Source organism: Bacteroides sp. (assembly GCF_030151085.1).
Lineage (GTDB): Bacteria > Bacteroidota > Bacteroidia > Bacteroidales > Bacteroidaceae > Bacteroides.
The window spans coordinates 1-57,671 of sequence record NZ_JASLER010000099.1; the positions used below are offsets into that span (position 1 = coordinate 1).

The following is a 57,671-nucleotide window of genomic DNA, read 5'->3' on the forward strand; positions in this document are numbered from 1 at the left end:
CTTCTTTCAAAGAAGTTGCTAATATTCAGATAGTGTGTTTGTATAGAGCGTGCCACCCTTCCAAAGGTAAGGAATCCCGATTTGTCCACTTCATCATACCATCTTGCAAGTCTTGTCAAAGCAATATCTTTAAACTTACACTGATGATAGATTAAGCCTAACCGCATAGCCAGATAATAGGATCAATGTAAAAGGGAACATACCGGAATCCTGTAAAATCGGATAGAATCTTTTTTGAATAAATAGTCTTGTAATTGATCTGATAATCAATATATTTCTGTAACTTTGTTTTCGGCATGCAAGCAGTAGCCTTTCGGGGAATTTGGGCTGTTGAAAGATATTATTGTAACTTATGCCAAAATAAAACATTATTTAATTATATAGTAATATTTAGGGCTATGTATCTCTTAAAAATGGTCTTGTCTGCTTGTGGATTAATTATTTCATTGAGCGTTTTTGCTCAGTTGAATAATGAAAAGTTGTCATTTAAAGATCGGGTGATTGTTGCTAAAGGAGATCAGCAATTTGCTCCTTTTGAATTTATAAATGAAGAAGGTAATCCCGATGGATTTAGCGTTGAGTTGTTTCAAGCGGTAATGAAACGATTAGGGGTGAAGTATTCTCTTAAATTGGATGATTGGGCTGAAGTACAAAATGAGCTGAATAATAAGAAGATCGATTTAGTGATAGGGATGATCTATTCTAAGGAACGGGCCGAGAAAGTGAAGTTTGGAATTCCGCACTGTATGATTTCTTATAATATTGTATGTCGTAAAGATAATGATTTTGCGAATCTGGAGCAGTTGAGAGGGAAGTCTATAATTGTGCAGAATAAAGACAGGGCGCATGGATATCTTCTTTCATCCGGACTTACGGATAAGATTATTACTGTGGAAAATATAGCAGATGCAGTAAAGTTGCTGGCTGACGGCAAGTATGATGCTGTGCTTTCTTTTGATATATCCTCTTTCTATTTTGTGAGAAAAGGCGGATATGATAACCTGCTTGTACATCTTACCGATATCCCTCCTGAGAGATATTCTATTGCAGTGAATACTGATAATGAGGATCTGTTGTACCTCCTTAATGCTGCTATCTATCAGATGAAAATAGATGGTGAATATGATAAGATTTATTATAAATGGTTTGGAGTGTATGAGTCTCCTAAAATCAGTAAAGTGGTTTGGTATGTTTCAGGAGCATTGGGAATTTGTCTTGTGCTTTTTGGTGTGTTTATTTGGGTGTTGAGGCTTAAAATTAATCAAGCTACCAAAGAGCTGAAAGAAAAGAACAATGCAATGAGTCAGTTGGTAGGAGATCTTAAGAGTGAGAATGAAAGACGGCTCGAAATAGAAAAGAATCTTATTGAGGCTAAAGAGCGTGCGGAAGAGAGTGATAGGTTGAAAAGTGCTTTTTTAGCGAATATGAGTCATGAAATTCGGACTCCTTTGAATGCTATTGTAGGTTTCTCGTCTATTATTTGTGAAACGGAGTTTGAGGAAGATAGAAATAAATTTCAGGATATTATACTGAAGAATAATGATTTGCTTCTTCAATTAATAAATGATGTTCTTGATTTGTCCAGAATAGAATCGGGTACTTTGTTGATGAATTATGCTTATTTTCAATTGAGTGATGTCTGTAATCAAGCGCTTTCTTCGGTCAATCAAACAATGAAAAAGGAGGAGGTGCAATTGTACGGTGATATAAGCTTTGACTGTACGTTATACAGTGATCGTTCCAGGGTTGTGCAGGTGCTTATTAACTTTTTGAATAATGCTTTTAAATTTACCAATCATGGCAAGGTTGTTCTTTGCACCAAACTGCTGGAGAATAATCAAGTGGAAATTGCTGTCGTTGATACAGGCATTGGTATTGATGAAGATAAACGCCAATTGGTCTTCGAGCGATTTACTAAATTGAATGTTTTCTCACAAGGGACTGGTTTGGGATTGTCTATTTGTAAGAATATAATAGATAAACTGCATGGTACAATTGGCGTGGATTCAACAGTTGGGGTTGGTTCTAAATTCTGGATAAGGTTGCCTATCTCCGAAAAACCTTAGCAAGATACTCATTGAAGGCGATACCGAATACAATAAGGAATAACCCGCAATAAGTGGTGAAAAAGATTCTTTCGCCCAGTACAGTGCTAATGAGGAAAAGCGATAAGAAAGGCGAAAGGTAGCAAAGCTGGTTGACCAATGCCGGGTTGTTCGTTTTGCGTATTGCCAATCCGAAGCAGATAAAAGGTATTCCCATCTCGAAAACGCCTACGTAGGCGGCGGATAAAACTCCGGGCAGAGATACGAGGTTTGCATGCATCCATGGAGCAGCTATTATCAGATAGATCGAACCAAATAAGAAGCTGGCAAAAAGAGTGATGGAACTGTCTATTTCGCGGTTGCGATTGTTCAACATCCAGTAACCTCCCCAGAGAAAGGCACTAAGGAATGCCAGTAAGAGTCCTGAAACCGACAGATGTTGATCGTTGATGCCACCCGTGCCTAAAGAAATAAGAGCTACCCCTCCCAAAGAACAGAACATACCGATGTATTTTATTTTGGGTATAGGCTGATGGGCGAATAGGGCTAGTAATATCAGCAATACAATAGGCCAGGAATAATTGATGGGTTGTGCTACCTGGGCGGGGAGCAAATCGTATGATTTGAAAAGTACCAGATAGTATGCTACCGGATTGAGTGCTCCGACAAAAGCCAGGCGCCTCCATTGTCCGGCAGACATCTTCTTGGTCTCTTTCCATTTCTTTTGTACTGTCAGGTTGATAGTGAAAACAATCAGGGCGGAAATACTCGCAACCAGTAACATTTCAAAATAGGTGAAGTGTCTTAAAGTGATCTTGAAGGCGGTAGCTACTGTACTCCAGCTGAGTACTGCGATAATAGTGTATAGTATGGCTTTATTATTCTCTTTCATATCTGGTTTTCACTGGGTTATTTGTGGGTGCAAAGATAGGATTTTTTTATCTGTTAACTTCCTAAGACTAACTTTCTTCTACTTTATACCTTATTAGTCAGAAAAAAGAGCTAATTTTGCAGCTCGTTAAATATCAAAATACGACATATGGAACTTGATTTACTTACCGCCATATCTCCGATTGACGGTCGCTACAGAGGTAAAACAGATGCTTTGGCTGCTTATTTCTCAGAATTTGCATTGATAAAATATCGTGTGCAAGTCGAGGTGGAGTACTTTATCACCTTGTGCGAATTGCCTTTGCCACAACTGAAAAGTGTAGATAAAAATATCTTCGAGACTTTGCGTGACATTTACCGTAACTTTTCGGAAGCGGATGCTCAGCGTATTAAAGATATCGAGAGCGTAACGAATCATGATGTGAAGGCCGTAGAGTACTTCTTGAAAGAAGAATTTGACAAACTTGGTGGGTTAGATGACTATAAAGAGTTTATCCACTTCGGATTAACTTCACAGGATATCAATAATACTTCCGTTCCTTTGTCCATTAAAGACGCTTTACAACAAGTATATTATCCTCAAATTGAAGAATTGATTGCCCAACTGCGTACATACGCTGAGGAGTGGGCAAATATTCCTATGCTTGCCAAGACTCATGGACAACCTGCATCTCCTACTCGTTTGGGTAAGGAGATCATGGTATTTGTGTATCGTTTGGAGCGTCAGTTGGCTACGTTGAAATCATGTCCGGTAACGGCTAAGTTTGGCGGTGCTACCGGAAATTATAATGCTCATCACGTAGCTTACCCGGAATTTGACTGGAAAGCTTTTGGTAATGCATTCGTATCAGAGAAACTTGGATTGGAACGTGAAGAGTATACCACTCAGATATCCAATTATGATAATCTTTCTGCGATATTCGATGCAATGAAGCGTATCAATACAGTAATGATAGATATGAACCGTGACTTCTGGCAATATATCTCTATGGAATATTTCAAGCAGAAAATCAAGGCAGGTGAAGTTGGTTCAAGCGCAATGCCGCACAAGGTAAACCCGATTGACTTTGAAAATGCAGAAGGTAATTTGGGAGTAGCTACTGCCATCTTGGAACATTTATCTGTGAAATTGCCGGTGTCGCGTCTGCAAAGAGATTTAACAGACTCTACCGTACTGCGTAATGTAGGCGTACCTTTTGGTCACATTGTGATTGCTATTCAAAGCTCTTTGAAGGGCTTGCGTAAATTATTGCTGAATGAACCGGCTATCTATCGTGATTTGGATAATTGCTGGAGTGTGGTGGCAGAAGCTATCCAGACCATCCTGCGCCGTGAGGCATATCCACATCCTTATGAAGCATTGAAAACTTTGACCCGTACCAATCAGGCTATAACGGAAGCTTCCATTAAGGAATTTATCGAACAGTTGAACGTGAGTGAAGAAATAAAAAAAGAATTGCGCGTAATTACTCCCCATACATATACGGGAATTTAAAACAGATATAAAGTTGTCGGAAGGGGCTCAACTTTTTAATCCGACATTTGTTTATAGACTACATACAAATTTAAGGTATAAGTGAGACAAAGAATGGCCGTGAGGCCAGTAGGTTTAATTTTATTCGAATAAAACAATGAGTACAGAAAACGAAACTTGGCGTGAAGCTTCTTCTTCAGAGGAGAACTCTGGTGCTGGCCGTGATGGTAACCAATTTAACAAAGAAGGTGGCTATAGCCGTCCGTCCTACAACCGTGAAAATGGCGATCGTCCTTATCGCCCGCGTTTTAACCCTAATTCAGAGAATGGTGATCGCCCGCAGCGTCCTTATAATAGCGAGCGCTCTTATGGAAATAATTCAGGTGGTGACCGCCCTTATCGTCCGCGTTATAACAGCGAAAACGGTGACCGTCCGCAGCGCTCTTATAATAATGACCGCCCGTCATACGGAAATAATTCAGGTGGCGACCGTCCTTACCGTCCACGCTATAACAGCGAAAACGGTGACCGTCCGCAGCGTCCTTATAATAATGACCGCCCGTCATACGGAAATAATTCAGGTGGCGACCGTCCTTATCGTCCGCGTTATAACAGCGAAAACGGTGATCGTCCACAGCGTCCTTACAATAATGATCGTCCACAACGTCCCCGTTTTAATAATGAGGGTGGCGACCGTCCGCAGCGTCCTTATAATAATGATCGCCCGTCATACGGAAATAATTCAGGTGGCGACCGTCCTTACCGTCCACGCTATAACAGCGAAAATGGCGACCGCCCACAACGCCCCTATGGTGATAATGCAGGACGTCCGCGTTATAATTCAAATGGTGGTGGAAGATCTGGAGGATATGGTAGCAGGGATAGTTATAGTCGTCCGATTCGTCGTTCCGATGATTACGATCCCAATGCTAAGTATAGCAGAAAGAAACAAATTGAATATAAAGAACAATTTACTGATCCGAATGAACCGATTCGTTTGAACAAATTCCTGGCAAATGCAGGCGTTTGCTCTCGTCGTGAAGCGGATGAATTTATCACAGCCGGAGTAGTTCTGGTTAACGGTGAAGTGGTTACTGAATTGGGAACCAAGATTAAGCGTAGTGATGAAGTAAAGTTCCATGATCAAACAGTGAGCATAGAACGTAAGATCTATGTTCTGCTGAATAAGCCGAAAGATACGGTAACAACTTCAGATGATCCGCAGGCACGTCGCACTGTAATGGATTTGGTAAAAGGTGCTTGTGACGAACGCATTTATCCCGTTGGTCGTCTGGACCGTAATACCACAGGTGTATTGCTGTTGACCAATGATGGTGACTTGGCATCCAAACTGACGCATCCTAAATTTCTGAAGAAAAAGATATATCATGTACATTTGGATAAGAATCTGACAAAAGCCGATATGGACCAAATTGCAGCCGGTGTTCAACTGGATGATGGTGAAATCCATGCAGATGCTATCAGCTATACGGATGATTTTAAGAAAGATGATGTCGGTATTGAAATCCATTCAGGTAAGAACCGTATTGTACGCCGTATTTTTGAATCGTTGGGATATAAGGTTATAAAGCTGGATCGTGTGTTCTTTGCCGGTTTAACCAAGAAGGGTTTGCGTCGTGGTGAATGGCGTTACCTCTCAGAAACTGAGGTGAACTACCTTCGTATGGGGGCTTTTGAGTAACTCGATAAAATAAGATAAAGAGAGGCAAAGGAGTTGAATGACTCCTTTGCTTCTTTAACTCCTTTAATTAATAGAACAATGGAAAAAATTAGTAGAACAAAGATTGTTGACTTGTTAAAGCGCGATGATTTTGGCGCTATGGTCAATGTGAAAGGCTGGGTTCGCACCCGCAGAGGTAGTAAGCAAGTAAACTTTATCGCGCTGAATGACGGTTCTACAATAAATAATTTGCAGATTGTAGTAGACTTGGCTGGCTTCGATGAAGAAATGCTGAAAGATATCACTACCGGTGCTTGTATAAGTGTAAACGGAGAGTTGACAGAATCTGTAGGTTCCGGTCAGCATGCGGAAGTGCAGGCTCGTGAGATTGAAGTGCTGGGTACTTGCGATAATTCTTACCCATTGCAGAAGAAGGGACATTCTATGGAATTCCTTCGGGAGATTGCTCATCTGCGTCCTCGTACAAATACATTTGGTGCAGTGTTCCGCATTCGCCACAATATGGCGATTGCTATCCATCAATTCTTCCATGAAAGAGGATTCTTCTATTTTCATACACCGCTTATCACAGCTTCGGACTGTGAGGGTGCCGGACAAATGTTCCAGGTGACAACGAAGAACCTGTATGATTTGAAGAAAGATGAAAACGGTGCTATCATTTATGACGATGACTTCTTCGGAAAGCAGGCTAGTCTGACGGTTTCCGGTCAATTGGAAGGTGAACTCGCAGCAACTGCGTTGGGTGCTATCTATACTTTTGGCCCTACATTCCGTGCGGAAAACTCTAATACTCCTCGCCACTTGGCGGAGTTCTGGATGGTTGAGCCCGAAGTTGCATTCAACGATATTACGGACAATATGGATTTGGCAGAAGACTTCATTAAGTACTGTGTACAGTGGGCTTTGGATAATTGTGCCGATGACGTTAAGTTCCTCAATGATATGTTTGATAAGGGTTTGATAGAACGCTTGCAAGGTGTTTTGAAGGAAAGTTTTGTTCGCTTGCCTTATACAGACGGAATTAAGATATTGGAGGAAGCTGTAGCTAAAGGCCATAAGTTCGATTTCCCGGTATATTGGGGAGTTGACTTGGCTTCCGAACACGAACGTTATTTGGTAGAAGATCATTTTAAACGTCCGGTTATCCTGACTGATTATCCGAAGGAGATCAAGGCATTCTATATGAAGCAGAACGAAGATGGAAAAACCGTACGTGCCATGGACGTGCTGTTCCCGAAAATTGGTGAAATTATCGGTGGGTCTGAGCGTGAAGCAGATTATAACAAGCTGGTGAATCGTATCGAAGAACTTCAAATCCCTATGAAGGATATGTGGTGGTATCTTGATACCCGTAAGTTCGGTACTTGTCCTCACTCAGGCTTTGGATTAGGCTTTGAACGTTTATTGTTGTTTGTTACAGGTATGGCAAATATCCGTGACGTGATACCTTTCCCACGTACCCCACGTAACGCAGATTTTTGATAGAACTGACATAAGTACAATTTAGATAAAGAAACCCGCATAAACTTTGTTTTGTGCGGGCTTTTTTTATGCATTAAATGTTATAGTCTCGAAATAAATCTTTATATTTGTGTCACATTGGATGCCCTAACATTAACCAAAATCATACGAATATGAAACGGAATTATTTCTTTACCATGCTGGCAGCGGTGCTGCTGGTGGTAGCAGGGGCTAAAGCACAAGAGAGTGCCGGTTTTAAACCTGCGAAGTTAGAAGGGATTTGGCAGTTATGCCACTATGTATCTGAAATTCCGGATGTTCCCGGAGCATTAAAGCCGAGCAATACTTTCAAGGTTCTGAGTGATGACGGACGTATCGTCAATTTTACAATTATTCCGGGTGCTGACGCTATCATTACCGGCTATGGCTCTTATGCGCAATTAACGGATAATTCTTATAAGGAAAGTATAGTAAAGAATATTCACCTGCCCATGTTGGACAATAAAGATAATATTTTGGAGTTTGAAATGAGCGAAGATGGAATAATGTACTTGAAGTATTTTATTGCGAAAGATTTGAATGGAAATGAACTGAATTCTTGGTTTCATGAGACATGGAAACGGGTAAATATGCCTGTCAGGTTTCCCGAAGATATTGTCCGATAGCCAAATTGTACTTTAAGCGGTCACTTCTTGTGTATTCTTATTGTTCTCTTATCTGCGTAAGCTTACACACTTATCTGTGTGAGCTTACGCACTTATCTGCGTAATTTTACAGAGTTGTATATCAGTCAAGTGGCTTTCTAAAAAAAAGAAGAAAACGTTTGCCAGTTATAAGAAAAACCGTACCTTTGCAAGCCGATTATTATCTCAAAAGGATAAGCATTTAATTCATAGCGAGTTAATCTTCTCTTTGTCCGGGGTGATTAACTTGTGGTGATAATATTTTTTAGTAGTAACATTTAAAAAACAATTAAGAGTGGATACTTTAAGTTACAAGACCATTTCTGCCAACAAAGCTACAGTGACTAAAGAATGGGTCATTGTTGACGCTACAGACCAAGTATTAGGTCGTTTGGGCGCAAAAGTTGCGAAACTGTTGAGAGGAAAGTATAAACCAAACTTTACCCCTCACGTAGATTGTGGCGATAATGTGATCATTATCAATGCCGACAAAGTAAAATTAACCGGTAACAAATGGAATGACAAGGAATATTTGTCATATACAGGTTATCCCGGCGGTCAGAGAGCAATCACTCCTGCTCGTTTGCAGGCAAAGCCGAACGGTGATGACAGATTACTGAGAAAAGTAGTAAAGGGTATGTTGCCTAAGAACAAATTGGGCGCACAATTGCTGAGCAATATGTATGTATATGCCGGCAGCGAGCACAAACATGACGCTCAGAACCCGAAAATGATTGATATTAACGTACTTAAATAAGAGATAATGGAAGTAGTAAATGCATTAGGCAGACGTAAAAGTGCAATTGCACGTATTTTCGTAAGCGAAGGTACCGGAAAGATTACTATTAACAAGAGAGACCTCGCAGAGTACTTTCCATCAAGCATACTTCAGTTTGTTGTTAAACAACCGTTGAACAAATTAGGTGTTGCTGAAAAGTACGATATTAAAGTAAACCTCTGCGGTGGTGGTTTCACTGGTCAGTCTCAAGCTTTGCGTTTGGCAATTGCTCGCGCATTGGTGAAGATGAATGCTGAAGACAAAGCAGCTCTTCGTTCTGAAGGCTTCATGACTCGTGATCCTCGTTCTGTTGAACGTAAGAAACCGGGACAACCGAAAGCACGTCGTAGATTCCAGTTCAGTAAACGTTAATGGCTGGGAACTTGTCAGTTTAGTATCTAAACTACCGGGACTCTTAATCTTATGTAGGCTACCCGGCGGTTGGTTTAGAAAAAACAAAAAAGAAAGTAAACGATTAAAAGAAACAAGAAAATGTCAAGAACAAATTTTGATACATTATTGGAAGCCGGTTGTCACTTCGGTCACTTGAAGAGAAAGTGGAACCCTGCAATGGCTCCTTATATTTTCATGGAGCGCAATGGTATTCATATCATTGACCTCAACAAGACGGTTGCTAAAATTGACGAAGCTGCTGAAGCTTTGAAGCAAATCGCTAAATCAGGAAAGAAAGTCCTGTTTGTTGCTACTAAAAAACAAGCTAAGCAGGTGGTTGCCGACAAGGCTTCATCTGTAAATATGCCTTATGTAATCGAGCGCTGGCCGGGTGGTATGTTGACCAACTTCCCGACAATCCGTAAGGCCGTTAAGAAGATGGCTACTATCGATAAGTTAACTAACGATGGTACATACTCTAATCTCTCTAAAAGAGAAGTTCTGCAGATTTCTCGTCAACGTGCAAAGTTGGACAAGACTTTGGGATCTATCGCTGACTTGACTCGTCTGCCTTCTGCATTGTTCGTTATTGACGTAATGAAAGAAAACATTGCAGTTCGTGAAGCTAACCGTTTGGGTATTCCTGTATTTGGTATCGTTGATACTAACTCAGATCCTTCAGATATCGACTTCGTAATTCCGGCAAATGATGACGCTACTAAGTCAGTAGAAGTTATCCTTGACGCTTGCTGCGCTGCTATGCAGGAAGGTTTGGAAGAACGTAAGGCTGAAAAGGTAGATATGGAAGCTGCCGGTGAAGCTCCTGCTAACAAGGGTAAGAAAAAATCTGCTAAAGCAAGACTCGACAAGTCTGACGAGGAAGCAATCAATGCCGCTAAGGCTGCTGCTTTCATGAAGGAAGACGAAGAGGCTTAATTTATAGTTAAGAGTTGAGAATTGAAAGTTGAGAGTTACTTTACGGCAATTCTCAATTCTCTATTCTCAGCTCTTTTTCGCTTTTTAGAACGATATTTATTAACTCAAAAATATAAAGGAAGATATTATGGCTGTAAGTATGGCTGATATAACCAAGCTCCGTAAAATGACTGGTGCTGGTATGATGGATTGCAAGAATGCTTTGACCGAAGCTGAAGGCGATTTCGACAAAGCAATTGAAATTATCCGTAAGAAAGGACAAGCTGTTGCTGCTAAGCGTTCTGATCGCGAAGCTGCTGAAGGTTGTGTTTTGACTAAAACTACTGGTGATTTTGCTGTTATCATTGCTTTGAAGTGTGAAACTGACTTCGTTGCTCAAAATGCTGACTTTGTGAAATTGACTCAAGATATTCTTGATCTTGCTGTAGCCAACAAGTGCAAGACTTTGGATGAAGTGAAAGCATTGCCGATGGGTAAAAGCACTGTAGCCGATGCAGTAGTTGATCGTAGCGGTATTACAGGTGAGAAGATGGAACTTGATGGTTACTGTACTGTAGAAGGTGCTACTACTGTAGTTTACAATCACATGAACAGAAATGGTCTTTGTACTATTGTTGCTTTCAACAAGCAGGTTGATGAGCAGTTGGCTAAGCAAATAGCTATGCAGATTGCTGCCATGAACCCGATTGCAATCGACGAAGATGGTGTTTCTGAAGAAGTAAAACAGAAAGAAATCGAAGTTGCTATTGATAAGACAAAAGTAGAACTGGTACAGAAGGCTGTAGATGCTGCCCTGACGAAAGCTGGTATCAATCCGGCTCACGTAGACAGCGAAGACCATATGGAAAGCAATATGTCTAAAGGTTGGATTACGGCTGAAGACGTAGCAAAGGCAAAAGAAATCATTGCTACAGTTTCTGCTGAAAAGGCAGGAAATCTGCCTGAGCAAATGATTCAGAACATTGCTAAGGGTCGTCTGGGTAAATTCTTGAAGGAAGTTTGCTTGCTGAACCAAGAAGACATCATGGATGCCAAGAAGACAGTAAGAGAAGTGTTGAAAGAAACTGATCCTGAATTGAAGATCGTGGATTTCAAACGTTTCACTTTGCGCGCTGAATAATTTATATAATTATAAATAGGAAACGGTCGCACGGATTTATCCGGAGCGACCGTTTTTTATACCTGTTGGAGACTGTTGAAACAGATGATGCATTTCGAAGTGATACTTCAGCCTATCGGTTTGGTCTGCGTATAGCCCTCTTTTTTTAGTAGTTCCAGTACTTTCAGTTTGAAATCACCTTGCACGATAATTTCACCGTCTTTGGCACTACCGCCTACGCCACATTTGCTTTTCAACAATTTGCCCAACTCTTTCAAGTCATTATCGGAGCCTACAAAGCCAGTGATTAAAGTAACTACTTTACCGCCACGGTTTTTACGATCCAGTTGTACACGTAGATGTTGCTGTGAGGGTGTGAGGGTGTTTTGCTCTTCATCGTCATCCATTTCGTAGCTATAGTCCGGGTTGGTAGAATAAACTACATTCAATCGCTCTTTCCAATCATTATTCTTCATATTCGTTCTATTTAGAAAGATCAAAAGTAATATTTTGCACGGAACTTTGCAATCTTTTGGAACCTTTGTCGTCTAATAGAAAATGAAAGTTGCATTTTAACCACAAAAATTATGAATAGATTTATCTGGCTGCTCGCATTAAACTTTATAACGATTCTATCTTTTGCCCAATCTTTCAAAGGCTCTGTTGTAGATAATACCGGTAATCCGGTTCCCTATGCAGCCATTTACCTGAAAGAGACAAAATCCGGCTTTACTACTGATGAACACGGGCGGTTTCAAGCCCAATTGCCTGCCGGACAATATACTTGTGATGTATCTTCGCTTGGATTTATAACTCAGAGTTTCTCTTTCAAGATGCCTGGGCACGATTATGAGAGAAAAATTGTTCTTGCCGAACGTGTTTATTCCCTGCCTGAAGTGAGTGTGGTAAAGGGAAAAGAAGACCCTGCCTATGCTGTGATGCGTAATGCCATAGCACGAGCTTCTTTTTATCGCACTCAGATTAAAGGATTCACGGCAGGTACTTATCTGAAAGGTACTGGAAAGGGAACAGCTATACCTGCTGTACTAAAACTCTCTAAAGAGATTCGTAAGGATGCAAAAGAAATGCTTGGAAAACTATTCTTGATGGAAGAACAGCAAATTGTGACCTTTACTGCTCCTAATGTTTGGAGCAAACGAGTGCTTGCTTATAAGAACTCTTTCCCCGAACAAATACAAGTTGATATGGGACTGACGACGGTTAACCTCTATGCACCGGAACTGTTTGGCAAAATCTCTCCTTTGAATCCGCGAGCTTTCTCATTCTATCGCTTCAGGCTCGATGGATATTTTATGGAAAACGGACAGATGATTAATAAGATACATGTTACTCCCAAGCGGGAAGATTCCCGTCTGTTGGAAGGCGATTTGTTTATTGTTGAAAAATTATGGTGTGTTTCTGCTGCCGATGTCGTTTACAATGGAAGCGGAATAAAAGCAAAGATCAAGGTCATCTGCAAAGAAGTGCAACCTACCGTTTTTCTTCCTATTTCTACCACTTCATCAATAACTATTGATATAATGGGCTTTAAGGCAGAATCATCTTATCTGGCAGCCGTTCATTATACAGATGTAAAGACTGATATAGAATTAAAAAAAGAAGTAGCAGATAAAGCGAAGACCGATAATGTAGTAAAGAATCTCAAAAAACATAAGTTCGAACGTCCTGTAGGCATCGTTCGTGAGAATACAAAGATAGATACTTTGGCTGATGCGAAAGACTCACTTTATTGGGCAACAGTGCGCAGTGTTCCTTTACGTCAGGAAGAGTTCCAAAGCTATCAGTATAAGGAGGGAAAAATTCTACAGAAAGACACTTTAAGTAAGAATAATCCTCGTAACCCATCAGTAGCTGGTAATTTGATGAAGGCTTTTGTGTTTGGAAAGACATTCACGAGTGCCAATAAGAAAACATGGTTAACGCTATCAGATCTTTCTTCTTACATTCCCGAATATAACTTTGTAGATGGCTTCTGGCTAGGTGCTAAGTTGAAGATGGGAGTCAATCTATCTCCATCTACCTCTCTTCGTTTCACTCCATTGTTTTATTATACCACTGCTCGTAAGGACTGGGTAGGACAAGGAGAGTTAACATTGGACTATGCTCCCCGCAACAGTGGGCATTTATCGCTTTCGGGAGGTATCATGTCTGTAGATTATAATGGTGAGAGTGGAGAATACCGATTAATAAACGCTTTATCCAGTTCATTATTCGGGCATAATCACATGAAGTTCTATGAAAACACCTTCTTTACAGTAGACCATGCTATAGAGCCATTCAACGGATTGCTTTTCTCGACTTCTCTTTCTTGGCAACGCAGACGAATGCTGGATAATAGCATTCATCAAAGCTGGTTCAAAAGAAAGGCCGAGCCTAATGTACCGAACAATATTCTTTTCCATCCGATGCCCGATAATGATTTATTGAAGGCATCTTTCGGATTGGAATTTACTCCAGCACATTATTATCATCTCTCCAAAGGGAAGAAAGTCTATGAAGACTCTCGTTTCCCTACTTTCGGTTTGAAGTACGACCGGGCTTTCCCTATGAGCAGCAGTCGATATATTACTTCTTATCATCTGATGCAATTTTCAGCAAAGCAGAAGATTGAATTCGGTATGTTCAATCGTCTCCATTGGTCGGTTAATACAGGCACATTCTGGAATACGAAGAATCTGCAATTTCCCGATTTCAAACACTTTGCGTCTGCTGATATTTGGGTGACAAGTCGTTCGTTCGACTCAGGATTCAGCCTGCTCGACAACTATGTGCTATCAACTAATACCCGTTGGGTGCAGGCGAATCTATCCTGGTACACACCCCGTTTGCTCTTGAAGCGTCTTCCTTTCCTGGCTGATAAGCCTTTTGACGAAGCTTTGCATCTTCGTTCAGTGATCGAATATAAGCAGCAACCTTATACTGAGTTGGGCTATTCGGTTGGTTTTAGTAGCATGGCACGTATTGGCGTCTTTGTGGGCTTTGAACGATTGAAGTATCATTCTGCCGGAATATCTTTCAGCTTGCCTTTGTTGCTGTTTGATGACAAATAGCGTTAATGTAGAAAATAATGTTAACCTTTTATTCTATCCATATAACAGATTAGAAAAAAAACAGTACTTTTGCCAATCACAATATTGAGAACTTAAATAAAAGACTATGAGTAGTGCGTTACAGTATAAAGAAACCATGAAGGTGCCGGAACCTACCCTGCGCCGTCTTCCGTGGTACCTTTCTAATGTAAAGTTGCTGAAACAAAAAGGTGAACGTTTCGTTTCCTCCACTCAAATATCCAAAGAAATAAATATTGATGCTTCTCAAATTGCAAAAGATCTGTCGTATGTCAATATATCAGGGCGTACCCGTGTAGGTTATGAAGTAGATACTTTAATAGCCGTACTGGAAGATTTTCTGGGATTTACCAATATACATAAAGCCTTTCTTTTTGGTGTCGGAAGTCTAGGTGGCGCACTGTTACGTGACTCTGGTTTGGCACATTTCGGCCTAGAGATTGTTGCAGCCTTCGATGTTAACCCTGCATTGGTGGGCAAGACATTGAACGGTATTCCCATCTACCACTCCAATGAGTTCGAACAAAAAATGAAAGAGTATGATGTCAATATCGGTGTATTGACCGTACCCATTGAGATAGCGCAACGGATAACTGACACCATGATAGCAGGTGGCATCAAGGCAGTATGGAACTTTACTCCGTTCCGTATTCGTGTCCCGGAAGATATTGTGGTGCAAAACACTTCCCTTTATGCCCACTTGGCAGTGATGTTTAACCGATTGAACTTTAACGAAATCAAGTAATGAAGATATTAGCTGTAGGAATGAACTATGCCCAGCACAATAATGAAATGGGGCATACGCAAGTAAATAGAGAGCCGGTAATCTTCATGAAACCTGATTCGGCTATCCTGAAAGATGGAAAGCCTTTCTTCATCCCCGACTTTTCGAACGAAATCCATTATGAAACAGAAGTTGTTGTACGCATTTGCCGACTGGGAAAGAACATCGCTCCTCGTTTTGCACATCGCTATTACGACGCAGTAACCGTAGGGATTGACTTCACTGCACGTGACCTGCAACGTAAGTTTCGTGAGGCAGGTAATCCGTGGGAACTTTGCAAAGGATTCGATAATTCGGCAGTTATCGGTACTTTCATCTCTTTGGAGCAGGCGGGTGGTGATCTGCAAAATCTCGATTTTCGCCTTACGATTGATGATAAGGAAGTACAACGTGGCAATACATCGAATATGCTGTTCAAAGTAGACGATATTATTTCCTATATCAGCCGCTTTATGACCTTGAAGATAGGCGATCTGTTGTTTACAGGCACTCCTGCCGGAGTAGGTCCTGTTAGCATAGGACAACATCTGCAAGGCTATCTTGGAGAAGAAAAACTGCTCGACTTTAATATCCGTTAGACAATCTTCCGTTTGCTTTTTCTTGTTGCCTCGTTTTTTTTCTGTACTTTCGTGCTGTTATACTATTAAAACAGGAAGAAATATATGAAAATACGTGTAGGCTTTGGCTTCGATGTCCATCAATTGGTGGAGGGCCGCGAACTTTGGTTAGGTGGCATTCGTTTGGAACATGAGAAAGGGCTGCTGGGGCACTCCGATGCCGATGTGCTTATCCACACTATTTGTGATGCCCTGCTTGGTGCAGCTAATATGCGCGATATTGGTTATCATTTTCCCGATACGGCAGGTGAGTTCAAGAATATAGACAGCAAAATTCTACTGAAACGAACAGTTGAAATCATCGCAGCCAAAGGTTATTCCATTGGCAATATTGATGCAACCATTTGTGCGGAACGTCCTAAACTGAAGGCACGTATCCCTGAAATGCAACAAACGCTGGCTACAATAATGGGGATAGACGAGGATGATGTTTCCATTAAAGCCACTACTACCGAGAAACTCGGTTTTACGGGAAGGGAAGAAGGTATCTCAGCGTATGCTACCGTGTTGATAACAAAAGAATAATCCAATTATTAATTAACCCCTATAATTAAAATGAAGAAATTCTCATTAACTCTTTGCTTGGGTATTCTATCTGCTTTATTTTGCCAGGCACAGGTCTCTCCTTTGAAGTTTAATAAGAACGGAGAGTTTAAAATCGTTCAGTTTACAGATGTACATTACCAGTTTCATAATCCTGCATCGGCCATTGCTCTGAAACGCATCAACGAAGTGCTCGATGCCGAGCGTCCCGATTTGGTTGTTTTCTCGGGTGACGTGGTTTATGCTGCACCTGCCGATACGGCTATGCGTGCAGTGTTATCTTGCGTTTCTTCCCGTAAGATACCTTTTGTAGTGACTTTTGGTAATCATGATAACGAACAAGGAAAATCCCGTTCCGAATTGTATGATATCATTCGCTCTATACCTTTCAACATCCAACCGGACCGGGGCAATGTTGATTCTCCCGATTATATCCTTCCACTTAAATCTTCTGACGGAAAGAAAGATGCAGCTCTGCTTTATTGCCTTGACTCGCACTCATATTCCAAACTACCTGATGTGAAAGGATATGATTGGCTTACTTTTGACCAAGTTAATTGGTATCGCCAGCAAAGCGCCGCTTATACCGCAAAGAATGGCGGACAACCTCTTCCTGCATTGGCGTTCTTCCACATCCCCCTGCCCGAATATAACGAAGCAGCTGCTGACGAAAATGCCATTATGGTAGGTACCCGTATGGAAAAAGCATGCGCTCCTGCACTGAATACCGGCATGTTTGCTGCTATGAAAGAAGCAGGCGACGTGATGGGTACGTTTGTTGGACACGACCATGACAATGACTACGCTGTGATGTGGAAAGGTATACTTTTAGCTTACGGTCGTTTTACCGGAGGTAATACCGAGTACAATCACTTGTCAAACGGTGCACGCGTCATCCTGATGAAGGAAGGTGCTCGTACTTTCACCACTTGGATTCATTTGAAAGGCGGTGAGATAATAGACAAGACTGTATATCCTGAAAGTTTCGTGAAAGATGATTGGCGCAAGCGCCCGTTGGTAACAGAATAAGGGACATCTATTTATTAATTTTGTCGGAAAAGTGTCATACTTATGAATAAGATCAGAACCGGATTAGCAGCATACGGAATGTCAGGGCAGGTATTTCATGCTCCTTTTGTTTCGACGAACCCTCATTTCGAGTTGAGTGTAGTAACCGAACGCACTAAAGACTTGTCCCGGCAGAGATATCCTGATGTCACTATTGTTCGTAGTTATGAAGAACTGATAGACAGGAAAGAGCTGGATCTGATCATTGTCAATACGCCTGATAGCACTCATTATGAATATACCCGTCGTGCTCTTGAAGCCGGCAAACATGTGATCGTAGAAAAACCTTTCACCACTACAGTAGAACAAGCCGAGGAACTCGTCGCTCTAGCTTCTGAAAAAGGACTCACACTGAGCGTTTATCAAAACCGCAGATGGGATAGTGATTTTCTTACTGTAAAGGAAATACTCTCGAAAGGTTTGTTGGGACGCCTTGTCGAGTTTGAATCTACTTTTCCCCGTTACCGCAATTTCATCAGACCCAATACCTGGAAAGAAACCGGTGAAAGTGGAGGAGGGTTGACCTATAACCTGGGTTCGCATGTCATAGATCAGGCAGTGCAGCTATTGGGCATACCCGAAGCTGTTTTTGCCGATATTGCAACCATGCGCGATGGCGGCAAAGTGGACGATTATTTCATAATCCATCTTCTGCGTCCAATGAAAGCACCGGAAGTAAGAGTAACTTTGAAAGCCAGTTACCTGATGTGTGAAAATGAGCCGCGTTTTGTGCTGCATGGTACCGAAGGTTCTTATGTAAAATATGGCCTTGATCCGCAAGAAGCCGATTTGACGAAAGGATTGTTACCCGATACGGTGCATTGGGGCGAAGAGGACAAAACACTTTGGGGAATGCTCCATACTGAAAAAGGGGATCGGACTATTAGAGAAGTTTATCCAAGTCTTCCCGGTAATTATGCCGCTTTCTATGAGAATATTTATCAGCATATTTGCAAAGGAGAACTTTTGCAAAGCGATGCACGTGGAGTCGTAGATGTTATTTGTTTGATAGAAGCGGCAAAAGAGAGTAGCCGGACGCGCAGTATTGTGTCGCTTCTGTAAATTTTAGGAAGGTTCTCCGAACTTTACATAATTGAGCCGGGTATACTTGTTATTCCCTACAGAATAGGTGCGTGCAATACGTGCCGAGGCTATATACACCGTCTCGCCTACTTCGAAAGCGTGCTCAACACTTGGTAGCTGGCATGATTCCCGGCTTGCGGTACGGGCATTAATGCGAAAGGTTACCAGATTTCCCGATGCATCTTTCAATTTTAATATTTGGCGGACATAGAAATAAGGAGTCATTCCTTTCAGTTGAGTCTTGTAAGGATCATCCTCTATACGTACACTCTGTACGGTCAACGTCAGGTTTTCCACTTTATCTCCTTCTTTTCCAAGAAAGCGGTTGACTACGCGCTGGGAAGTCTGTTGCTTTTGAAAATCAAGATATACGGAGTAGTAGATTCTGGCGATTTCTACAAAGCGTTGTTGCTTGGGAATCCGGGGAGTGAATTTGAAGGCTATCCATGTCAGATAGGCCGGATCGATCATCAGGATTTCATGCAGGAAGTGACCGTGGTATTTTCCAACGGATACGATATCATCTCCTTTGCTCTGCATACGTTTAGCGTTATAATCTACTATTAGCAGGCAGCGGGAGGAGTAATAGCATAGGGTACTTGCCATCCGCAATGTCTCATGAATATCTACAGATAAAGTACGAATATAAAAGATGGATTGGCGCTCGGACAGAGGCGAGTATATCCATAGTGTATATTGCGGATAATCGGGGCGGGGTAGTACTACGAAGTAAGCGCCTACTTCTTTAAAGGAGGCTCTCCCTCGATTGTATATGTTTAGTTTACTATACAAAGAGTCCTGCTCTGCCTGGGATATACCCGGAATTAAAGGATTCGCCATACGATGAATTATCTTTATTTCAAATATAAGAAATAGAAAGCAAATATCCAAGAATGGCGGGCCTTTTCTTTAGCAGAGGTATGGAAAGAAGTGTACTTTAGAAGCGAACCATTAACTCCAATACAATTTTATCTTGTTCCGATTCTTTGGCAATACTATGCTTGGCGTAGAAATATTTCTCGTAGTTCAATCTGATATCGCTTTGAAAAGCTTTGCCAAGACTGAAGGTGATACCTCCTGTTACACGATGGCGTTTGTAGTCGGTGGCAATTAACGCACCTGTTTCAGAATCAGTTGTCTTACCATCACTTTGGTCGGTCATCATGTCGTAGCGGGCAAGGAAAGACATCTTTTTGAATGTCTTGCGAAGCGGAAGATCATAATTGACAAAGGTATTTACTGCCTGTACGTTGCCGAATGCATTGTCCGAATAACTTTTGTACAAGTATTCCCCTTCGATGTGGAATCGGTTGAATTCGTAATAAGCGCCGATGTCGTAAGATTGCATACGTACTTTTTCCGGCTGAATGCTTTGTATGCTTAATGTGAGGTTCATCCCTTTGGTAAAGAGAAATTGAGCTTTGGCAGAGTAGTTTACTTCTTTGTGCCATTCTTTCTGGTTTGTTAGACCGGAACCATTGAAAAGTCCACCTTCTACCGTGATAGGTAGGTCGGTAGGTAAGGTGTAGCCCAAAGTAACACCGACATCACGCACATTACCTACCTGCTTGGCTATAAAAGAGCGGTTGGCGAAATATTGTTGATGAGGCGAACGATGGGCATCAATCGTGAAAGGTACACGCATCTGACCGGCTGTGACTGTAAGCCCATCTGTTGGGAAAAGGCGAGCGTAAGCATCCAGCATCTTGATTTGGCCTTCGTCGGAAAGGTCAATTTCGGCTTTATAGGCAACGCTGGGTAATACATTTCCTGTTATACTTACGCGGGCATTACGTACTTCAAAACGTCCGGCTCCCATGGTAGGCTGGTATTCGTATTTAGCCCGGATAGTTCCATGTATTTCAGGAAGATAGTCTTTGGTTTCCAACTTCTCTTTTTCAATCTTCTTTCCATCTTCGTTACTTGACTTTTCCTGGGCGTTTGCTATCAATGGCAGCAGAGCGATAAACAGCATGAATGCGCTTTTCTTCATAAAATCGTTGTTGTCTATTAATTTATGGCTGCAAAGTTCGGACACAGGTGTTATGTTGTTGTGTCATAAATATTGCGTTTTTGTTACAAAAGCTCTTGGGATCAAAAGAATAGTAGGGTATCATTTTAATCATTTTGTGGGTTAGTTTAGTTTTGATGTCTGTGTAATGTATTGATTGTTAGTGTAGTTTATGATAGGGCTTAAATGTTTCTACTCGAAATATCAATGAAATATTTCTATCTTTGAGAAGTAATTAGTGAAACAATAAGCTATAAACATTGATACTTATGAGAAAACACTCGCTTTTGTTGGGATTGGTATTGCTGATGGGCACTATGCCTGTACTTGCTCAAGAAATACAGCCTGTAAAGGTAGTACCCTACGAATGGAAGAATGTACCGATAGTCGGTGGTGGTTTTGTAGATGGAATAATCTTTCATCCTACTGCTCCTGATGTTCGTTATTGCCGCACGGATATGGGAGGCGCTTATCGTTGGGATACTTCCGCCGGGCGTTGGGTGGCTTTACTAGATTGGATTAGCTTGGATGAAAGCAATCTACAAGGCATAGAGAGCATTGCTATCGATCCTCAGAATGCAGATAATGTATATATAGCTTGTGGAACATACACCAGCAGCTCTAATGGTGCTATACTATATTCATATAATGGTGGCAAAACTTTCACTCGTGTTGATGTACCATTCACTATGGGAGGAAATGAAAACGGGCGTGGTAATGGTGAACGAATGATGGTTGATCCGCAGAACGGTAATATTATCTACATGGGTACCCGTCTACATGGTTTGTGGCGCAGTATGGACAAAGGACAAAGCTGGTCGAGAGTTACCTCTTTCCCCGATGTTACGGAGCATCTTGATCCTAATGACCGTGCCGGGTGGATGAATCGGGGGAGTGGAATAATCAGTGTTGTTTTTGGTGCTCAGGGTAAGGAAAATGCGGAGGTAACTAAAGAGATTTATGTGGCAGTCTCGTTGATGGGACGCAATAATTTGTATGTAAGCCATGATGCCGGTACGAGTTGGCAACCGGTGGAAGGGCAACCTATTCAATACCGTCCTACGCACATGGTATTATCTACCGATAATCAGTTGATAATTACCTATGGCGATAGTCCCGGTCCAAGTCAGATGGAAGATGGAGGTGTATGGAAGTACGATGTAGCTAAAAAGAAATGGGCGGATATCTCACCTGTTCAGTTGAAAAAGGGCGAAAAGGCAGGATTTGGTTATGCAGCGGTATCCATTGATACTCGTAACCCTAAACATGTGATTGTAAGTACCCATTGCTTAGGTGGTAAACATAACTTCCATAGTGATGAAATGTTTCGCACTACCGATGGCGGCAAGCATTGGAAGCCTATTTTTAAAACCGGCTATGAATATGATTGTTCAAAAGCACCTTATGTGAAGGTAGCTCCATTGCACTGGATGTTCGATATAGAAATAGATCCTGCCAATCCCGAGCATGCACTGTTCACTACAGGTTTTGGGGGTTGGGAAACATTTAATCTTTCGGCTGTTGAACGGAAAGAACCTGTTAAATGGAGCATTATGTCTACGGGCATTGAAGAAACCGTTCCCCTTGAACTTTATGCTCCTGAGAAAGGTGCCCGTCTCCTATCAGGAGTTGGTGATTATGGTGGCTTTACACATTTCGACCTCGATCGCCCTGATCCATTGGGTAGTCATGGAAATCCTCATTTCGGTAATACGAATGGTGTAACCGGTGCTTGGTTGAAACAAGAATTAATTGTCAGAGTTGGTACAATCTTTGGCTATCAGCCCGGTGCCCGTACGATCGCTTATTCCGAAGACGGTGGCAGAAACTGGGAAATGTGTGCTTCTGTTCCTGTAGAGAAAGCCCGAAACGGTCATATTGCCGTATCAGCTGATGGCTCCTCCTGGATTTGGACACCCGATCATTCCGAGGCTTATCTTACTCGTGATAAAGGTACTACTTGGCAGCCTTGTCAAGGTTTGCCCAAGAATATCCGTGTGGTTGCAGATAAAGTAAACTCCAAATGTTTTTATGCCGTGGATGCTGTTTCCGAGATTCTATATCATAGTGAAGATGGCGGTGCCACTTTTCAAACTGATACCTTGCATCTGACTGTAAAAAAGAACCTACGTGGCAGTACTAATACTCCTTTGCGTAGAGCTGATCCTCGTGGTGGACAAGACCGTATCTATTCTACTCCCGGCTATGAAAAAGATTTGTGGATTGCTGCTTATGACGGTCTTTATCATTCTACCTCGCAAGAAGGATTTGACTTCCGTGCTTTAGATAAGGTACGTACTATTTATGCTTTTGGCTTCGGTAAAGCAAAACCGGGCAATGATTATCCTACCTTATATATAATAGGTGTAATCAACGGTCAATACGGTTTCTTCCGTTCCGATGACGCTGCGGTTTCCTGGGTACGCATAAATGACGATGCAAACCAGTATGGGCTGGTGCTTCATATCTGTGGGGATATGCAGGAATATGGCCGGGTGTATATAGGTACGCATGGGCGGGGAATTGTAACAGGTGTACCGACTACCTTGCAAAATGCCAAATGAGTGAAGTTGTTTAGTAACTGACAATAAAGAAGTATTTATATAGGAACAATCTCTTTTTTCCTTATTTTTGCATTCTAGTGAATAAACGGAAAAAGAGAATACTAATGAAAAACCGAATCATATTCCTGCTTCTTTTACTATTTAGCATTCTTCCTGCAAATGCCGAATACTTTCGTAATTTGAGTTTGCAAAATGGTTTGTCTCAACCATCGGTGTTGAGTATTACCCAAGATGGATTGGGAAGAATGTGGTTTGGGACACAGGAAGGCATCAATATGTATGATGGGGAACAGATAACCTACGTCAAAGGCATGATAACCAATACACGGGGAGACAGCCTTTGGATTGGGAATTATGTTCCTTTCATTGTTCACGATGATGATGGAAATATTTTCTTTATTGCCGACAATAATCTGTTTGGCTATGATATTCGTACATCCGCTTATAAGCAATATACATCAGGCGGTGTTACTACGGCTTTGGCTGCTTACCAGAACGAGATTTGGTATACCTGTAATGACTCTCTTTTTACCTATGACCGCCAGCAGGTATGTTCCCGTTTTAAACTCGAATTACCTTCCCATACCATCAATACACTGACTATTAGAGCGAATACTATTTATGTAGGCATGGCAGACGGTCTTTGTGTTATCCCTCGGAACGCCTTGACGCAATTGCGCTTTATGCTCAAGGATACTGATATATACAGTGTCTTTGAAAGTTCGGAAAAAGAGGTTTGGATCGGTACGCGTATGCAGGGGTTATACAGGCTCAAAAACAATGCACTGCAAATGGTTCCCCAGACGTCTACCGGTAACATTGGTATCCGAAATCCACAGATACGTGCGTTCGTAGAAGATGATGAACACAACATTTGGTTCGGAACTTTTGCCGGATTACAGAAATATGACGTCCGGAAGCAGACTTATACCATGATTCAGATTCCTCAATATGTAGGAGGCTTGAATCATCCCTCTATCTTTTCGCTTTATCAAGACCGGCAAGGAACTATATGGATTGGAAGTTACTACGGTGGCGTAAATTATTTCAGTCCCGACCATAGCGGGGTTGTACATTATGATTATCAGACCGGCAATCAATCCAATCTTTATTATTCATACATCGGTGAGATGGTGGAAGATAAACATGCTAACCTTTGGATCAGTACCGATGGAGGAGGCATAAGCTGTGTCAACGAAAATTGGGAATTGGTACACCAGTTTGCAGCGGGCAATCAGAATTCTATTCCTTATAATAATATTAAAAGTATCTGTTATGACCCTGAGAATGATTATCTGTATATCGGTACTCATTTAGGAGGGTTGTCCCGCTACGATATCCGGAAGAAACAATTCTATAATTACCAGAATTACCCCTCCGGGGATTCACCAACTCCGCATAACTTCATTTATCAAGTGAAAATGTGGAATGGCAAGCTATGTCTTTCTTCCCGCGAAGGTATCTTTATGCTCGATCCAGTGAGTAACCGTTTTACATTCTTGTTTAAACCACATTCATATTGTACTAACTTTGATATAGATGATAAAGGAAATTTCTACGCCAACCAAGCAGACAAAGTTCTGATTGTTTCTTTATCCGACCTGTCACAGAAAACCTCATTACGTTTACTCGAAATGGGCTATCAAGGGGGAATAGCCCGAATTCTGGCCACTCAAGAAGGTGCTTATATTTGTACGTTGGGTAACGGACTACTGTTTTATAATCGCCAAACGCAAAAAATCACTTCCTACAATACTGCTAACAGTACCTTGCCAAGCAATTATTGCTACAATATAAAACGAACTACCAGCAACAAATTGATTCTTACCGGTGATCAGGGAATTATGCTATTCGATCCGGTAGAGCAAACTTTTATAAGATTAGCGCAGAAGGAAATCTATCTTCGGGCACCTATTATTCGCGATTGTGGCATTTATGTATCTCACGCCAATAAAATCTATATCGGCGATACCAAAGGAGTCACTCTTTTGAATGAAGAAGAATTCCAAGCCTCTCAAGTAGAGATCAGTTCTCTTTATTTTTCAATGCTTCATGTTAATAACAAACTGATACAACCTTCTCCTGATGGGCAAATACTTACCGAAGCTCTACCTTTTGTGAAACAACTTACCTTGGATTCGGAGCAAAATAATCTGCTTATCAGGTTTGCCCACTCCGATTATCAAAACAAACATGCCCAACAAGGGTTTGAGTATAAGTTGGAAGGCTTGGACAAGGTTTGGACTTACACTCCTGTTCCCGAAGCACGTTATACCAATCTCGATCCAGGCAACTACACGTTATATGTACGCCTGGCGCATACTACCGATCAACCGCCTATTAGTCTGGCAATTCATATTGCAACTCCTTGGTATGCTACGTGGTGGGCTTGGATATTATATTTGCTAACAATAGGTTCGGTAATAGCCTATTATGCATGGAACCGGATAACCAAACTCGCTTTGGCTTCCTCGTTGGAAAAGGAACGTATTGAAAAGCGGCATATTGAAGAACTGAACCATGCCAAACTCGTGTTCTTTACCAATGTAAGCCATGAGTTCCGCACACCTTTGACACTGATTGTAAGTCATATAGATACGCTGCTACAGAGCCAGTTACTACCTCCGCAAGTATACAATAAGATACTAAAAATAAAACAGAGTTCGCAGCGGATGACCAATCTGGTGTCTGAACTTTTGGACTTCAGACGCTTTACGCAGAACCGTTTCACACTACAAATCGGAAAGGGGGACATAGCCAAGTTCTTGAAAGAGATTTATTTGTCATTTAGCGATTATGCCCATCAGGCTAATATTCGTTATCAGTTCCTCTGTAATCCGGTAGAGATAGTATGCTGGTTTGATGCCAAACAGTTGGAGAAGGTGTTCTTCAATCTCCTCTCGAACGCTTTTAAATATACACCTGAAGGAGGTGAAATTGGCATAACGGTTAGTACAGAGAGTGGTAATGTGAAAATACAGATTTACGATACGGGCTGTGGTATCTCGGATTCGGATACAGTTCGTATCTTCGACCGCTTTTACCAGGCGGATAATCAGCAGGGCACGGAACAGTCACCCGGAACCGGCATAGGACTGGCACTTACAAAGAGCATTATAGAGAAACATCATGGTGAAATAAGTGTAGTTAGTGAAGTAGGAAAGGGAAGTACTTTTACTATTACCCTGTCACTCAATATGAATGTATATCAAAATGATGAACACGTACAGTTTGCAGATAATGTGCCGGAGGTTATTACAACAGCCGAACTGTTAGAGGAAGAGAAAGATATGTTACCCGATGATGCCTATATGCCTGAAGATAGTTTACTACAAGAAACTGAACAGGAGAACGACCGTAAATTGTTATTGGTAGAAGATAATAAGGAGCTCCTGCAAATATTGCAGCAACTTTTTGAACCCTTCTATCAGGTTTACTTGGCTAGTAATGGAAAAGAAGGGCTTGCTCTGGCTTATGAGCATAAACCCAACCTGATAATCTCAGACATCATGATGCCTGAAATGACTGGTACCGAAATGTGTTTGCAGATAAAGAATAACATTGATTTATGTCATATTCCAATAATACTGCTGACTGCACTTAACACTACGGAACAAAATATAGAAGGGCTGAATCGTGGAGCCGATGATTATATCAGCAAGCCTTTTAATGCGCAATTACTTTTGGCCAGAGCCAATAACCTAGTGAGGAATAGGCTACTGATACAGCACCAATTACGTAAACAACCTTTGTCTGAGATAGATTTGACCAGTATCAATCCGCTTGATCAGGAGATGTTGCGTAAAACTTCACAGATTATTGAGGAACATATAGATGATCCTGAATTCGATATACCTGAATTGTGTAAAGGAGTGGGCATCGGGCGCTCATTGCTTTATTCTAAATTCAAAGCACTTACGGGTATGACTCCTAATAATTTTGTGCTTAATTATCGTTTGAAACATGCAGCAACTCTTCTCCGGCAGTACCCGGACTTGCCAATATCCGAAGCGAGTGATCGTAGTGGTTTTAGTTCACCGGTTTATTTCAGCCGTTGCTTTAAGAACCAGTATGGATGTACTCCGCAGAACTATCAGAAAGAGACAATAATAAAAGAATCATAATTGGCTTATTAACAGGGAACTGTGCAGCTGCTTTATGTTGCACAGTTACTATGTGGGAGCACTATAAGAATGTCGGTTCTTGCCATCGAATAGGCAAAGTCTTGCCATCGGCTTGGCAAAAGTTTGCCATCTCGATGGCAAGACTTTGCCAAGCCGATGGCAAGAACTCAGAAACTAATGTCGAAACTTAGCAATATATGGATGCATAGAATCAGATTATAATTTATATCCGGCAGCTTGAGCTATTTTCTTTGGTATCTGTGTGTTATCTATGCGCTCTTGGAATAGCTCGGCACCTACACCAATGGCAAATACAGGAACGTATCCGGCTGAATGACCTCCGCTAGTCCATCCTACAAGGGCTATTTCATTGATGATTCGTTTGGCTTCGGCAGCAATAGGTTCATCTTGGGCATACTCACTCTTTTCGAGTTTCATGTCCTGTTGTTTCAGGCTTTTGTCATAAACTGCTTTCAAGCGTGCTTCCTGTACAGCGGTAAGTTCTATTTTGTCCCAGAAACCGAAATTATCTTTCAATGCCTGCTGAATGGCTTCCCAACTGACTTGATTGTTGGTTTGGGCACGCATGTTGTTTACTATTCGGGTGAAACCGTTTTCACTCACTTTCTGATTCTTCAAAACTTGCAGATTGAGTTCGTATGTTCCAGTCCCCAGTACAAAACCTCCGGTTTCATGATCGGCTGTAACGACAATAAGAGTTTCATCCGGATGCTGTGAGTAGAACTCATAAGCTGTTTTGATGGCATTATCGAAATCTATAATTTCGTGGAAAGTAGTTGCTGCATCATTACTATGGCATGCCCAGTCTATTCTACCACCTTCTACCATCAGGAAGAAACCTTCAGGTGCGTCTTTGGATAAGAAGTTGATGGCAGACCGGGTGATATCCTGTAGAGTCAGATCACCTTTCTTACGGTCGATAGCACAAGGGATGGCGCTTAATTCGTGTTTGGAAGCTTCTTCTGTCTGCAACAAGATCATTTTATTGGCTTTCTTGCTTTTCTTCAAGTAATCTTTATATCCTCGTGCAAGGGTATAGCCATACTTCCCGGCTATAGCATAAAGACTTTCGGAAGAAGGATTGTCGGGATCTGTTGCATCCCTGAAGTCGGAACCGGCATAGAAGTCGAAACCTGTCTTATATAAATCTTTCCCAATCTCATGATAAAGTGTACGTTTGGCTGCGTGTCCGTAGAAAGCTCCCGGCGTGGCATGATTAACGGTTACACTGGTAGTAATACCTACCCGGCACCCTTTGTTCTTAGCCCATACGCCTATACTGCTGACAGGGGTTTGCTGATCTTTTAGTACGCCGATAGCACTGTTTTTGGTTTTATGTCCGGTTGCAAGTGCTGTTCCTGCGGCAGCCGAATCTGTAACCCGATTGGTAGCGGAATTGGTGGTGGCTACCGTGGAATAAGGAAATTGAGTGAAAAGCAGAGGCGATATACCCATCTTTCCTTCCAATTCGGCTAGGTATATTTCTGTACCTTGTACTTGGTTTACACCCATGCCGTCACCGATAAAATAGAATACATATTTGGCTTGCTGGGCATTAGCACAAATAGCAAAAAGTAGTAAAAATAGTAAGGAGGAGAATTTTCTCATAATACTTAGTTTTTAATGAAATGGTTAATGTTTTTCTTGTTCATTGCGCAGGGAGTGATGTCCGTCAATAGGAAAAGGTTTACCACTCCATGCTTTACGAGAGGTCCAGTCGGTAACAGGTTCACTCCAGAATGGGTGTGTTGCCGGTAAGGCTAATGGCATGAATACAAGTGAAGTCATGTACAAGCTTCCATTATTGGTATAGTAGTTTGCTAACTCCGGTTGGTGTCCCGCAAAGCCCAAGCGGAGAAAGCCCTTATCGTCGAAATTGCCTTCTACCGCAAACATGTTTCGCATAACGGCACTTAGTGCACTACGAACTTGCCCGTTGCTCAATCCTTGGGGTACTCCATATTTCCACACAGCCAATGATAATGATTGAAAAGCTCCCATTCGATAAACTACCGAACGTCCAAAGGCGGGATAGGTACCTTCCGGTGAGATGAGCCGTTCCATAAAAGAGTTGAATCTTTGCATACGTTGAATGGCCAACTTCGGACTGATCGGTGTAGGAAACCCTTTTGTCCGGCATACCTCCAGCACTTCTACATACATAGGATGCATTACATACGAGTTGTAATAGTCTAAGGCAAATTCAGGTCCGTCCGAATACCATCCGTCACTTAGATACCATTCATTGATTTTATTTACAGCTACAGTAAGTGCAAACCGGTCTGTTTCTTCATCAATAGAAAGTAGGAATGCTTCGGTCATGGCACGAAACAATAGCCAGTTGTTATATGCTGGCCGGATGGTACGTAAACCTTTGAAACATTCTATATAGCGTTGTTGTGTCGTTTCATCCAATAATTCCCAGGTCGTTTCGGGTGCACGGAGAAAACTTTCGGCAATGTAGGCGGCATCCACCAGTATCTGCGTAGGACCTTCCCAAAGCAAATAATCAGGACTTTCAGGATCTACGGCATTTTTATAAGCTTGCAGTGCCCACTCTTGTAACTGGCTGCGTTGTTTACCTTCCGTTGTATTGTCATCGGGCAATGTCAGCCAGGGAGATATACCTGCCATCAGTCGCCCGAAGGCTTCCATATAGCTGACGCGTTTGTCCCGTCCGTCCCAGGTAGGACTAAGTTCTAATTGCATGTTCTTTTGCAACTCACCTTTACTCATGTTTTCCAGAATAGGCTGCGCTATTCTGTAACAAAGATCTGCCCATTGTTTTCTTTCATTTATGGGTTGTTCGTCTTTCTTGCTTGCAATTGTACTTCCAAAGAAGCTTAAAGAGAGAAGGACTGAAAGTAAAATTTTTAGTTTCATATATTAGACTGTGTTATTGTTCTTTTTCGATATCGGATTTACGCTTTAATGCTTCCAGATAATAGTAGTCGGCATAGTTCAAAGGCATATCTACTTCTGCGTTGTGAGGAATACTACCTACACTATGCATCAAAATGAAGCGTCCGTTCTCTCCTTGTTTTGCTGTATAGGTAGTGGAAGCGAGGGATTGCATGATCCGATCGGCATATTCTCGGTAAGAAGCAGCCTCTTGTATATTGTAGGTGCTGATTTCGTAAAGAGCGGATGCTATAACAGCGGCAGACGATGCATCTCTAGGTGCATTTGGAATGTCAGGTGCATCCATATCCCAATAAGGAATTAAATCGGCAGGCATCTGTTTGTGATTTTTCATGAAACGGAAGGTTTTAAGTGCTTGTTCAATGTATTTTGGGTTACCGGTTTCGCGATAGCACATGCTGTATGCATAAATAGCCCATGCTTGTCCGCGTGACCAGGCCGATTCGTGGGAAGCACCCTGTGCGGTATGCCGATGGCGGACACTGCCATCGGCAAGACTGTAGTCAATAACATGATAGCAACTGCCATCTTCACGGAATTGTTCTTGCAAGGTACGGTCGGCATGTTCTACGGCTATATTATAATAGGTGGAATCACCCGATAATTTCGTAGCTTCGAATAATAATTCCAAATTCATCATGTTGTCAATAATCACCGGGCATTCCCATCCACGTTCCGATTGCCAGCTATTACCTTTTACATCCCAGCTTTGAATGATTCCCGGTTTCTCTCTAAAACGTGTGCAGAGTGATTTGGCGGCATCTATCATTACTTCCTTGTAAGCCGGAACTTGTGCCAGACGAAGTCCGTTGCCATAACTGCAATTGATGATGAACCCAATGTCGTGATGCCAGGTCAGGTTTTTGGCTTCATACAATGCTTCAGTATATTTCCGGGCTAGCGGAAGCACGGTGCTGTCTTGGGTCAGTTCATACAGATACCATACACTGCCGGGAAAGAATCCGCTTCGCCAGTCTGCATAATTGCAATAATAAACGTCTCCTTCCGATGTAAGAGTTACCGGATTCAATACTTTGCCGCTGGCTTCAATCGTATCTATTTCGATACCTATCTGCATACGGGCATTTTCTACAGCTTGCTCGTTCCATGCCAATTCGGCTGTCTGCTGTTTGGGAGGAGTACAACTAGCAGATATTGCTGCTGCAATAGCTATACATCCCATTGAAAGAGTTTGAGTCAATTTCATGGTTTATAAATTATATTATTAATGTTGTTTTCTTTGGCCTTGAATGGTGTTGCAATATTAGTGCATTTAAGTAATATGGAATTGTACAATTGTACAGAATATATAGGATTATTGTTGAGAGGAAGTAATTTTGCACTGTAATGTAAATGAAATGAATATTACACTGAAACATGAATGAAACGCATGACTATGAAAATTTTCCTGAATCCTATTAATATTGTCCACGGATAATTTTAATAGTGACTTCGGACAATTTATATAATGGCAGTCGGATGAAAAGGCGTAAACTTGCAGCGTTAAAAACAACTAATCTTTAAAATACTTATGAAAAGGAATGTCAAACATTACGGCTCTCTTCCCAAAAGAATGGTATTGGGAGCATCTTTGGCCTTAATTGCTACAGGAACAATATGGGCTACTGGAACGGAAAGAAGTTCCATATCACCCCATGCTGATATCGTGGCAAGTATCACACAACAGAAAACACTTAATGGTAAAGTAGTGGATGCGCTTGGAGAACCGATAATTGGTGCCAATGTAATAGTTAAGGGTACTACCAACGGATTGATAACAAACGTGGACGGTGACTTTATACTGACTAATGTATCGGTAGGAGATGTAATCCAGGTTTCATACATTGGATTCCTAACTCAAGATGTGAAAGTGACCGGTAATATGACCTCGCTGAAAATTACTTTGAAAGAAGATGCCCAGGCATTGGACGAAGTGGTAGTAGTAGGTTATGGTTCCGAAAAGAAAGTGAACTTGACCGGATCGGTAAACAACATCAATATGGCAGATCTCACAGAAAGTCGTCCCATTACGGACGTTTCTCAAGGTCTGGCAGGTATGGCCGCCGGTGTGCAGGTAACTTCCAGTTCCAACAAACCGGGTGAGAACTCGGCATCTATCATGATCCGTGGTCAAGGTACATTGAATAACTCGGCTCCCTTGGTTATTATTGATGGAGTAGAAGGTTCATTAAACAGTGTACAGCCTCAAGACATCGAAAGTCTTTCTGTATTGAAAGATGCTGCTTCCGCCGCAATTTATGGTTCGAGAGCTGCCAACGGTGTTATCCTGATTACTACCCGCACAGGTAAGCAAGGCAAAGTAAAGGTAGAATATAACGGTTATCTCTCTTGGGAATCGGTAGGAAAGACTTTCGACCTGGTTTCGAATTATGCCGATTATATGGAGTTGATTAACGAAGGACTTACCAATTCAAAATTACCCACTACCTATTCTGATAGCTCCATCAAGCAATGGCGCGAGAATGGAGGAAAAGATCCTTTGAAGTATCCGAACACGAATTTGATGGATGCTATGTTTCAAACTTCACTGACTCATAATCACAATGTGTCCCTCAGTGGTGGTTCTGATAAGATAAGATTCTATACTTCATTCGGTTTCCTCGACAATCCGGGTGTTATGGAAAACTCTGGTTACAAACGTTCGCAAGCACGCGTCAACCTTGATATGGATGTTACTCCTTGGTTAAAGATTGGGACGAACGTGAACGGTTATGTTTCTTTTACAGAGCAAGGTACGGATAAGATGAAAGATATATTTACCTATGCTGCCGCTACTTCTCCGGGTATGGTATTCCAGGCTCCCGATGGTAGATTCGGAGCAACGAACAACGGTGAAGACGATCCGCAGAATGCAGCCAATAATCCACTGTATAGATTATATAAAACAGATGGTGAAAATCAGGAAAGATTCATCAAAGCGCGCTTCTACGGCACATTAAATCCTGTGAAGGGTTTAACATTGACCGGTTCGTTCAACTACATGCTGCGCAACAAGACAAGTGAATCAAAACCTGTATTTATTGAGCAATGGAATTTTCTGAACGAGACTGTTACTTCTACCGGTATAGGTAAAACTTCTTTCACGAACAGTGACTATAAGTGGAACAACTACTTGATGGATGTTACTGCTACTTACCAAAATAAGATTTCCAAACTGGATTATAGCGTTATGGCAGGTGGTAGCCAGGAACTGTTCCGGTACAAATGGTTCAAAACCACCAAGCAAGATCTGATTGATCCGGGATTAGGATCACTTGACGGTGCTGTGGGTGCTGCTACTTCTTCCGGTAACACAGTAGAGTGGGTCATGCGCTCTTACTTCGGTCGTATCAAGTTGAACTGGGATAATAAATATCTGGTTGAAGGAAATCTTCGTGCCGATGGTTCTTCCCGTTTCCTCAAAACAAATCGTTGGGGATATTTCCCTTCTGCTTCTGCTGCCTGGAGAATTAGCGAAGAAGCATTTGTGAAAGACTTTGCTGAAAAGATAACTCTAAGCAATTTGAAACTACGGGCTTCTTATGGTATGCTGGGTAACAATGCACTGAGAGACAAAAATTCTGATATTGAAGGTAACTATGACGCGCAAGCACTCTATGGTGCATCCAATTATGTATTGAACAGTAATGTTGCCACAGGTCTTGCTATGTTGGCTATTCCTAACGGAAATCTGACTTGGGAAAAAACAAAGATATTCAATGTTGGAATTGACTTCGGCTTTCTGACTAACCGCTTGACCGGTACGGTGGAATATTTCAACAAGAAGACCGAAGATATCTTGATTGACCTTCCTGCTCCGTTGGTAAACGGTAATGCATCCATTCCCAGACAAAATGCAGGTGTGGTAGTAAACAAAGGTGTGGAAATCAGCTTGGGCTGGCAAGATAGAATCAAAGATTTCTCTTACTTCGTGAATGGTAATGTTACTTTCATCAACAATAAAGTAACCCGGTTCAAAGGAGACGAAAGCTCTATAACTAATGCCAATATGATTAAGGAGGGTTATGCTATCAATGTACAGTATGGTTATATAGTAGATCGTATTGTACAAACAGAAGAAGACTTGGCTTATGTTCAGCAGTTGATTGACAATACTCCGATTGATCCGGCTACAGGCAAACCCAAGAAAACATTCCCATCCAACACACCGGGTATGGGTGACTTGCTCTACAAAGATATGAATCATGATGGTGTCATCAATGACGACGACCGTAGAGTCATTGGTAATGGTGCTACTCCCAACTGTACATTCGGTTTGAATTTAGGAGGTGCATACAAAGGGTTCGACTTCTCTGTTCTTTTGCAAGGAGTTACCGGAGTGGAAACATATTGGTTGGATAATTACTTCCGTCCTTCTGTTCGACACAGCTATCAATTGAACAAGAAAATAGCAGATGGTCGTTGGCACGAAGGTATTACACCGGGTGCAGCCAAATATCCTCGTCTTTTGGAATTCAATGATAATCGTAATACTTTGATCAGTGACTTCTGGGTGCAGAATAGATCATTCCTTAAGATTAAGAATATCCAGTTGGGATATAGCTTTACCAAAGCAACATTCCCGTCACTGCCTGTAGAACGTATCCGTATCTATGGTAGCTTGGAGAACTTCTTTACATTTACAAAATACGACGGTTTGGATCCTGAAGTAAATGGTGTGGACTATCCTGCCATGAAACAAGCGGTTGTTGGTATTAATCTTTCATTTTAAACTGATACTTTATGAAAAAATATAAATTACTGATAGGTGCACTTATAGCCTCTATGAGCTTAAATAGTTGTTATGACTTGGATCAATATCCGGTTGACCAGATAAGTGACGGAATCTTTTGGAAATCGGAAACTCATGCTAAACAAGGTATGATGGGAGTATATGCAGCTATGCAGGCTGATCATGCTCTTGGATTGAGATTTACTTTCGACAGTATGTCCGATATCGGTACCGGTTTTGGTGATGAAGCCTATGGTGATGTGATTACTGGTGTATATACTGAACGGTCAGGCTTTGTTGAAAAAAAGTGGCAATCACTCTTCGATGGAGTAATGAGAGCCAATCTGGTGATAAACAAAGTAACCGGAATTGAAAGTATGAGTGAAGCACAGAAAAGTCAATATGTGGCAGAGGCTAAGTTTATGCGCGCACTGTTCTACTTTGAACTGTACAATTTCTTCGGAGCATTGCCTTTATACGACGAAAGTGTTAATCTGAGCACGGATTATAACAATATGAAAAAGCCCAGAAGCTCTAAAGAAGATGTGTTGAAGTTCATTTTGGATGACCTCAATTATGCTACTTCTCATAATCTGCCCGTACATTGGGAGACCGCCGAATATGGTCGTGCTACTTTGGGAGCTGCCTATGCATTGCGTGGAAAGGTGTATCTTTATATGAAGGATTATACGAAAGCAACTTCGGATTTTGAAGAAATCATTCTGGATAAGTCAGGCAAGGGATATAAATATTCATTATATGATGATTATGCCAAGTTGTTTACACCTGAAGGTGACCAAAGCGATGAAATGATCTTTGCTATTCAAAATTCAGGTGGTGTAGGAAAAGATTATGGTATACCATTGGCTTTCTATATGGGAAATCGCGCTACGTATGGCAGTGACTGGGCTTCTGCATTACCTTCTTCTAAATTTGTAGATATGTATGAATACAAAGACGGACGTCCTTTTAACTGGGAAGATGTTATTCCCGGTTTTACTACCAGCTTGGAAGTAAAAGATAAAACCTATGTATGTACGTTGACCAAAGGTGGAAAAGCGATAGATGCCTATCCGGAAAATAGAGAGAAACTCCTTGCTATGTATGAGCAACGTGATCCTCGTATGATGCAGACGGTTATTATGCCTTATACCACCTATGACGGTTGGGTAAGCGAAGCTCCCAAGACTTGCGAATTCGTGATTGCCCGCAATGAAACCCCTAATGAGGTGAACGGATTTATACGCGTAGGTACTAACAGAAGAGAATCTTACATTTTCAGAAAGTTCGTACCGGTAGGTAATATGGGTGGAGAAATCAATAACCGTGAAGATACTCCTATTAATTTCCCATTAATTCGCTTGGCCGATGTTTATCTGATGTATGCCGAGTGTAAGAATGAACTGAGTGATCCGACTACAGCAGTGACTTATATTAATAAGGTTCGTCAACGCCCTTCTACCAATATGCCCGGCCTCAATAGTGGTGCTGCTTGGTTGAAAGCATCTTCCAAAGAAGAAATATTTGAACGTATCAAACATGAACGAGCCGTTGAACTTATTGCTGAAGGGCACCGCTGGTTTGACCTTCGTCGTTGGGACATTGCCAAAAAGATCCTTCCGGGTGATGTATATGGTGCTACCGGACAACGAATGATGACTCGTTCTTTCAATGACCGTGATATGTTATGGCCTGTACCTGGAGTAGAGATCGAAAGAAATCCGTCTTTGAAACCGAATAATCCGGGATGGGATTAATGGCACTATAATTATATTGTGATTTACATATTAAATGGAAAGTTGTATGAAAAGAATAATAAGCCTATTTGGTATCTTAATAGGGACTATGTTGCTTTCATCATGTTCATCCGAACTATTGAACGGCAATGAAGATGGTCCTGTGACAAGAAGTATTTTGTCTTCTGATCAGTTTGGGGAGGAAATGATTCTTGGTGCCCATAAGTGCAATGAAATTGCAAAGTTACAAGATGCCGTTGATTATGGAATTAGTAATTTCGAGGTAGATATACATGTTTCAAGAGATAGTGGCACGCCTGTATTGATGATAGGTCATGAACTGGAGACTTCAACCGGACAGACTTTTGAGGAATATATGGATGATCTTTTTGCAATGAAGCCGGATTTTAATTTCTTATGGCTTGATTTCAAGGACTTGAGTACTGATGAAAATGAAGCTATTATACGTGAGACCTTACACCGATTGGATAGCAAATATAATATAAAACACCGCGTTTTGGTTGAAAGCCGTTATATTACGCATTTGACATCATTTGCTAATGATGGTTGGCATGTAAGTTTTTACTCAACTTGGAGCAGTTTGGTCGGAAAAACAGCGGTGCAGCAAAAAGAAATTTGTGATGGTTGGTTGCAGTCTATGCAAGAAAATAATGTAGATGGAATTAGTTTTGACTCTGATGTTTGTGAAGCTATAAAAACTAATTTTATGAATGCACAAGTCAATAACAGACCTGTCAGACAGTATGCCTGGAATTACAGAATATATTTTAATGAACCGGATATTCAAGAAAAGCTAAAGCAATACAGTCATTTGACAGTAATAATAATCGGATTTCCTAATGAAGAAATTCCTAAACTTGTAATGGATATACAGTTTTCAGGAAATGGTGTTGCTACCAATATGGGTAAGCCAGTTTCCTCCTTACCTGCTACACCAGGAACAACGAACACAATAGAAACTAGGTGGAACACACTTTATGGAAAATATGAAGCTCTCTTTGATGGTACGAATTTCTACTATGTTCCTTATAGTAAAGATGATGCTGTTGGCAATGCAATGAAAGGAATGTTCTCAATGGAAATTCTGTTTTCTCCTACAGGTGGGGTGAATCCGTTCTCCTCTATGGAAAGTGGCGGATTAGGATATGAACTAACCAGTGATAACAAACTTGCATTTTATTATAGGGCAAATAACAAATGGTTATTGCCTAATAATAACTTCCAGACATCTATACAGTTAGGACAAGACGTTTATTATCATGCTGTTGTTACGTATAACAAGACCACTGCTAAGATGTATCTTAATGGTAATAAAGTAAAAGAAGTTAAGGTTTCAGGTACATTCAATTTCCCAAAGAAAGATGTAGCACCGGATTACTTAATGGGAATTGGTGGAGACTACCGTGATTCGGCTACTCCTTCTATTCAAAATACTTTCGTTGGAAAAATTGTATATGCCAAATTATATAAAGGAGTTTTGAATGACTCTGATATAAAAGGGAGAAATTATTAGTTATATAGAATAGGTATTCCTTATATCTTTTTTCTTCCAGAGCGAGTGAAGAATCTGTAAACGAGCAAGTTTGTATGCAGATTCTTCATTTCGTTTAGAATACTGTTGTCTTTTGCCAAATTTTATAATGTAAAATGATTTATCATGGATAAGCTTATCAGAGTATTTATATGTTTATGTCTTATTGGGAGTAATGTTTGGGCGCAAAATACTTTCCCGATACTAAAATTCGGTTTGTTTGCCGATACACAATATGCTGACTGCCCATCGGAAAATTCTCGGTTTTATAAGCCGGTATTACAGAAACTGGATACATGTATCGATTACTTCAATCAGCAAAATGTCCAGTTCTCTATTAATCTGGGAGATATAGTTGATAGAAAGAATAGTGATTTAGATTCGGTAAAGTTCTATTTGTCACGCCTTAATAATCCGATTTATCATATTACGGGTAATCATGATTATAAGGAAGTGACAGATAATGCCAAGCTTTACAAACAACTGGGTATGCCTTCAGAGTACTATTTCTTCAAGAAACAGAACTGGGTATTTATAATGTTGAATACCAATGAAGTTTCAGCTTATGCCAATATTAAAGGTACAGAAAAAGAGAAGGAGCTGACTGAAATGCTAGAGCAGATTAAGCGGACCGGTGGCAAGCAGGCTTATCGTTGGAATGGGGGAATCAGCAAGAAGCAAATGCAGTGGTTGGATAATCTGTTAACAGAATGCGAAAATAATAAGAACAATGTACTGATCTTTACACATCATCCTCTTTATCCTCAAAGTGAATTTACTGCCTTGAATAATAAGGAAATACTGCACACTATTGAGAAATATTCGTGTGTGAAGGCAGTTATTTCAGGACATCATCATGCCGGTGCATTCGGTTATTACAAAGGAATACCGATGGTAACACAGCAGGGGATGATAGAAACTGAAAAACAGAATGCTTATTCTATTGTGGAGATTACGTATGATTCCATTATGATAAAAGGACATGGTAGAGTACCGTCACGTTCTTTTAGATATTCTCAACTTCCCTATTGGAAAGATGTACAAGTAACTTCTGTAAATACGGAAACTCCACGGACTTCTTTCATGACTTATGCTGACCGTTCACAAGCATTGACCGGAAGATTTGAAAACAGTCCTTATTATAAACTGTTGAATGGTATTTGGAAATTCTATTATGCCGAGTCTGATACAAAGCTTCCAACTGATATCACCCATGCATCAACAACTACAAAAGGTTGGCATGATATTAATGTGCCTGGAAATTGGGAAATGCAAGGTCATGGTACTGCTATCTATACAAATCAGTGTTACGAATTTCAGCCTAGTAACCCACAGCCACCTTTATTGCCTGAACAAACTCCGGTAGGAGTTTATCGAAGGGAATTTACCATACCTGCCGACTGGAGTGAACGTGACATCTATTTGCATTTAGCCGGTGCAAAATCAGGTTGTTATGTATATATTAACGGGGAAGAAGTCGGTTATAATGAAGATTCAAAGAATCCTGCTGAGTATCTGATTAATAGATTTTTACGGCAGGGTACGAACGTGCTTACAATAAAGATATATCGTTGGAGTACCGGTTCTTATTTGGAGTGTCAGGACTTCTGGCGAATGAGTGGAATTGAAAGAGATGTTTTCTTGTTTGCCCAACCTAAGGTTGCGATTAATGACTTCCGAATAACTTCTACTTTGGATGATAGTTATAAGAATGGTATTTTTCGTTTGGCTATTGATCTGAAGAATCATAAGATGAGTAATACTGCTATAGAAGTGTGTTATGAGTTGATTGATCCTTCGAATAAAGTAGTTTCTTTAGGAAATAAAAAGATATCTTTTCCATCAGGCAAAACTAAGACTGTTACTTTTGAAAAGCAATTATCAGATGTAAGAACTTGGACGTCGGAGTCTCCTAATTTGTATAAGTTGGTAATGACCGTCAAAGAGAATGGAAAAACGAGTGAAGTAGTACCATTTAATGTAGGTTTTCGTCGTATTGAAATTAAAGAAATCGAGCAGAAATCAGAGAATGGAAAGAACTATACAGTTTTATTGATTAATGGTCAACCATTGAAACTGAAAGGGGTGAATATCCATGAACATGACCCCAAAACAGGTCACTATCTGACTGAAGAATTGATGCGTAAAGACTTTGAACTTATGAAACGTGCTAATATTAATACAGTACGTTTGTGTCATTATCCACAAGACCGTCGTTTCTATGAACTCTGTGATGAACTCGGTTTTTATGTATATGATGAGGCTAATATCGAAAGTCATGGAATGAAGTATGACTTACGTAAAGGAGGTTCTTTAGGCAATAATCCTGAATGGCTGAAACCACATATGTATCGTACAATTAATATGTTTGAACGTAATAAGAACTATCCTTCATTAACTTTCTGGTCGTTGGGCAACGAAGGTGGAAATGGCTATAATTTCTATCAAACCTATTTGTGGATGAAACAGGCTGATAAAAACATTATGGATCGTCCGGTAAATTACGAACGTGCGCAATGGGAGTGGAATACGGATATGTATGTTCCGCAATATCCTACTGCTGCTTGGCTGGAAAGTATAGGAAAAAAGGGTAGTGATCGCCCTGTTGTTCCCTCTGAATATGCCCATGCTATGGGAAACTCTACCGGTAGCCTTTGGGATCAATGGAAGGCTATTTATAAATATCCAAATCTGCAAGGGGGATACATTTGGGATTGGGTGGATCAAGGTATACTGACTCGAGATGAAAAAGGACACCCGTTCTGGGCATATGGTGGAGATTTTGGTGTTAATTCTCCTAGTGATGGAAACTTCTGTTGCAATGGTATTGTGAATCCTGATCGTACACCCCATCCTGCTTATGCTGAAGTGAAATATGTGCATCAGGATGTTGCTTTTGAAGCTAATGATTTGACTACCGGCAAGTTTACTGTAATGAACAGATTTTATTTTACGAATCTGGATAAATATCAGATAAGTTATAGAGTAAAAGAGAATTCCAAAACTATTCGTAGTGGTAAACTTTCTTTGGCTGTTGCACCTCAGGATACCAAATCGTTGAATGTGAACGTAGATGGATTAAAACCTAAAGTGGGAACTGAATATTTTGTAGAGTTTAGTGTGAAGACTACTAAATCTGAAGCTTTACTACCTGTAGGTTATGAAATAGCAAAGGAACAATTCCGTCTACCTATAGAACCATTGAAACAAACATATAAGAAGTCTGGTCCTGCTCTAAATTGTAAAACAGATGGTGATCTTTTGGAAGTTAAATCTTCTCTTATTCATTTTGTCTTTAATAAGCGGAATGGTTTGGTCACTTCATACAAAGTTGCCGATACAGACTATTTTAAGGATGACTTTGGATTTCAGCCCAATTTTTGGCGTGCTCCAAACGATAATGATTATGGAAGCCAAATGCCTAAACGTTTGCAGGTATGGAAGCAAGCCAGTAGAAATTTTAATATTATAGATGCTAAAGTGAAGATGGAGGGTAAAGAGGCTGTTATAACTGCCAGTTATCTTTTGGCTGCAGGAAATCTATATATTGTAACATACCGTGTTTATCCGTCAGGAGTTATAAAAGCAGATTATACATTTACTTCTACTGATATGGAAGCCGTTAAAACTGAGGTTTCTGAAGAAACATTAGCCGCAACTTTTACTCCGGGTAATGAAGATATTCATAAAAGACCGTCACAATTGATTGTACCACGTATAGGTATTCGTTTTCGTATTCCAACTGATATGAATCGTATTTCATATTTTGGAAAAGGTCCTGAAGAAAACTATATTGATCGTAATGCAGGAACAAGTGTTGATCTTTTCAAAAATACTGCAGACAATATGTATTTTCCGTATGTTCGGCCACAGGAGAATGGACATCATACAGATACACGTTGGCTGGCTTTGACGAAGAAAAACGGTAAAGGTTTAATGATTTATGCAGATAAAGTATTTGGCTTTAATGCTTTACCAAATTCAGTAGAGGATTTTGACGGTGAAGAAGCAACTCACCGGGATTATCAATGGCTCAATCGGAATGAAGAAGAATTGAAGCATGATACTATAGCTGCTAAAAATGTAAGACCACGTCAGACTCATATTAATGATATAATACCCAGAGATTTTATTGAAGTATGCATAGATATGAAACAAATGGGTGTAGGGGGATATGATAGTTGGGGGGCTATGCCCGATTCACAATATCTTATTCCAGCTACTCAAGAGTATAAATGGGGGATTACGATTGAACCGATGTAAATAATGTGAGATACAGCTTTTATATCCAAATAAAACTGTATCTCATATTAAATTAGCAATTATTTAATCTTGATTTAATTTTATATTAACTTCTTTGTTAAGTGCATCCAAGTATTTTTGTGGCAATCTAATAAATACAATAAATATGAAGATGCACAACTTTTGGTTTGCAACACTAATGGTGTTGATTGGTTTTTTCTCAGTAGCAAATGCAAATGCTGCGGACAAGTTAATGGCTGGTACCAGTAAAGTGAATATAACTCCGCTTAAACCTCGCTATCCTGTACACGATTCATTATATGCGAGAGCACTTATTCTTGAAGCAGGAGAATCGCGTATTGCATTTGTCTCTTTAGATTTAATTTCCTACAGTAATATCTCATTAGCAGAAAATTTGAGGAAGCAATTCGGTTTGAAGAATGTTTATTTCTGTCCTCAGCACACTCATTCTGCCGAAGCCGGACCTGAAGAATGGCTGGAGCAGCAAATAACTAATGCTTTGAAACAAGCTTCTGCATCTATGTTCGAGGCTCGTATATCAGCAGGATACCGTAGCTTTCCTCAATTGAGTTTCAATAGATTGATTCTGCGTGAGGATGGTCGGGCACGTGAATCATGGTTGGGCGACGATCATTACAGAGCGGTGAATCCGGAACGTATTCCTCACGGTCCGGTAGATAATACGGTTGGTGTCATAAAATTGGAGGATATGAGTGGAAATCCTAAAGTTATTCTTATGAATTATGCTTGCCATCCGGACGTTGCATGGAATAATTTTGAGATTTCTGCTGACTATGTAGGATATGCTACAAAATATACCGAAGAAGCTTTCAATAATCAAGTTTACTGCTTGTTTGTTCAAGGTGGTGCCGGAAATCAGGCCCCGTTATTTAAGGACGGTGGGCGGACAGGACCGGATGATCCACGTCCTAGTAACTACGATCTGATTGACCGCATGGGTAAATTGCTTTCTATCGAAGCAGTGAAGCTTGCCAAAGAAATATATCCGAACCCTAATGATGTGCCGCAGATTAAAGTGAAAACCGACTCTTTACATTTCATTGGCCGACATGATAAATCATTGAAATATAATGTATACTTCTCAGTTTTATCCATCAATGATCGTATTGCTATTGCTGCCGTTCCTGGTGAGCCTTTCATTAAGTTCCAGATAGATTGGAAACGTGAAATGCAACCCAATCATGTTATTCCTTTCTTCTTCGGATATACTTGGAGTGATGGTCAATGGCCCGTGTACCTACCTGATATGCGTTCTACTGCTTATGGGGGCTTTGGAGCTAGCGAAGGACCGGGAACGATTGAGATAGGAGCAGGTGATAAAATATTCATTAAGTTGATAGAAAATTATTATCGGATGATGGGAGTGCTTCGATAGACATAAGAGAAAATAAAGTAGAGAGTAAGTTTGAGATAATAAACTTACTCTCTACTTTTTATCGGAATGAAAAATACTGACCTATTTCCAAATGGCGAGATATCATCATGTACTTACCAGTTATCTGTTCTGAATGGTGCTACAGGTATACCATGAATATTGAAAATGCTTGCTTTGGTATAATTCTTATAGGCATATCGAACAGCTACCGGATGAGGTACTTTATCACATGATACAGCAAGTCGGGTTGTTTTTGTTTCTATCTCCGCATAGGCCGGGTAGAAAACTTTATCTTCACCAGCTATCTCGAAACCTTCAAGTGAAGTCCACATGGGACAAAGTCCACGTTGTGCACCGTCAATATTGATATATATTTTGTTGTCCGATATTTCCATTGATTTATAAATGGGAGTAGTGTAACCAAATCCTTGTTGTCCATAGGTTTGAGCAAGTGCCCAAAGTGCCAGACGATTACCAACGGTTTCTTTGTCTGTTGGATGGATAAAAACCGGATGCCCGATGTCCAACGTAGTAACCATTCCACTATTGGGGATATCTTTCATGTTTTGCTGCTGAACTTCTCGCATACGGGCTGCTGAAGTACCGTCACTACCTTCATAATTGAAAGGAGCAATCTCTACGAAGTAAAAAGGAAACTCTCCAATATTCCATTTGCTGCGGAGGTCCTTTACAAAAGCAGGCATCAGGTTCCGGTATAAATCGACATTGTCACGGTTACTTTCACCTTGATACCAGAGAAAACCTTTAATAGTGAAGTTGGTGAAAGGAGCTATTTTTGCATTATAAAGCCCACATGGGGTAGCTGTAATGTTTTTTATAGGTTCATCATTGTCTAGTATGGACAGGTCAATGCTTTTAAATGGTGTTATAGCTTCCCGACTCATCCATGCCTCCACTTTTGATCCTCCGAGGGAAGATACAATAATGCCAACCGGGACTTCTAATACCTCTTGAATATATCGGGTGAAAAAGTAAGCTGTTGCGCTTGTATGTGATACATTGACAGGGGTGCTCTCTAGCCATTCTCCTTTACAGTTCTCCTGCGGAGTTTTGCTGAATTGGCGTACCCATTTTCCATTCTCAGAATCGGTGTTATAGATACGAATAGGGTTAGAAGCTTTAGCTTTGGCAATAATGTCATTTGTACCTTGAGTGGGTTGGCGGTCGAAGCCACTCATTGGCATTTCCATATTCGATTGTCCCGAGCAAAACCATACTTCACCAATTAATATGTTTCTTATAATCAGGGGCTCTCCGTCGCTGAAAGTGATTTCATAAGGTCCCCCTGCTGTAGGAGTGGGAACACTCAATAACCATTTGCCTTGATTATCGGACATTGTTTTATATACTTTATTATTCCACGATGTCTTTACCCTAACCGGAGAGTTTTCTTTGGCATTGCCCCAGAGCTTCACATCGGTTTGTTGTTGTAACACCATGTTATTTCCCAGAACCGATGGAAGAGTGATTTTCGCTTCCAGTGTTGAGGCTACAAATAGAAAGGATACTGATAGTAAAAAAGCCGGGAACCATTTTACGTTCATACATTTAAAGGAAAGATGTTTCATAATATTGTTTTATTAATAACAGAAAAGTATTTTGATGACAAAAGTAGTCAGGGGATATTACTTCTGTAATTAATTTGCTATTAATTTGCGCATAATATCCGTTTAGTAATGCTTAAAAAATAACTTGGTACTATCTGTCATTCTGAGTCGGCATCACTTTAAAAGTGAAACAATTCGATAATGACGAGCAGAGTATCTGTCATCCTGAGCGTAGTCGAAGTATCTACTCTCCTGAATACATAGGGAAGAGATCCTTCACTTCGTTCAGGATGACAGATACTATCAAGAATCATGTACCAAGTTATTTTTTAAGCTTTACTAAATCGAGTTCTTTTTCCCAAAAGACATGCCCTTTATTTGTTTTAGGGGATTTTTTTATACCTTTGTGGCGTGTTCATTAACGCACTACTATGAAAAATAAACTGTTAATATGGGTGTTTGGGCTTTTCTTATTGGTTGGTCTGGAGACACTAGCTTCCACCAACTATGGTCTTCATTTTAAATCTCATTCTGTGCCGGGAACTGAGCGTACCACTTTGTCTCTTGACGAGAATTCCCCCTTTCGTGTAAAGAATGATTTTATTATAGAGTTCCAGATGTGGGTTCGTAACGAGCCTGATTTTGGAGCTATCCTTCATTTGTGTACAAACGAAAACCAGTTTCTTCATTTTGTGTTTGCAGCGGGAGAGAATAATAAGAACTTTCCGGCTTTGGTTTTTAACGAAGGAATGTTTGCTATAAATACTATTATAGAAAAAGGGAAGTGGATACCGGTGTCTTTGCACCTGAATATTAAGGATAATCAGATTGACTTGAGATACGACAAGAAAGATACTACAATGGTAGTGCCTTTGCGTGGAACAAAGGATATAACGGTTATGTTTGGTAAATCGCCTTACTTCTCTTCGGATGTAGCTCCTATGGATGTGAAGAATGTAAAGATAATCTGTGATGGTAAATTGATGAGAAACTGGGAGTTGGGCAAGCACAATGATGATATTTGTTTGGATAGCGTAGAAGGAGCTGTAGCGTTAGCATCCTTTCCAACCTGGTTAATAGATAACCATATAGAATGGAAGAAAATACATTCCGAAAAAGTATCCGGGCGAATGGATGTTGCATTCAATGCCCGTGATGCGAAATTTTATTTTGTACAACCGGATAAGATTAGAATCCTGGATGATAATACGGGTAATGTGAGTGAAGTACCCGTAACGGGTGGATATCCGGCAATGGAATATCCGGATCATTTGGTTTATGATACATTGACCGGACGAATATTCTCCTACTCTTTGCATGAGAAGCTAGTTTCTGTTCTGTCTGTCGAAGAAGGAAAGTGGAGCTTGAATGAGCGGCACCAAGCTGAACCTCGATATTATAACCATGCTCGTACATTCAATCCGGCGGACTCTTCATTCTATTTATTCGGCGGATATGGATTCTATCAATACCGCAATAATCTTTATAGGTTGAAAGTTGGGCAGAATAGGATTGAAGAAGTTGCCTATACTCCTGCAATTTCACCTCGTTATTCATCTGCTACTGCCATAGTAGGGGATGAATTGTATATTTTTGGCGGACGAGGGAACAAGCAGGGCAAGCAGGAGTTCACCGCACATTTTAATTATGAATTATGTGCTATCAACCTGAAGACAGGGCAATCACGTAGACTATGGAAGAAGGAGGAGTCAACGGATATGTTGTTGATGGCATCTTCTATGTATTTCGCCCCCTCGGATAGTTCGTTCTATGCCGTTAGCATGAAGACTGGCGGAGTTCTGTGGAAAATATCCATGAATGATTCAGTCTGGACAGAGGTCTCAAAGCCGATTCATAATGATTTGGTTTATCAGGATTGTGACTTCAGCTTCTACTCGTCTCCTGCCCATCAGAAATTTTATTTGGTGATGGACAAGATTTTGAGCGATCGCAGCCATGATGTAACAGTGTATTCCATTAATACACCTTTATTAAATGATAATGAAATAATTCAGAATGTAGATAGTAACTCTATTCCGTTTTGGGCTTGGTTGTCGGGCGGAATAGCGTTGTTAGTAGTAGCGGTTATAATACTTCTTTATCGCATAAAGCATCATGATAGAAAGAAAGCGAATCAGCATGCCGATTCGGGAGATAGTGATGTTAGACTGAATGAGTCGCTTGTAGTGAATGAAGACCCAGAGAAAGAGATGGTGGACATGGCGGCTGTTGAAAAATTCTTTGACCGTAGTCGTTCGGCTATTTCATTACTCGGCACGTTTAATGTTCGTGATAAAGAGGGTAACGATATTACAGGTGCATTTACTCCGAGACTGAAAAGCCTGCTGATTATGTTAGTCCTCTATACGGAAAGAAATAGTCAGGGCATTTTGACCAAAAAGGCGACAGAAATATTATGGTCAGATAAAGAAGAAGAAGCTGGCCGTAACAACCGGAATGTTACGTTGCGCAAGTTACGTGTGTTGCTGGAAAGAGTTGGAGATATGGAAGTTATTAGTGATGCCGGCTTTCTACGTATTCAGTGGGGAAAAGATGTATTCTGTGACTATAAGACGGCATTAGATTGTATCCATAGCTTCAAGGAAAATGGAGAACAAGGGGATAATGAGTTGCTGAACCGCATATTCGAAGTCTTGCTTTATGGGCCATTGTTGTCAAATACCATTGTGGATTGGTTGGATGAGTTTAAAGATGCATTTTCCAGTCTCTCCATCGACCTGCTGCGAAACTTGTTGGAGATACATCAACATCATCAAGATACGGTGCTCCGCATGGCTGATATCTTATTTTTGCATGACCCTTTAAGTGAAGAGGCATTGGCTGCCAAGTGCAATGTTTTGTATTTGCAAGGCAAGAAAGGTCTTGCGAAGAGCGTATACGACCGCTTTTGCAAGGAGTATCGAGACTCATTGGGAGAAGAATATAAGATTCCTTTGTGCCACCTTCAAAACTAAGTTTATTTCTTATGATCTTGAGGGAAAGCTGCCCAATTACTCCCTTTTCAATAAAGTATTGCATAAAAAAAGCGCTTAATTATAAGATTAAGCGCTTTTTTTATGCTTGGTTAATAGGAGATTCCGAAGTTTGTTAAGAGTCAACTGTTTATTTTGCAGCATGGAAGTTTCTTAATGTTTAATTGAATATTTATACTATGATTACTATGAGACGTTTTTTTTCGATGGCATTGATTCTATTAGGATTGTCCGTTCCTATTGTGAAAGCGTTTGCGGAGGGAACTCCTGAGCAACAGTATGAAAAACTACAGAAGCATTTGGCTAAAGGATGGAATACGTGGGATACCCGTAGCGTGTTGACACATGTTTATCTTCCTTATGGCTTGGCAGTCGATTTGAACCTGATAAGCGTAGAGGGAAATCGGGTGAACAAGTTCAGAATAGGAGATAGAGGTAAAGGGGCACCGCTATTGCAGCCGGGACCTCATTCTTATGACGGAACATATACAAAGATGACCGTTAATTGGCAAGGACACAAAATACAGGTAGAAAGTGCGGCACGAGGAAGTAAAAATATTATTCTTATCAAACCGTTGAGCAGTAGTAAGAAAGGTTCCCGATTGGCTATTGTTCCTAAAAGTCTTTGGAAACGGGGAAATACACTTCTATTAGATAGTTTGCATTTTACATTGGCTTCCCGTGATAAAGCCGTAGAAATTAAATCTTATATAAAAGGTGGATCTTTGGAGAAGAGTGGTAGGGAATATCTGCTATCTCTTGACCGGACTGCTGCTATCTGTTGTGGGGAGGATATGGAACTGGACGCTGCTGTTGCCTTTGTCGATAGCTGTGGAAATGCTTTTGTTAATTCCAACCGGAAGAAGTATGGCGCCCATTACGACTGCTTCAACGCTATGCAAAGTGTATTGGGGTGGGATAATATCTATGATCCCGGCATTAGAAAAGTAATAACTCCCGTCAGCCGTATATGGAGCTCTGAATGGTTTGCCAGTGAAGATTTCGGAGGTTTTACATTATTCTGTTGGGATACTTATTTTGCATCTATGATGCTTGCTGTAGGCAATAAAGAACTAGCTTATGCAAATGCTGTCGAGATAACCAAGGCAATCACTGAAAGCGGCTTTGTTCCTAACTGCTATTATAGCAATGGTTTTAAGTCGAGAGACCGTTCACAGCCTCCTGTTGGTGCGTTGGCAGTCTGGACAATCTACCGGCAATATAAGGAAAAGTGGCTGTTGGAACTGGTATATAAGGAATTGCTTGCATGGAACCGATGGTGGGAGCAGAACCGGGAAGATAAAGGATTGCTGTGTCTGGGGAGCAATCCTTATGAGAAGGTCACTTATTTCAGATCTGAATTTGATACCGATTGTCATTATGGTGCAGTTCTTGAATCCGGTCTGGACAACTCTCCTATGTATGACGGAGTTCCTTTCAATAAGCAGAAACATCTGCTGGAGCAGAATGATGTAGGCATGTCTTCCCTATACGTAATGGATTGTGACTATCTGGAACGAATAGCCAGAGAACTTGGATATAAGCAAGATGCAGATGAATTGCAGAATCGTGCAGAACGCTACAGAAAGAACTTGACCCAACTGTGGGATGATGAAACGGGCTTCTATTATAACCGTTCTACCCGGGATATGAAATACAATTACCGTACTTCTCCTACTTGTTTCTATCCGTTGCTGGCGAAAGTTCCTACACAGCTACAAGCCGAGAGAATGGTAAATGAACACCTGTTGAATCCCGATGAGTTTTGGGGAGAATATGTAATTCCTTCCGTTCCGAGAAATGATCCGGCATTTAGGGATAATGAATATTGGAGAGGACGAATCTGGGCACCATTGAATTACTTGGTATATCTGGGTTTGAAGAATTATAATTTTCCTGAAGTAAGGCAATCCTTTGCCGAGAAATCGAAGAATCTGCTGCTGAAATCCTGGTTGTCTCACGGCTATGTTTTCGAGAATTATAATGCCATAAGTGGCGAAGGGGATGATGTGGTGAGAAGTGATAAATTCTATCACTGGGGGGCATTGCTGGGATATATTTCATTACTAGAGAGTGGGGTATGTCATTAAATGTGTAATTAGTATAAACGGGTAAATTTAGTTTTTATTTGAACTGATTTAATTTATGAAAAGAGTAATTTTGATATTTGCATTCCTGATGGAAGTTGTTTTTGCTACTCAAGCGCAGACCCATTCTTTTTTTAAAAGTAATTGGCAAGGTGACGTAGCATTGGTTAAGAGAGAAAAAGTGGGGTTGAAAGCTACGCATGTTGCTTCACCCGAAGTATGCTGGCATATAAACGCTCTTTCACGGGAGTTGAGTATATTCAGGGAGGTACAATTGCCAGACCCGGCAAAGACTGTTTGGTGTAGCTTTATGGCATTGATGCCCCAAGGAAGCTCTCGTTTGGGCGTGGCTTTTGAGGACAAACTTGAAGAGAAACTTTTTGTAGAAGTAAAAGCAACGACGGAACCGACTTTTATTGTAGTGCGTATTGACTTTTCTGATGCGCAGGATAAAGCATATATTTTCCATAATCCGAGTGTGGCTTCTGTTCCTGATTTGGAGAATGCAGAGTATTCCTTGACAGGAGATTTTGACTTTGACCGGATAAAACTGTTGGCTGGAAAAGGTGCCAAAGGTATTGTCGGCGATATTTCTCTGGGTAATGAATTTCGGGAAGTAGCTCGTCCTGCAACAATGGAAACGAAGACCGGAGAGGGAAGCGCACAGACTGTCCTATCCTGGAAAAAGCAAGGAGAGGCTTTATGGGTTCAAACCTCAGGAGGAATCTTGTATTTGCAGCCTCACCGTACAGGAAGCCTTCATGTAATGTATGGTTCGGAACGGGAAATAAGGGAAAATAAGAGTTATGCAGTAACCCGGCAACCCGAAGCTGCCGCTTTTGAAGTCGAAGACCGCAACGGTGATTTATTTTTAAATACCTCTCATTATTCGGTTAATGTGAATAAGAAAGAAGGATATATCAGTCTGTTTGATAGCTCAGGAAAGCTTTTAGTGAGAGAGTTACCTGGAAAAGCCAGAATGAATATGACAAACGACTCCGTTCTGGCGTATGGTAAGTTTGAACTGAAAGAGGATGCTCTTTATGGACTGGGACAATTCAGGGACAATTTGTTGAATCTAAGGAATGCCAAAAGAGAATTGATTCAGTTTAATACCCAAGCGGCAGTACCGGTTATTTATTCCACTAATGGCTGGGGATTATTTTGGGATAATCCTTCCCGGACGATTTACATGGATAGCTCCAGTGGAATGAGCCTGGCATCCGATTATGGAAAGCTAGTAAACTATTACCTCTTTGTAGGTGATACGATGGATAAATTAATAGGTGTTTACCGCTCATTGACAGGAAACGCTCCAATGATGCCCGATTGGGCATTGGGATATCATCAAAGTCGGAATAAATACTCTACTCAAAAGGAAATACTGGACATTGCAGGGAAAATGAACGCCAGAAACCTCTCAATGAGCACTATCTTCGTTGATTATTATTATTGGGAAAAATATGGAACAGGTTCCCATCGGTTTGATGAAAACTTATTCCCGGATGTAAAGGCAATGCTCGACAGCCTCCACTCTGCCTATGATACGAAACTGGTAATCACTATGTGGCCCACTTTCAATCCTAAAACAGAACATTATAAAGAACTGGAACGTAATGGCTTTCTACTGGATGGTGCGAGGGCTTTGGATGGAACGATATATGATCCTTTCAATCCGGAAGCACGCAAGATGTATTGGAAACAAGTTCTTCCTTTGGTGCAACAGGGTATCGACGGCTGGTTCCTGGATGGAGATGAACCGGATATTACGGCAACGTTTTTGCCTCGCACCACTTATGCCGGTCCGGCAGGAAAGGTGCGTAACCTCTACCCATTGGTGCATTGTACCGGCTTTTATGAAGGATTGCTTCAAAGTCGCCCCAACCAGCGTCCTTATATCTTGACCCGTTGTGCTTGGGCTTCCCAGCAACGTATAGGCACTGCCATTTGGTCCGGCGATATTCCTACTACCTTCGAAGAATTAAAATGCCAGATACCTGCCGGACTGAATTTTACCGCAACGGGAATTCCTTACTGGACGACTGATATAGGAGGCTATTCCGGTGGTAATCCTGCTGATAAAGATTATCAGGAACTTTTTGCCCGCTGGTTTGAATACGGTACTTTCTGCCCGGTTTTTAGAGCCCATGGCAGGCGTCATCCCGGCGATAGAAAGACTCCTAATGAACCTTGGGCGTATGGACCGGAAGTAGAGGCTATCTGTAGGGATTTTATCGACTTACGCTATAAACTGTATCCATACATTTATTCTTTGACGGGTAAAGTCACTTTGGAACATTATACTCCCATGCGATTACTTGCTTTTGATTTCCCATACGATAAGAAAGTACTCAACCTTAAAGATGAGTTTATGTATGGTCCGGCATTTCTTGTCTGCCCGGTACTGGAGGCGGGAGCGATTGAACGTTCGGTATACTTGCCGGAAGGATGCGGTTGGATTGATTTCTGGACCAACAAATATTATCATGGAGGGGAAACGATTACCGCTTCGGCTCCATTAAACCGAATTCCGATTTATGTGCGTAGCGGCTCCATTGTCCCCATGTACCAAACGCCGCAGAAACATGTAAAGTCAGATATACCTGTGGATATACATATATATAAAGGTACATCCGGCACATTCGACTTATATGAGGATGATGGAGTTACATTGAATTACGAAAAAGGCGAATATAACTTGATTCGTTTTACTTGGGATGATGTAAACGATGTTTTAACTATATCTGAACCGCACAAAGGAATATCTCAAACGCAGGTGAGGCATTTCCATATTCATTGTTTGGGAGAAAAAGGGGATTCGGTATCTCGCAAGATTGCATATAAAGGAGGTAAAAAGAACATCAAGTTGAAGAACTAATTCTTTAATCTCACTGATTGGCTCTACAAACCAATGCAGCCTAGGATTAATATTTAAAGTTAATTGAAAATTAAGCGTTAGGTAAGCGTCATATCACTTTATTTTTAATCTGGTAGGTTTAATTTCGCAGCATTATTACGAAGGTATTTAAGTTAGTTTTTTGCAGGTAAGAAGATTGTTTTGGGATATATATTAATATGTGAAATCTAAGTCAGAATATACATTAATAAGAAAGAATATGAGAAATACTAGTTAGCCCTAGCGCATCCTTCCTGCTTATTTAAATTAATTCAAGGGATATGCGATTTATATGAAAAACAATTTTAAAAGTGAATTTATGAAACACATGAAAAGCGAAACAAATTTTGCAAATGTTGGCAAGTACACTTGGTGGTGTATGTTGATGGTGTTTTTGATGGTCTTTGCTCCTATACAGGCACAAAACGTACGGAGTATATCAGGACAGGTCGTTGATGATAAAGGTGAACCGATTATTGGTGCCAATGTCACAATGGTTGGTAACAAATCACTGGGTACCATTACCGATATTGATGGAAACTTCAGCCTTAAAGTTCCCGGAGGAGCAACGCTAGATATTTCCTATATAGGTTATGTAACCAGAAAAGTGAAACTAGATAATAAGGTTACTTACAGTATTGTTCTGCAAGAAGACTCGGAGCAATTGGACGAAGTAGTGGTAGTAGGATATGGCACCCAGAAGAAGGTGAATCTGACTGGTGCTGTGTCGGCGATAGATAACGAAGAACTGGCTGCTACCAAGAATCAGAATACCCAGAATATGTTGACGGGTAAAATAGCCGGTGTACGCGTCATCCAAAAGACTTCGGAGCCGGGTGAATTTTCCAATCAGTTCGATATACGTGGTTTCGGCTCTCCGTTGATTGTAGTGGATGGTGTTCCCCGTGGTGATTTCCAACGTATGGACCCTAATGAAATAGAATCTATTTCTGTATTGAAAGATGCTTCGGCAGCTATCTACGGTGTACGTGCGGCAAACGGTGTTGTTCTGATTACTACCAAAAAGGGCGAGAAGAATAAAGCTAAGATAGAATACAATATGTATTATGGCATTCAGACTCCGGCAGAGATGTTAGAACCTGTAGGTGCTGTTGACCGAATGACTCTTTTCAATGAAAAGTCTATGCGCAATCTTACCAATCCGGAACTTACTTACTCGGACGACCAGATTGCCGATTATCTGAATGGAACATTAAAGTCCACAGACTGGTATGATGCGGTAATCCGTAATACAGCTCCCCAGCAGCAACACAATATATCCATGAGTGGCGGTAGTGACAAAATGGACTATTATGTAAACTTCGGTTATACTGATCAGGAAGGCTTCTTCAAATCAAAGGCAATGGATTATAATCGTTATAATCTCCGCGTGAATTTGAATGCTAATGTGGCAAAGAACTTAAAGGCCTCCATTAAGATTAATGGTATTCTCGATAGTAAAGAACGCCAATATACACCGACATGGGAGATTTATAAAGCTTTGTGGCGTGCCAGCCCCAATGAAAAGATTTATGCCAATGATAATCCGGAATACTTCCAGAAGATGTCATCTGATGCTTTGAATCTTTTGGCGTCTACTGATCCTGATGTTTCCGGCTACAATAAAACGACCAACAAAATATTCCAGTCAACAATGGAACTTGAATATACGGTTCCGTTTGTAAAGGGGTTAAAGGTGAAGGGCATGTTCAGTTATGATAATACAATAGCTGACAATACCATCTATAAGAAAGAATTTAATGAATATAATTATAGCCCGGCCAATGACACTTATACTGCCTATGCAATGCAGTCACCTACCAATCTGGAACGTTATTATGGCAATTCATGGACCACTTTGTGGCAGGCTTCTGTAAGTTATGATAATACTTTTGCGACAGATCATCACGTGTCTGGTTTGCTGCTGTTTGAAGAAGCCCATAATGTAGGCGATAACTTCCGTGCAGCTCGCGACTTCTCTATTCCATTACCTTATTTGTTTGCAGGTAACTCTACCAATCAGATTGGTACGGCCAATGCGAATGGATTGACAGAAAGTGCTTCTCAGGCATTGGTTGGCAGGTTCAATTACGATTTCAAAGGACGTTATTTGCTGGAATTCGCTTTTCGCTACGATGGCTCGTCAAAGTTTCCTGCTGAGGGGCGTTGGGGCTTCTTTCCAAGTGCTTCATTGGGCTGGCGTTTAAGTGAGGAATCTTTTATTAAAGACAATCTGTCTTTCGTCAATAACTTGAAGATTCGTGGTTCTTATGGTAAAATGGGAGATGACGTTGTAGCCGCTTATCAATTTATTTCCGGTTATGATTATCCGAATACAGCCGGCTCTAAATTTAATAATACTCCGATAGGATATTTCTTCAACGGTTCATTTGTCAATTCATTGGGTTTCCGTGCGGTTGCGAATCCTAATATTACATGGTATACGGTTAAGACATTGAATGTGGGTATCGACGCCGATATGTGGAATGGTCTATTGGGTTTCTCTTTCGATTTATTCAAACGTAACCGTGATGGTTTGATGGCATCGCGCATAGCGACGATTCCCGGTACCTTCGGTGCATCAATGCCTAAAGAAAATCTGGAAAGTGACTGTACGAAAGGCCTTGAAATAGAATTGAGACATCGTAACCGTATTGATGAAGTAAGCTATGGCATAACCGGAAATGTAGCGATTACCCGTTCTCTTTGGCGATATAAAGAACGTACTCCATCGGGTAACTCCTATGATAACTGGAGAAATAATATGACTGACCGATACAATGACATTTGGTTTGGATATGGCTCCGGAGGACGCTATGACTCCTGGAATCAGATTGTTAATTCACCAATATTTGCAGGAAATGCAACCTTGCCGGGCGATTATATCTATGAAGACTGGAATGGTGACGGTACTATAGATGATATGGATAAATACCCCATTGCAACTGCTACCAATGCATCGGCTGCCGATTTCCAAGATAAAAAGAATTATCCGCTGATGAACTTTGGTCTGACATTATCCTCTTCATGGAAGGGTTTTGATGTGAACTTGACATTCCAGGGTTCCGCTATGTCTTATGTAGCTTATGGTGAACAATTATCGGCTCCGTTGCAATTTAACGGTAATGCTTTGGATATGTTTTTGGACAGATGGCGTCCGGTAGATCCCAAACAAGATCCTTATGATCCTTCTTGCCAATGGAATCAGGGATTCTATGCCTATGGTGGTATCACCCCCGATACTAACTCTGATTTCTCCATTCAGAAAGGTACATATGTACGATTGAAAACTGCTGAAATCGGCTATACTTTGCCGAAAAGATGGTTGGCACCTGTGGGTGTACAGAATTTGAGAGTTTACATGAATGGATATAACCTGTTTACTATCACTGGCGTGAAAGGTGTGGATCCGGAAAGACCGGCAGAACTTTATGGATATATGTATCCATTGAACAGAACATTTAACTTTGGTGCAAGTATTACATTTTAAGTGAAAAGGAGATTATCGTATGAAAAAGCTAAGAAATATATTAATGTGTGTTGCTTTAGGAGGTCTGTTTGTAGGATGCCAGGATTTGGATATCCCTCCTAAAAATATTCTGTCCCCCGAAGATATTTATAATGAAGGGGGTGTTACCGCCTATATGGCAGGTTTATACAGCCAATTGCCGATGGAAGATTTTAATATGTCGAATGACGGAGACTTCAACGGGTTCTATAACTGGAATTGTATTATATGGGATATGGTAAGTACAGGAGAATCCGTAAACCGTAATCAGACAGGTATTTATACTCCACAGAAAGAATATTGGTCAATGGGGTATAAAACTATTCGTCAGGCAAATACCTTGATAGCCAATCTGCCTGCTTATGTAGGAAAGCTGAAGGGGGCTGAGGCTTGGATTGCGGAAGCGAAGTTTATTCGTGCTTATGTTTATTTCGCAATGGTGAAACGTTATGGTGGGGTACCTATATTGGAGGCTCCCCAAGAACTTACAGATAATGAAAAAGAATTGTGGGTAGCGCGTAGCAGCCATGAAGAATGCATTGATTTTATTCTTTCTGATTTGGATTATGCTATTGACAATTTGGGTATAACAAAGGTATCGGGCCGTGGTAATAATAAGTTTGTCGCAGCCGCTTTTAAGTCTCGGGTTGCT

At 40.9% G+C, this 57,671-nt stretch carries 35 protein-coding genes and 2 pseudogenes (1 of these 37 running past the window's edge); 28 read left to right on the forward strand and 9 right to left on the reverse strand.

Annotated features, from left to right (window positions below; translation table 11 throughout):
- A pseudogene (locus tag Q1W14_RS21205) lies at positions 1–179 on the reverse strand (DDE transposase); the annotation flags it as partial.
- Between the two features lie 117 nt (positions 180–296).
- Between Q1W14_RS21205 and Q1W14_RS21210 the strand changes: the two are divergent.
- The gene (locus Q1W14_RS21210; protein WP_300704800.1) at positions 297–2,066 is read left to right on the forward strand and encodes a transporter substrate-binding domain-containing protein; all 1,770 of its coding nucleotides are present in this window, start codon (positions 297–299) and stop codon (positions 2,064–2,066) included.
- Here the strand turns inward: Q1W14_RS21210 and Q1W14_RS21215 are convergent.
- On the reverse strand, positions 2,047–2,937 hold the full coding sequence (locus Q1W14_RS21215; RefSeq protein WP_300704802.1) for a DMT family transporter: 891 nt from the start codon (positions 2,935–2,937) through the stop codon (positions 2,047–2,049). The genes Q1W14_RS21210 and Q1W14_RS21215 overlap by 20 nt on opposite strands.
- Positions 2,938–3,084: 147 nt before the next feature.
- Between Q1W14_RS21215 and purB the strand changes: the two genes are divergently transcribed.
- The 8 genes from purB (at position 3,085) to tsf (ending at position 11,483) form a co-directional block, all read left to right on the forward strand.
- Positions 3,085–4,431 (forward strand): adenylosuccinate lyase, encoded by a 1,347-nt coding sequence (purB, locus tag Q1W14_RS21220; RefSeq protein ID WP_300704803.1) that lies wholly within the window; start codon positions 3,085–3,087, stop codon positions 4,429–4,431.
- A 136-nt stretch (positions 4,432–4,567) separates the two neighbouring features.
- Positions 4,568–6,112 (forward strand): pseudouridine synthase, encoded by a 1,545-nt coding sequence (locus Q1W14_RS21225; RefSeq protein ID WP_300704805.1) that lies wholly within the window; start codon positions 4,568–4,570, stop codon positions 6,110–6,112.
- A 78-nt stretch (positions 6,113–6,190) separates the two neighbouring features.
- Complete coding sequence (asnS, locus tag Q1W14_RS21230; RefSeq protein WP_300704806.1) at positions 6,191–7,594, forward strand: asparagine--tRNA ligase; 1,404 nt, start codon at positions 6,191–6,193, stop codon at positions 7,592–7,594.
- Positions 7,595–7,746: 152 nt separating this feature from the next.
- Complete coding sequence (locus Q1W14_RS21235) at positions 7,747–8,238, forward strand: DUF4488 domain-containing protein (RefSeq protein ID WP_300704808.1); 492 nt, start codon at positions 7,747–7,749, stop codon at positions 8,236–8,238.
- Positions 8,239–8,551: 313 nt separating this feature from the next.
- A complete protein-coding gene (gene rplM / locus Q1W14_RS21240) occupies positions 8,552–9,013 on the forward strand; it encodes a 50S ribosomal protein L13 (RefSeq protein WP_300704809.1) in 462 nt (153 codons plus the stop codon).
- A gap of 6 nt (positions 9,014–9,019) precedes the next feature.
- Positions 9,020–9,406, forward strand: coding sequence for a 30S ribosomal protein S9 (gene rpsI / locus Q1W14_RS21245; protein ID WP_300704811.1), 387 nt, complete (start codon positions 9,020–9,022; stop codon positions 9,404–9,406).
- 120 nt (positions 9,407–9,526) lie between these two features.
- Positions 9,527–10,363, forward strand: coding sequence for a 30S ribosomal protein S2 (gene rpsB, locus Q1W14_RS21250; RefSeq protein WP_300704813.1), 837 nt, complete (start codon positions 9,527–9,529; stop codon positions 10,361–10,363).
- A gap of 127 nt (positions 10,364–10,490) precedes the next feature.
- On the forward strand, positions 10,491–11,483 hold the full coding sequence (gene tsf / locus Q1W14_RS21255; RefSeq protein WP_300704814.1) for a translation elongation factor Ts: 993 nt from the start codon (positions 10,491–10,493) through the stop codon (positions 11,481–11,483).
- Positions 11,484–11,590: 107 nt separating this feature from the next.
- Here tsf and Q1W14_RS21260 read toward each other — a convergent pair whose 3' ends face one another.
- Positions 11,591–11,938 carry a translation initiation factor gene (locus tag Q1W14_RS21260; RefSeq protein ID WP_300704816.1) on the reverse strand — a complete coding sequence of 116 codons (348 nt, stop codon included), beginning with the start codon at positions 11,936–11,938 and terminating at the stop codon, positions 11,591–11,593.
- Positions 11,939–12,049: 111 nt separating this feature from the next.
- Here Q1W14_RS21260 and Q1W14_RS21265 point away from each other — a divergent pair, with 111 nt between their 5' ends.
- The 6 genes from Q1W14_RS21265 (at position 12,050) to Q1W14_RS21290 (ending at position 18,625) form a co-directional block, all read left to right on the forward strand.
- Positions 12,050–14,533 (forward strand): DUF5686 and carboxypeptidase regulatory-like domain-containing protein, encoded by a 2,484-nt coding sequence (locus Q1W14_RS21265; protein WP_300704817.1) that lies wholly within the window; start codon positions 12,050–12,052, stop codon positions 14,531–14,533.
- A 106-nt stretch (positions 14,534–14,639) separates the two neighbouring features.
- Complete coding sequence (locus Q1W14_RS21270) at positions 14,640–15,296, forward strand: redox-sensing transcriptional repressor Rex (protein WP_300704818.1); 657 nt, start codon at positions 14,640–14,642, stop codon at positions 15,294–15,296.
- Positions 15,296–15,913 carry a fumarylacetoacetate hydrolase family protein gene (locus tag Q1W14_RS21275; protein WP_300704819.1) on the forward strand — a complete coding sequence of 206 codons (618 nt, stop codon included), beginning with the start codon at positions 15,296–15,298 and terminating at the stop codon, positions 15,911–15,913. The genes Q1W14_RS21270 and Q1W14_RS21275 overlap by 1 nt, the downstream gene beginning before the upstream one ends.
- An 84-nt stretch (positions 15,914–15,997) precedes the next feature.
- Positions 15,998–16,477, forward strand: coding sequence for a 2-C-methyl-D-erythritol 2,4-cyclodiphosphate synthase (gene ispF / locus Q1W14_RS21280; RefSeq protein ID WP_300704821.1), 480 nt, complete (start codon positions 15,998–16,000; stop codon positions 16,475–16,477).
- Between the two features lie 30 nt (positions 16,478–16,507).
- Positions 16,508–17,524, forward strand: coding sequence for a metallophosphoesterase family protein (locus tag Q1W14_RS21285; protein ID WP_300704822.1), 1,017 nt, complete (start codon positions 16,508–16,510; stop codon positions 17,522–17,524).
- 42 nt (positions 17,525–17,566) lie between these two features.
- The gene (locus tag Q1W14_RS21290; protein ID WP_300704823.1) at positions 17,567–18,625 is read left to right on the forward strand and encodes a Gfo/Idh/MocA family oxidoreductase; all 1,059 of its coding nucleotides are present in this window, start codon (positions 17,567–17,569) and stop codon (positions 18,623–18,625) included.
- A gap of 3 nt (positions 18,626–18,628) precedes the next feature.
- Here Q1W14_RS21290 and Q1W14_RS21295 read toward each other — a convergent pair whose 3' ends face one another.
- Positions 18,629–19,486: a hypothetical protein gene (locus Q1W14_RS21295; protein ID WP_300704824.1), complete on the reverse strand. Its 858-nt coding sequence runs from the start codon at positions 19,484–19,486 to the stop codon at positions 18,629–18,631.
- Positions 19,487–19,583: 97 nt separating this feature from the next.
- Positions 19,584–20,639 carry a porin gene (locus tag Q1W14_RS21300; protein ID WP_300704825.1) on the reverse strand — a complete coding sequence of 352 codons (1,056 nt, stop codon included), beginning with the start codon at positions 20,637–20,639 and terminating at the stop codon, positions 19,584–19,586.
- Between the two features lie 287 nt (positions 20,640–20,926).
- Here Q1W14_RS21300 and Q1W14_RS21305 point away from each other — a divergent pair, with 287 nt between their 5' ends.
- Complete coding sequence (locus Q1W14_RS21305) at positions 20,927–23,221, forward strand: exo-alpha-sialidase (protein ID WP_300704827.1); 2,295 nt, start codon at positions 20,927–20,929, stop codon at positions 23,219–23,221.
- Positions 23,222–23,325: 104 nt separating this feature from the next.
- Entirely contained in the window at positions 23,326–27,345 is a 4,020-nt protein-coding gene (locus tag Q1W14_RS21310; protein WP_300704828.1) for a hybrid sensor histidine kinase/response regulator transcription factor, read from the forward strand.
- A gap of 216 nt (positions 27,346–27,561) precedes the next feature.
- Here Q1W14_RS21310 and Q1W14_RS21315 read toward each other — a convergent pair whose 3' ends face one another.
- Genes Q1W14_RS21315 through Q1W14_RS21325 form a run of 3 tightly spaced genes read right to left on the reverse strand, consistent with a single transcriptional unit; the run spans position 27,562 to position 31,495 of the window.
- The gene (locus Q1W14_RS21315; protein WP_300704830.1) at positions 27,562–28,974 is read right to left on the reverse strand and encodes an alkaline phosphatase; all 1,413 of its coding nucleotides are present in this window, start codon (positions 28,972–28,974) and stop codon (positions 27,562–27,564) included.
- Positions 28,975–28,998: 24 nt separating this feature from the next.
- The gene (locus Q1W14_RS21320; protein WP_300704832.1) at positions 28,999–30,249 is read right to left on the reverse strand and encodes a DUF2264 domain-containing protein; all 1,251 of its coding nucleotides are present in this window, start codon (positions 30,247–30,249) and stop codon (positions 28,999–29,001) included.
- A 13-nt stretch (positions 30,250–30,262) separates the two neighbouring features.
- The gene (locus Q1W14_RS21325) at positions 30,263–31,495 is read right to left on the reverse strand and encodes a glycoside hydrolase family 88 protein (RefSeq protein WP_300704833.1); all 1,233 of its coding nucleotides are present in this window, start codon (positions 31,493–31,495) and stop codon (positions 30,263–30,265) included.
- A gap of 324 nt (positions 31,496–31,819) precedes the next feature.
- Between Q1W14_RS21325 and Q1W14_RS21330 the strand changes: the two genes are divergently transcribed.
- The 6 genes and pseudogenes from Q1W14_RS21330 to Q1W14_RS21350 all read left to right on the forward strand — a co-directional run bounded on the left by Q1W14_RS21330 (position 31,820) and on the right by Q1W14_RS21350 (position 43,967).
- Positions 31,820–35,020: a TonB-dependent receptor gene (locus Q1W14_RS21330; RefSeq protein ID WP_300704835.1), complete on the forward strand. Its 3,201-nt coding sequence runs from the start codon at positions 31,820–31,822 to the stop codon at positions 35,018–35,020.
- A gap of 11 nt (positions 35,021–35,031) precedes the next feature.
- A complete protein-coding gene (locus Q1W14_RS21335) occupies positions 35,032–36,777 on the forward strand; it encodes a RagB/SusD family nutrient uptake outer membrane protein (protein WP_300704837.1) in 1,746 nt (581 codons plus the stop codon).
- A 46-nt stretch (positions 36,778–36,823) separates the two neighbouring features.
- Positions 36,824–38,290, forward strand: coding sequence for a LamG-like jellyroll fold domain-containing protein (locus tag Q1W14_RS21340; RefSeq protein WP_300704839.1), 1,467 nt, complete (start codon positions 36,824–36,826; stop codon positions 38,288–38,290).
- A 144-nt stretch (positions 38,291–38,434) separates the two neighbouring features.
- Positions 38,435–39,157 (forward strand): annotated as a pseudogene (locus Q1W14_RS22035) (metallophosphoesterase); the annotation flags it as partial.
- Positions 39,158–39,277: 120 nt separating this feature from the next.
- Complete coding sequence (locus Q1W14_RS21345) at positions 39,278–42,571, forward strand: glycoside hydrolase family 2 TIM barrel-domain containing protein (protein WP_366945771.1); 3,294 nt, start codon at positions 39,278–39,280, stop codon at positions 42,569–42,571.
- A gap of 145 nt (positions 42,572–42,716) precedes the next feature.
- Positions 42,717–43,967: a neutral/alkaline non-lysosomal ceramidase N-terminal domain-containing protein gene (locus Q1W14_RS21350; protein ID WP_300704842.1), complete on the forward strand. Its 1,251-nt coding sequence runs from the start codon at positions 42,717–42,719 to the stop codon at positions 43,965–43,967.
- Between the two features lie 113 nt (positions 43,968–44,080).
- Here the strand turns inward: Q1W14_RS21350 and Q1W14_RS21355 are convergent, their stop codons facing one another.
- The gene (locus Q1W14_RS21355; protein WP_300704844.1) at positions 44,081–45,556 is read right to left on the reverse strand and encodes a sialate O-acetylesterase; all 1,476 of its coding nucleotides are present in this window, start codon (positions 45,554–45,556) and stop codon (positions 44,081–44,083) included.
- Between the two features lie 410 nt (positions 45,557–45,966).
- Here Q1W14_RS21355 and Q1W14_RS21360 point away from each other — a divergent pair, with 410 nt between their 5' ends.
- The 5 genes from Q1W14_RS21360 to Q1W14_RS21380 all read left to right on the forward strand — a co-directional run.
- Positions 45,967–48,510 (forward strand): hypothetical protein, encoded by a 2,544-nt coding sequence (locus tag Q1W14_RS21360; protein ID WP_300704845.1) that lies wholly within the window; start codon positions 45,967–45,969, stop codon positions 48,508–48,510.
- A gap of 206 nt (positions 48,511–48,716) precedes the next feature.
- Entirely contained in the window at positions 48,717–50,618 is a 1,902-nt protein-coding gene (locus tag Q1W14_RS21365; protein ID WP_300704847.1) for a trehalase family glycosidase, read from the forward strand.
- A gap of 55 nt (positions 50,619–50,673) precedes the next feature.
- Complete coding sequence (locus tag Q1W14_RS21370; RefSeq protein WP_300704849.1) at positions 50,674–53,493, forward strand: TIM-barrel domain-containing protein; 2,820 nt, start codon at positions 50,674–50,676, stop codon at positions 53,491–53,493.
- A gap of 337 nt (positions 53,494–53,830) precedes the next feature.
- A complete protein-coding gene (locus tag Q1W14_RS21375; protein WP_300704850.1) occupies positions 53,831–57,001 on the forward strand; it encodes a TonB-dependent receptor in 3,171 nt (1,056 codons plus the stop codon).
- 19 nt (positions 57,002–57,020) lie between these two features.
- Positions 57,021–57,671, forward strand: the beginning of a protein-coding gene (locus Q1W14_RS21380; protein WP_300704852.1) for a RagB/SusD family nutrient uptake outer membrane protein. The gene runs 1,395 nt beyond the window's last position; 651 of the gene's 2,046 nt are visible here — the first part of the coding sequence; it begins with the start codon at positions 57,021–57,023; its stop codon lies off the right edge, out of view.

Excerpts from the sequence above, each read along its gene's own strand:
- Q1W14_RS21215 (WP_300704802.1), bottom strand. The coding sequence starts at position 2,937 with ATGAAAGAGAATAATAAAGCCATACTATACACTATTATCGCAGTACTC.
- Q1W14_RS21300 (WP_300704825.1), bottom strand. The coding sequence starts at position 20,639 with ATGAAGAAAAGCGCATTCATGCTGTTTATCGCTCTGCTGCCATTGATA.
- Q1W14_RS21285 (WP_300704822.1), top strand. The coding sequence starts at position 16,508 with ATGAAGAAATTCTCATTAACTCTTTGCTTGGGTATTCTATCTGCTTTA.
- Q1W14_RS21210 (WP_300704800.1), top strand. The coding sequence starts at position 297 with ATGCAAGCAGTAGCCTTTCGGGGAATTTGGGCTGTTGAAAGATATTAT.
- Q1W14_RS21265 (WP_300704817.1), top strand. The coding sequence starts at position 12,050 with ATGAATAGATTTATCTGGCTGCTCGCATTAAACTTTATAACGATTCTA.
- Q1W14_RS21270 (WP_300704818.1), top strand. The coding sequence starts at position 14,640 with ATGAGTAGTGCGTTACAGTATAAAGAAACCATGAAGGTGCCGGAACCT.
- Q1W14_RS21370 (WP_300704849.1), top strand. The coding sequence starts at position 50,674 with ATGAAAAGAGTAATTTTGATATTTGCATTCCTGATGGAAGTTGTTTTT.
- Q1W14_RS21360 (WP_300704845.1), top strand. The coding sequence starts at position 45,967 with ATGAAAAATAAACTGTTAATATGGGTGTTTGGGCTTTTCTTATTGGTT.
- Q1W14_RS21375 (WP_300704850.1), top strand. The coding sequence starts at position 53,831 with ATGAAACACATGAAAAGCGAAACAAATTTTGCAAATGTTGGCAAGTAC.
- Q1W14_RS21235 (WP_300704808.1), top strand. The coding sequence starts at position 7,747 with ATGAAACGGAATTATTTCTTTACCATGCTGGCAGCGGTGCTGCTGGTG.
- Q1W14_RS21315 (WP_300704830.1), bottom strand. The coding sequence starts at position 28,974 with ATGAGAAAATTCTCCTCCTTACTATTTTTACTACTTTTTGCTATTTGT.
- ispF (WP_300704821.1), top strand. The coding sequence starts at position 15,998 with ATGAAAATACGTGTAGGCTTTGGCTTCGATGTCCATCAATTGGTGGAG.
- Q1W14_RS21330 (WP_300704835.1), top strand. The coding sequence starts at position 31,820 with ATGAAAAGGAATGTCAAACATTACGGCTCTCTTCCCAAAAGAATGGTA.
- Q1W14_RS21335 (WP_300704837.1), top strand. The coding sequence starts at position 35,032 with ATGAAAAAATATAAATTACTGATAGGTGCACTTATAGCCTCTATGAGC.
- Q1W14_RS21355 (WP_300704844.1), bottom strand. The coding sequence starts at position 45,556 with ATGAAACATCTTTCCTTTAAATGTATGAACGTAAAATGGTTCCCGGCT.
- tsf (WP_300704814.1), top strand. The coding sequence starts at position 10,491 with ATGGCTGTAAGTATGGCTGATATAACCAAGCTCCGTAAAATGACTGGT.
- rpsB (WP_300704813.1), top strand. The coding sequence starts at position 9,527 with ATGTCAAGAACAAATTTTGATACATTATTGGAAGCCGGTTGTCACTTC.
- Q1W14_RS21275 (WP_300704819.1), top strand. The coding sequence starts at position 15,296 with ATGAAGATATTAGCTGTAGGAATGAACTATGCCCAGCACAATAATGAA.
- Q1W14_RS21305 (WP_300704827.1), top strand. The coding sequence starts at position 20,927 with ATGAGAAAACACTCGCTTTTGTTGGGATTGGTATTGCTGATGGGCACT.
- Q1W14_RS21325 (WP_300704833.1), bottom strand. The coding sequence starts at position 31,495 with ATGAAATTGACTCAAACTCTTTCAATGGGATGTATAGCTATTGCAGCA.
- Q1W14_RS21290 (WP_300704823.1), top strand. The coding sequence starts at position 17,567 with ATGAATAAGATCAGAACCGGATTAGCAGCATACGGAATGTCAGGGCAG.
- Q1W14_RS21260 (WP_300704816.1), bottom strand. The coding sequence starts at position 11,938 with ATGAAGAATAATGATTGGAAAGAGCGATTGAATGTAGTTTATTCTACC.
- Q1W14_RS21225 (WP_300704805.1), top strand. The coding sequence starts at position 4,568 with ATGAGTACAGAAAACGAAACTTGGCGTGAAGCTTCTTCTTCAGAGGAG.
- purB (WP_300704803.1), top strand. The coding sequence starts at position 3,085 with ATGGAACTTGATTTACTTACCGCCATATCTCCGATTGACGGTCGCTAC.
- Q1W14_RS21340 (WP_300704839.1), top strand. The coding sequence starts at position 36,824 with ATGAAAAGAATAATAAGCCTATTTGGTATCTTAATAGGGACTATGTTG.
- Q1W14_RS21345 (WP_366945771.1), top strand. The coding sequence starts at position 39,278 with ATGATAAAAGGACATGGTAGAGTACCGTCACGTTCTTTTAGATATTCT.
- rpsI (WP_300704811.1), top strand. The coding sequence starts at position 9,020 with ATGGAAGTAGTAAATGCATTAGGCAGACGTAAAAGTGCAATTGCACGT.
- asnS (WP_300704806.1), top strand. The coding sequence starts at position 6,191 with ATGGAAAAAATTAGTAGAACAAAGATTGTTGACTTGTTAAAGCGCGAT.
- Q1W14_RS21320 (WP_300704832.1), bottom strand. The coding sequence starts at position 30,249 with ATGAAACTAAAAATTTTACTTTCAGTCCTTCTCTCTTTAAGCTTCTTT.
- Q1W14_RS21295 (WP_300704824.1), bottom strand. The coding sequence starts at position 19,486 with ATGGCGAATCCTTTAATTCCGGGTATATCCCAGGCAGAGCAGGACTCT.
- Q1W14_RS21310 (WP_300704828.1), top strand. The coding sequence starts at position 23,326 with ATGAAAAACCGAATCATATTCCTGCTTCTTTTACTATTTAGCATTCTT.
- Q1W14_RS21365 (WP_300704847.1), top strand. The coding sequence starts at position 48,717 with ATGAGACGTTTTTTTTCGATGGCATTGATTCTATTAGGATTGTCCGTT.
- Q1W14_RS21350 (WP_300704842.1), top strand. The coding sequence starts at position 42,717 with ATGAAGATGCACAACTTTTGGTTTGCAACACTAATGGTGTTGATTGGT.